Raw genomic sequence first — 56211 nt, forward strand, 5'->3', positions numbered from 1 at the left:
GCCACAATTCCCGAGTTGCGCGATCGGGCCGGTGGTCGTCAGCACACGTAAATCGGGAAACGTGACCATACGGACAACAATCCCGACTTGCGCGACGCGCCGGGCGCGCGCAAGTCGGGATTTCTGGTCGCGCCCAAGAATCCCGAGTTACGCATCAGCATCTCCCCATCTCAGACGCGGCGGCAGAAGCTGGGCGAGAAGGACCGTGCGCGCCGCGCGAATGTTAGGATCGCCCAGCACCCGCCGGGCCCGTCGCCCGAAAGCCGGCGCCTCGTAGGGCGCGATGATGGAGAGCAGCTGGGCGAGAAGTACCGTGACCGCGTCGACGTCCCCCGCGTCCCGCTTGGTGAGGGGCAGATAGTGGATGTGGCAGAGCTCGTAGTCCCGCGCCCGGCGGCTGTCCTCCTCGAGCGCCCGTTCGCTCGTGTGGTCGCCGCCCTGGTGCTCGCAGGCGGTCTCGTACTGTGGCCAGTGGAAGTCGGGACGCATGCGCCCGTGGCTGACCAGACCGGCGACCCCGTCGGGCCAGTCGAGCGGGACGTTCTGGAGGGGACGCGCCAGATGGGCGCCCCCGAGGCGGGGAGGCAGGCAGAACACGCCGTACCAGCAGGTCTCCATCGTCGAGCCCGAGCCGTCGTTGGCATACGACGCCGCCATGCGCGCGAGCTCGACGCCGTGCAGACCCGTCGGCTCGTCGAGAAACGCCCTGAGCTCCTGGACGGACGAGACCGGCTCGATGTCGTGGGCGACGTCGCCCACGAGCGGCGCGCTGGGGTCGCGCGCATAGCGGCCGCAGAGCTCCATCGCAAATCCCGTGAGACGCACGAGCGCCGCATCACGTGACAGCTGGCCCCGCCCCACCGCTCGGCCGAGCGTCACCGCCGCGCTCAGCAGGGAGAGCGGTCCCGCCTCCACCAGCACGTGCGTGACCGTGCCCCCGCAGACACAGAGCGGGTCGCCGGCGGCGGTGAGCACCTCGAGATAGGCGTCGTCCGGCAGCCGCAGCAGTCCCGGGGAGGCGTGCACGCGCGAGCATCTGCTCCGGGCGGCGTCATCGTCAAAGCGCAGGTGAACGAGGCGCTGTGGGCTGGGCGAGAAGAGCTCTCCGGGCAGCGCGGCCCCGAGCGCGGCGGGATCGACCGCCCCGTCGCAGCCTCGCAGCACCTGCGCCGACGCCGGCGCAAGCATCAGATCGTCGCGACGTCGGGCGTAGCGAAGCATCCTCAGGGAGTCGTCGTGCGCCAGGCACAGTCTCTTCTCGTCCATGGCCCCTCCTCGTGGAAGAGCATGGCCGAGACCGCGTGCACCAATCTCTCACATGCCTCTCCGTCAGCTTGCCGCCAGCGTCCATCAGGCTGACGGCACCTCGCTGACCTGCGGCGGATAGCGGCGACAGAGAAGGCCACGGCACGGGACGCCCGCAGACGGGAGGCGTCGAATCCACACGGCGTCCACAGGCGCGGCTCTCGCGGCCACAATTCCCGAGTTGCGCGATCGGGCCGGTGGTCGTCAGCACACGTAAATCGGGAAACGTGACCATACGGACAACAATCCCGACCTGCGCGACGCACCGGGCGCGCGCAAGTCGGGATTTTCCACACATATGGGGGCGAGAAGAACCTCCCCGCGCGGCCCTACGCCAGGCGGGCGATGAGGGCCTCGAGGCGGTCGCAGGCCTCGTCAACCTGCTCGCGCGTGATCACGAGCGGCGGCAGGAAGCGCAGGACGGAGTCGCCGATGTGGTTGAGGACGAGGCCCTCGGCCAGGCCCTCCTCCACGACCTGCGCCGCGATCGGCACGTCGAGCTGGGCGCCGCGCATGAGGCCGTGGCCGCGCACCTCCTCCACGTGCTCCATCGCGGTGAGGCGGTGGCGCAGGTGGCGCCCGACGGAGAGCACGTGCTCGCCCGTCTCCCCGTCGACGAGCGTCCGGACGCAGGCGAGTCCCACCGCGCAGGCGAGCGGGTTGCCGCCGAAGGTGGAGCCGTGGTCGCCGGGCTGCATGAGGTCGGCCACCTCGGCACGTGCGGCGACCGCGCCCATCGGGAAGCCGGCCGCGATGCCCTTGGCCATGGCCACCACGTCGGGCTCGATCTCGGAGCGCTGGAAGCAGAAGGGCGAGCCGCAGCGGTAGAAGCCGGTCTGGACCTCGTCGCAGATCAGCAGGAGGCCCTTCTCGTTGCAGAGCTCGCGCACGTCGCGCAGGTAGTCGTAGTTGGCGTTCCACACGCCGCCCTCGCCCTGCACGCACTCGAGCATGACGGCGCAGATCCCGCCGCGCTCCACGCGCTCGCGCAGGGTGTAGATGTCGTTCAGCGGCACCGAGACGAAGCCCTCGGGCAGCGGCCGGAAGCTGCGGTGGAACTTGTCCTGGCCGGTCGCCGCGAGCGTGGCCAGCGTGCGGCCGTGGAAGCTCTTGCGGGCGGTCACGATGGTGCTCGCGCCGTCGAGGTGCGTCTCGCCCCAGCGGCGCGCCAGCTTGATGGCGCCCTCGTTGGCCTCCGCGCCGGAGTTGGCGAAGAAGGTCTTCCAGCGCGTGCCGGTGGAGCCCATCTCGTGGCCGCCCTCGTCGGTCGTGGTGGAGAGCAGCGACGAGAGCGCCGCCGCCAGCTCGCCGCGGCTCTCGGCGTAGAAGTAGTTGCCCGTCTGCCAGACGCGGCCCGCCTGCTCGCGCAGGGCCTCGACCACGGCCGGGTGGGCGTAGCCCAGGCTCGCGCAGCCGATGCCGCCGAGCAGGTCCAGGTACTCGCGGCCCGCAGCGTCCACGAGCACGGCGCCGTGCCCGCTCACGAACTCCACGGGCAGGCGGCCGTAGGTGTGCATCACAAAGGCGTCGTCGAGGTCCCGTTCCTCGGGAGCGACGGCGGAAAGCTGGTCGTTCTTCTCGTCTGCGGACATGGGTGCGTCTCCCTTCGCCTGGCGGCGCGCCGCGCGGGCGCGCGGCGGCTAGTCTCTGGTGAACATGGTACCGCAGCCGGCGTCCGTGAAGATCTCAAGAAGCAACGAGTGCGGGAAGGTGCCGTTCAGGATGACGACCTCGGAGACGCCCCCGTCGAGGGCCTCCGCGATCGAGCGGATCTTGGGCAGCATGCCGCCGTCGAGCGTGCCGGACTCCAGCAGCTCGTGGGTCTCGGCGCGCGTGAGCGTCTGGATGAGGGAGTCCTCGTCGCTCACGTCCGCGAGCAGGCCGTCCACGTCGGTGAGGTAGATGAGCTTGTCGGCCGCGAGCGCCTCGGCGATCTTGCCGGCCGCCACGTCGGCGTTGATGTTGAAGAAGCCGTCCGGCGCACAGCCCACCGTGGCCACCACGGGGATGTAGCCGTCTTCGAGGATGGTCTCGATGAGGCTCGGGTCCACCTCGCGGATGCGGCCCACGCGCCCGAGCTCGGGGTCGATGGGCTCGGCCTTGAGGGTCTTGCCGTCCGCGCCCGAGATGCCCACCGCGTTGTGGCCGTACTCGTTGAGGGCCCAGACCAGGTCCTGGTTGACCTTGCCCACGAGCACCTCGCGCACGGCCTCCATCGTGGCGTCGTCGGTCACGCGCAGACCGCCCTTGAACTGCACGGGCAGGCCCAGCGCCTTGACGTGCGCGCTGATGGCCTTGCCGCCGCCGTGGACGAGCACGATGCGGATGCCGAGCAGCTTGAGCATCTCGATGTCGGCCACCACCTGGCGGCAGAGCGCGGGGTCCTCCATCGCCGAGCCGCCGTACTTGATGACGAAGGTCTTGCCCGCCATCCGGTGGATCCACGGCAGGGCCTCGTTCAGCACGTCGACCTTCAGGGCCGCGGCGTCGCGCTGCTGCCGGTCACGCTGCTTCATGGTTGCTCCTTTGATTTGCTGGCGAGAAGAACGTGGGGTCGCAGCCGTCGGCCCGGGACGGGGAAGTCCCGCCGCGAGTTCTTGGTCCGCTCTTGGCCAAGCTGTTCGAGCGCCGGGGCTTCCCCGCCCCGGGCCGACGGTGGACGGCTACGTCCGGTAGTCGCCGTTGATCGTGACGTAGTCGTGGGTGAGGTCGCAGGTCCACACGCGGGTGGACGCCTCCCCCATGCCCAGGTCGACGGTGATCGTGACCTCCGGCGCCTCGAAGCGGCGGAGCATGTCGTCCTCGTCCATCGGCACCGTGAGGCCGGCGCGGCAGACCGGCACGCCGAGGAAGTCGATGTCCACGTGGCTCTGGTCGAAGGCGACGCCGCACTTGCCGGCCGCCATCGCCACGCGCCCCCAGTTGGCGTCGTGGCCGAAGATGGCCGTCTTCACGAGCGGCGAGTTGGCGATCGAGCGGGCCACGGCGTCCGCGTCGGCGTCCGTGGCGGCGCCGGTGACCGTGACGGTGACGAGCTTGGAGGCGCCCTCGCCGTCGGCGGCGATCTTGCGGGCCAGGTCCACGCACGCGGCGCGCACGGCGGCCGCCACGACCGGGTAGGCGGGGTGCGCGGGGTCGATCTTCTCGCCCCCGGCGGCGCCCGTGGCGAGCAGGATGCAGGTGTCGTTGGTGGAGGTGTCCGAGTCCACGGTCACCTTGTTGAAGCTCTCCCCCACCGCAGCGGCGAGGGCCGCGCGGGCGGCCTCGGCCGTGAGCGGGGCGTCGGTGGCGAGCACGGCGAGCATCGTGGCCATGTTGGGCTGGATCATGCCCGAGCCCTTGACGAAGCCGCCCACGTGGACGGTCACGGGGCCGTCGGCGACCTGCGGGACCGCGCCCGCGAGCGCGACCTCCTTGGCGACGGTGTCCGTGGTCATGACGGCGCAGGCGGCGTCGTGCGCGCCGGCCGCCGTGGGCGCGAGCGCGGCGGCCACGGCGGGCACGCCCGTCTCGTAGGGCTCCCACGGCAGCGGCACGCCGATCACGCCCGTGGAGCACACGAGCACGTCCTCGGCGTCGCAGCCGAGCTCGGCGGCCACGCGCTCGCAGGCGCGCTCGGCGCAGGCGAGGCCGGGACCCCCGGTCGCGGCGTTGGCGTTGCCGGAGTTGAGCACGACGGCGCGGGCGCGGGCGTTGGCCGCGTGGGCGCGGCTCACGGTGACGGGCGCGGCGCAGAAGCGGTTGGTGGTGAAGGTCGCGGCGGTCACGCAGGGCTCGTCGGCCGCGACGAGCGCGAGGTCGAGCCGGTTGGGGTTTCTGCGGAAGCCGGCCGAGACGCCGGCCGCGCGCACGCCGGCGGCGGCGCAGATGCCGCCCTCGCAGGGGACGAAGCCGCAGGCCTCGGGCGTATCGGGCGCCACGGGGACGGCGAGCGGGGATATGTTGGTCATGAGGTTCTTCTCCGTTGTGACGGCGGGGTCAGATGAGGGGCGCCGGGGCGAGAAGCCCCGCAGTCTCGGGGAGGCCCAGCACGACGTTGGCGCACTGGACGGCCTGGGCGGCCGCTCCCTTCCCGAGGTTGTCGATCGCGCAGGACGCGACGATCGTACGTCGTCGTCGGGCATCGAGCGCCACGCCCACCTGGGCGCGCGCGGTGGCGACGACGGAGGCCGTCGCGGGCATCTGACCGGCGGGCAGCGTCGTGACCAGAGGCTCGTCCGCAAAGAAGCGCTCGTAGGCGGCCTGGACGTCCTCGGCGGTCACGCCCGGCGCCGCCTCGAGGTAGACCGTGGAGAGGAGTCCCCGCGTGAGCGGCGCGAGGTGCGGCGTGAAGACGACGGACATCTCGCGGCCCGCCACCTCGGAGAGCGTCTGCTCGATCTCCGGCGTGTGGCGGTGCCTGGCCACGCCGTAGGCCTCCACGGACTCGTTGACGTGGCAGAAGTGGGTGCGCGCGGTGCAGCTGCGGCCGGCGCCGGAGACGCCAGAGATGGCGTCCACGATCACGAGGTCGCCGGTCACGAGGCCCGCCGCGAGCGCGGGGGCGGCGGCGAGCGCCGTCGCCGTGGGGTAGCAGCCCGGCACGGCCACGAGCACGGGGGTGCCGGCCGCGCGCCGGGCGGCGAGCGCGGCCACGCCGTCGCGGAAGAGCTCCGGCAGGCCGTAGACGGTCTGGGAGAGCAGCTCCGGGCTCGTGTGCGGCGTGGCGTACCAGGCCTCGTAGGTGGCGGGGTCGTGCAGGCGGTAGTCCGCGGAGAGGTCGATCACGGTGACGCCGCGCCCGAGCAGCTCCGGCGTGAGCGCCAGGCTCGCGGTGTGCGGCACGGCGAGAAACGCCACGTCGGCGGCAGCCGCGATGGCGTCCGGCTCCGGCAGCGAGAGCACGAGGTCGCAGGCGCCCGCGAGCGACGGGTACACGGCGTCGAGGCGCGTCCCCGCCTCCTTGCGGTCCGTGGCCATCGTGAGCTCGAGCGCGGGGTGGCCGAGCACGAGGCGGCACACCTCGACCCCGGCGTAGCCCGTCGCCCCCACGACGCATGCCCGAACGCGCTCCATCGTGTCTACCTCCCCCGTCGTGTCTGACACGCCGACAATGGCACGCGCCGCGACGCGCGTCAAGGCGGCGTCACCTGCTTGTCACATGCGGGTCGCCGCCCGAGGTCCCTCTCGCCCCGCCGGCCCTTCTCGCCCCACAAGGCGCACGTCGGCATTGCCAGAAATCCCGACTTACGCGCGCCACCGGGAGCCTGGAGGATCACGTAACTCGGATAATCTGTCCATTTGGACAAGACTCCCGACTTACGCGGGCCCATTCACAGCGGCGACATCGCGTAACTCAGAATTCTTGGCAGTGCCAGCACACCCTGACTTACGCGCGACATGCTCATGGAGGTGCGTTCCGGTCGGGACCATTGGGCGCAGGCGAGAAGAACGCACGGCGGACGGGCCTAGCGCAGGACGACGCCGGCGGCCACGCGCTCCACGGCCTCGTCGCCGAGGAAGTAGCGCACGATCTCCAGGCCAAAGGCCATCGCCGTGCCCGCGCCCTGGCTCGTGATCAGGTTGCCGTCCACGACGACCGGCGCGTCGGCCACGAGCTCTGCCCCGTGCTCGGCCAGCACGTGCTGGAAGCCGGGGTTGGACGTGGCGCGCCGGCCCTCGAGCAGGCCGAGCTCCGCCAGGATCGACGGCGCGGCGCAAATCGCGGCCAGTGGGCGGCCGGCGGCGGCGAACTCACGCAGCGCCGCGCAGAGCGGCTCGCAGGCGCGCAGGTTGGGCGTTCCGGGGATGCCGCCCGGCAGCACGAGCAGGTCGTAGTCGTCGAACGAGAAGCCCGGCTCCTCGATCGAGCGGTCGCACACGATCGTCACCTCGTGCGAGGACGTCACCTCGCGCTCGGGCGTGATGGCCACGGTGTCGCACGGGACGCCGGCGCGGAAGAGCAGGTCCACCACCGTGAGGCCCTCGATCTCCTCCAGCCCCGGGGCCACGAAGACGGCCACGCGCGCGTCGCTGGTCTGCTTGAACATGATGCCTCCCTATGACGAGGGCCCCGCCGGCGCGCGCCGACGGGGCCCGAAGCCGCAGTTGCGAGCGGACGGTTACTCCTCCTCGATGCCGGCGTTGATGGCCTCGGCGATGGCGGCCGGGTCGTCCGTGCCGTGGACGAGGTTCTTGAACTCGTCCTTCATGAGGAGGACAGCGGTCTTGGAGAGGAGCTTGATGTGGGTGGTGCCGGCCTCGCCGCCGGGGACGAGCAGGGCGATGGCCACGTCGACGGGCTTCTCGTCAAAGCTCGGCCACTCGAGCGGGGTGGCGTTCTTGACCACGATCACCGCGGCGTCCTTGATGTCGTCGGACTTGGCGTGCGGCACGGCAAAGCCGTCGGTCATGCCGGTCTCGCCCATGGCCTCGCGGGCCATGAAGGCGTCGTAGACGGCGTCAGCATTGTCGGTGACGCCGAACTCGGCGGCCTTGTCGGAGACGAAACGGAGCAGCGCCTCGCGCGACTCCAGGTTCTGGTTGACGAAAACGCTCTTCTCGCTGACGAACTGGCTCATGGTTCTCCTTCGCATCGGAACGGCAGGCCCGGGGCCTGGCGACTTCACGCACCTTATCATATCCCAGACGCGCGGCGAGCGGGACGAGAAGGGCGCCCGAAGCGCCGGGCGCGACGCTAGGCGGCGAGCAGGCCGGCCAGGCGCCAGCCCGCCCAGACGGCGAGCAGGCAGACGCCCACGTTGAGCACGACGTTGGCCGCCGCGCCGAGGAGCTGGCCACCCTCGATCATCTGCAGGGTCTCGTTGGAGAAGGTCGAGAACGTGGAGAGGCCGCCGCAGAGCCCGACCGTGAGCAGCAGGCGCAGGGGCTCGGACAGCGGGGACAGCGCGTGCGCTCCGCTCACGAGGCCGATCACCAGCCCGGCGAGCACGTTGGCCACGAAGGTCCCCACAGGTAGGCCGGGCAGGAGCGCCGAGAGCGCGATCCCCAGGCCCCAGCGTCCCGCGCTGCCCGCCGCCCCGCCGAGCGCCACGGCGAGAAGTTCCGTCATCCCGCATCCCTTTCTCTGAAGCCCGCGCCCCCCGGCCCTCGGGCGACGCGGCACGGTCCCTGCCGGCGAGTGGGCGCCCGCCCGGCGCCCCTAGCGCGCCGGGGGCGGCTCGATCCCCAGGTGGTCGAAGGCCGCGAGCGTGGCCTGGCGGCCCTGCGGCGTGCGCACGATGAGGCCGCGCTGCAGCAGGTACGGCTCGTAGACGTCCTCCAGCGTGGAGGGGTCCTCGGAGACCGCGCTCGCCACCGTGGTGAGGCCCACCGGGCGCCCCCGGAAGGTGGAGCAGAGCGCCGTGAGGATGCGCACGTCCATGGTGTCCAGGCCCAGGGCGTCGATCTCGAAGAACTCGAGCGCCTCGGCGGCGACCTCGGCGGTGATGGTCCCCTCGCGCTTGACCTGCGCGTAGTCGCGCACGCGCTTGAGCAGGCGGTTGGCCAGGCGCGGCGTGCCGCGCGAGCGCGAGGCGATCTCGGCCGCGCCCTCCTCGTCTATGCCCACGCCGAGGATGCGTGCCGAGCGGGTCACGATGACGGCGAGCTCGGCGGGGGTGTAGTAGTCCAGACGGTACGAGATGCCAAAGCGGTCGCGCAGGGGCCCGGTGAGAAGGCCCGTGCGCGTGGTGGCGCCCACGAGCGTGAAGCGCGGCACGTCGATCCTGATGGAACGCGCGGCCGGCCCCTTGCCGATGACGATGTCCAGGAAGAAGTCCTCCATCGCCGGGTAGAGGATCTCCTCGATCTGGTGGTTGAGACGGTGGATCTCGTCCACGAAGAGCACGTCGCCCGCCTCGAGGTTGGTGAGGATGGCGGCGAGGTCCCCGGCGCGCTCGATCGCGGGGCCGGAGGTGGTGTGCATCTTGGCGCCCATCTCGTTGGCGACGATGCCCGCGAGCGTGGTCTTGCCCAGGCCCGGCGGGCCCGAGAAGATCACGTGGTCGAGCGACTCCCCGCGGTCGCGCGCGGCCTGGATGAGCACGCGCAGGTTCTCGCGGACGCGCTCCTGCCCGATGTACTCGTCGAGCGAGCGCGGGCGCAGCGTGCGGTCCTGGTCCAGGTCGTCGGCCGTGAGCTCGCCGGTGACGTCGCGCGGCCCCGCCGCGCGGGCGGCCGGGGCGGGCGTGGCGAAGAGGTCCTTCTCGCTTGCCTCCCACATCAGCGACCACTCCCCAGGCGGCGCAGCGCGTAGGCGAGCACCTGCTCGATGGTGGCGGCGCCGGCCTCGTCATGCCCCTCGAGCGCGAGCTCCGCCTCCTGCGAGGTGAAGCCCATCGAGAGCAGGGCCTCGGTGGCGTCGGCCTCCACGCCTGCGGCGGGCGCGGCGGAAAGCGGCAGCGCCGCGTCCGGCTCGCTGAGCCCCACGAGGCCCCGGAGCTCGGCGTTTCTTGAGAAGACGTCGGAGAGCTCCACGAGCAGGCGGCTCGCCTTCTTGCGGCCTACGCCCGGCACCTGCGCCATGCGCGCGGCGTCCTGCGCGATCACGACCTGCGCGAGTACCGCCGGCGAGAACGTGGAGAGCACCGACAGCGCGAGCTTGGGGCCCACGCCGGAGATGGCGCGCAGCTGGTCGAAGAGGGCGCGCTCCTCGCGCGTGGCAAAGCCGTAGAGCTCCATCGCGTCCTCGCGCACGATCATGCGCGCCAGCACGGTGACGCCCGCCTCGCCCGCGTGCGGCAGCGCGGCGGCCGTGGTGGACGAGACGCCGAGCTCGTAGCCGACGCCGCCCACGTCGAGCACGACGCGGGACGGCGTCACCTCCACGAGCGTACCGGTCAGCTGGACAATCACGTGAGGACCCTCCTTGCCTCGCCCAGGCTCTTGGTGCGGGAGACGTTGGCGTGGCAGACCGCCGCGGCGAGGGCGTCCGCCGCGTGGTCGGGGCGCGGCTCGTGGTCGAGCGCGAGGACGCTCCTCACCATGTACGCCACCTGGTGCTTGTCCGCCGCCCCGGTGCCGACGACCGCCTGCTTGATCTGCATGGGCGTGTACTCCCCCACCGTGAGGCCGGCCGCCGAGCACGCCACGATCGCCGCGCCGCGCGCCTGCGCCGTGGCGATGGCTGACTTGGTGTTCTCGCCGAAGTAGATGCTCTCTATGGCGAGCTCGGTGGGGCCGTACTTCTCGATCACCTCGGCCAGCGTGCGGCAGATCCGACCGAGCCGCAGGTCGATGGGCTCGCGCGCCGTGGTGGTCACGCAGCCGTACGCCCGCGCGCGGCACGCGGTGCCCCGCGTCTCCACGACGCCCCAGCCCGTGTGGGCCAGGCCCGGGTCTATGCCGAGAATGACCATGCTCCCCCTGCCAGAATCAGAACGTCCGTTCTATGCTAGCACAAACGCGGGCGCGCGTCAGTTCTCGGAGAAGGGCCCGTTCCAGAGGCCGGGCGCCGGCGGGGTGCCGCCCTCGTGACGGCCGCCCTCCGGGCCGCGCCCACCCTCGAAGGCCGAGAAGGGCCCGCCGGCGGAGAAGTCGCGGAGGTAGCCCATGAGGTCGCGAATCTCCCCCTCCGGCGGCTCGGTTGCGGGGGCCGCCTCGTCGTCGGGCCCCGCCTCGCGCTCCCCCGAGCCGGCGCCGGGGGCGGAGACGAGCTCCTCGATGCGCGCGCCCAGCCGCTCGCCCTCGTCGCGCGGGCGGTCGCGCCAGGCGAGCCCCGCCGGCCAGCGCGCCTCCTCGAGCGTCCGCGATGAGAGGGTGGGACCGAGCGCGCGAGCGGGGCGCAGCGCGGCGAGGTCGTGCAGGCGGCCGACGATGGCGGAGACGGTCTCGGCGTGGCCGCGCTCGGCCACGAGGTCGGAGACCGAGAGCTCCCACTCGAGGTGGCCCGACAGCACGAGGTCCACAAAGCCGAGAAGGGTCTCCGGGGAGGCGAGGTCGGCGGCGTCGGGCCCGAGCGGCCCCAGCTCCGGCGCACGCACGCGGGCGAGCGCCCCCTGCGGGACGACCGGGGAGATGGTGTTGCGCGTCCGGGCGAGCGCGAGCAGGTCGGTGCGGTAGACGTCGGCGAACGGCTCGATGCGCGCGGCGCTCGCCGAGGCGACGGGGGCCTCGAGGGCGCGGCCGGTCTTGTCGCGCGAGCCGAGCGGGACCCGGCCGGTGCGGCGCGCGAGCGCGGCGAGGGCGAGCTCGACGAGGTCGCGCGCGGAGGCCGCGTCGGGGGCGCCCGAGAGGTCGACGAGCTCCACGTCCTTCTCGGCAAGGCGCAGGGCGCGCACGAGGGCGAGCGCGTCGGAGCCCCGCCCGTCCGCCGCCACGACGGCGCTCACGTTGGTGGGCCCGAGCGCGTCCACGGCGAGCACGGCGGAAAGCATGCTCGCGAGGTCGTCGGTCACGGCGACGCAGGCGCCGATCGAGCCCGCCTCGCGCACGAGCGCCGCGAGCCCCATGCCGAGCGCGCCCCACGTCATGAGCGGCGCGTCGTAGACCTCGGGCGTCACGGGGTCGACCAGCGGGCCCTCTGCCGAGGGGTCGAGGTCGCAGACGAGCAGGTCCTCCTCGAAGGAGGGCGAGCTCGCGGCGAGCTCCCCCCAGGGCGCGAGCACGAAGCTCGACCCGCAGAAGACCTGCGTGTCGTAGCAGCCGAGCGAGCCCACGCCCACGATCCAGGCGCCGGTCGCCTCCGCGTCGGCGGGAAAGCGTCCCTCGGTGAGCGAGGAGCCGAGCGCGCTCGACGGATCGTCGACGGCGTACCCGTAGCCGGAGAGGAACACGATCACGTCGACGTCGTAGTCGTAGTCGTCGTAGACGTCGAGGTCGTCGTAGGTGAAGGCGACGCCGAGCCGCGCGCCCCGGAAGGCGACCTCCGGCAGGGCGTCGAGCGGCTCCTCGCCCTCGTCGCCGGCGGCCAGGGCGTCCATGCGCGCCGCGAGGCGCACGGGGCGGAGCTCCCCCTCGTCGATCAGCAGCGCCTCGGGCTGCGGCTCGGGGTCGGTGTCCACGAGCATGGGCACCAGGCACGGGCACGCCAGTTCGTCGACCAGGTGCAGCAAGCACTCCATGAGGTCGAGCAGGAACCCCTCGCGATCCGCGCGCTGGACGGACGTGACGCCGCAGAGCGCCGCCATCGGAAAGACCAGCAGGTCGACGCCCTCGTCCGCCGCGCGTCGCGAGCGCTCCACCATCCGGCGCGCCGTCTCGGCGAAGTCGCCCGCCCTCGTCTCCATCTGCGCGATCGCGATTCTCATGTGCTCCCCTCTCGTCCCTCTCACCCCATTGTGGCACAGCCGCGCCACACGAGAAGGGCCCCGTCGCCGGGGCCCGTCGGACCGATTGCGCGCCGCGCGCTACGCGCCGACCTCCGCCTTCCAGAGCCCGTGCAGGTTGCAGTAGGCGTAGACCGTGCCGCCCGCGGAGTCGCAGGCGCCGAACTTGACGGACGGCGCGTCGCCGGGCGCCAGGTGCTTGAGGCAGAGCTTGCCGTCCGTGGCGAGGGCGACCCACTCGATGGAGTGCTCCTCGGTCATGGGGTGGGCCACCGCGCCCACGGAGACGACGATGTGGTTGCCGTCGCGCGTGACGACGGGCACGTGCTTCTCGGCGGCGGCGTCGACGGAGCCGGCCACGAGCAGCTCCATCGGCTCGCCGCAGCAGCTGGGGGTGACGCCCCCGTCCTTCACGACGGCCACGATGTTGCCGCAGTGGGCGCAGCGGTAGAACTTGACCTCGGCCATGGCGGGTCCTCTCTCACGTGTCGGGCGCCCGATGCGCCCGCTGCCCTTCTCGTACCCGCCCGTGCGCGCCGCTAAGCCGAGAAGGACGGGCGGAGTGGCCCGCCCCCCGCTACAACGCCTTCTTTCGCACGGTCTTGAGGACGTTTCTCCTGAACGTCCCCCACGAGCCAAAGAAGCGACGGTCGGTCGCCGTCTCCTCGTGCGCCTGGTACTTGAGGGCCGTCAGCTCGACCGCGCAGGCGTAGTCGGCGGCCTGGGAGAGCCGATACTCCGACGGCGTCGCCGAGCGGAACACCACGGCCTCTCGCGCGAGCGCGTACTCCAGCGCGTCATGGAGCGCCTGGGTCACCGCGTGCTGGCCGCCGTCGTAGTAGACCTTCACCCGATCGAATCGCTGCAGGTAGTCGAGGTTGTCAAAGAGGAAGTTGACCACGTCGCGGCGCATCCGCTCCGACAGGCGCGCCGCGCTCGCGAACTCGCGCTTGCGATACGAGAAGGTCTTGTAGCGGATGGGGAGATATCGAAACAGCACGCGAAACGCAGCGAGGAGACGCGCCCGGTCGTCCACGTCCATGCGAGCATATCCGTCATGTCCGTTTATCAAAGGTGACGCGTGGAACGGCACGTCGGGAAGACCACGGGCAGAGAGGCCCCGCTCATAATGGGAGACGCTATTCGACAAGGGGGCGTCCTGCTCATGAAACACCAGCGTGAGCAGATAGTAGTCGGAGTCGAGCCCGTCGGCACCGGACTCGTCCACGAAGATGCTCACCTCGCGCATCTCTCGTCCCCTCTCCATACAAAAAATGCCGGGGGAAACGCCCCCGGCGCTTGGAAGACCCCGAGGGGCCCACTTCTCTTATACCACAGGCGGCGCGGCGCTATGCGCGCTCGCGGACTCGCCCTGCGTCACGAGGACCTTGCCCTGACGGCAATGGGTATACTTGCCCCGAGGAGGAAGCGTGCCCAACCTGGGAAACATACAGCGCGCCGTAAGAAGAATCGCGGCCGAGCATGGCCTCGACAAGGTCACGCTGTTCGGAAGCTATGCCCGAGGCAAGGCTCGGGAGGGCTCGGACGTCGACCTCGTCGTGGAGGCGTCGCGCCCGCTCGGCTTTGCGCGCGGTGCCATCTACCGGGAGCTCGAGGAGGCGCTCGGCTGTCCCGTCGACGTCATCTTTGGCGAGAGGAGCCTCTACCCGTTCGTCCGCCCCGCCGTGGCCTCCGAGGGCGTGGTGCTCTATGAGGCCTGAGCGCGAGGTGCCCGAGAACGCCAAGGCCTTCATCATCCAGGAGGTCGTCCGCACCTATCCCTGGGCTAACGTGGGCAAGTTGCGCAGCAAGGTCACCCCGGAGCGCGGCCTGTAAGAAACTGTCGACTTGGCACGAATCGGTGGGCCGGATCGCACAAAGGAGCCGACTTGGCACGCCGCATGGCGGTGCTGAGAGGCGCGACCTGCGGTTCTTCTCGCCCACCTGCAAAAAGGGCCGATTTGGCAGGCGATTTCGTACCAAGTCGGCTCCTTTATGCATGCGCGGCTCCGGCTCCGTGCCAAGTCGGGACTTTTTGACGCGCGCGGGCGGACGCCGCCGCCCTACGCCACGAGGACCTTGCCCTGACGGCCCACGAGGTCGGTCATCTCGGCGAGAAGGACCATGTTGCGCGCGTCGATTCGGCAGGGCAGCTCCATGCGCATGACGTCGCCGGAGGTCGCCTCCACGCGCAGCTCCACGTGATCGAGGCCGGGGTAGCGCCCGAGCACCTCGCCGAGGCTGTCCATATAGGGGCGCGTGAGCAGCGCCGCCGGGATGTTCACCTCGAGGACCTTGGGGCGGTTGCTCTTCTCGTCCAGCACGAGCGGCTCCACCGACATGCAGATGATCTGGTTGCCGCGGTCTGAGCGCTCGAGCTTGCCCTCCACCTTCACGAAGACGTCGCCAGCGCTCTCGCCGGTCTCCTCGTCCACCTGGCCGGCGAGCGTGGCGGCGCACTTCTTGTAGAGCTTGGGGAAGACGACGAGCGTGACCTCGCCCTCCATGTCCTCGAGCGTGACGATGGCCATGGAGTCGCCGTTCTTGGTGGTCTTCTTCTGCACGGCCGAGATCATGCCGGCGAGGCGGATGACCTTGCCCTCGGGCACCTTGAAGCGCTCGTGCACGGCGCCCGACGCGTCGGTGTGCTCCTCGGCGACCTCGATGTCGGCGATCGTGTAGTCGCGGTTCTTGGCGAGCGCGTACTCGTAGGGGCGCAGCGGGTGGTCGGAGACGTAGAGGCCGAGCACCTCGTGCTCCTTGGCGAGCTTGACCGAGCGGTCCCACTCCACGCCGTCGGGCTCGGGGACCTGTTCCTCGAAGCCGGAGCCCTCCACGTCGCCGAAGAGGTCGAAGAGCGAGATCTGCCCGCTCGCGCGGACCTTCTGGCGGCGCGTGGCCGCGTCGATGATGTTCTCGGGGTTGGTCTTGTCCACGAAGCGCATGAGCTGCATGCGGGTGTAGCCCGTGGAGTCGAACGCGCCCGAGCAGATCAGCGCCTCGACCACGCGGCGGTTGGCCTGGCTCGTGTCCATGCGGTCGACGAAGTCGTGGAGGCTCTTGAAGGGGCCGTTTTTCTCGCGCTCCTCCATGATGGCCTCGCCCACGCCCTCGCCCACGCCGCGGATGCCGGCGAAGCCGAAGCGCACGCCCTCCGGGACGGCCGTGAAGTCGCGGCCGGACTCGTTGATGTCGGGCGGCAGGATGGCTACGCCCTCGTGGCGGTAGGCCGTGACGTAGTGGACGATCTTGTCGGTCTTGCCCATGTAGGAGGTCAGGACCGAGGCCATGTACTCCTTGGGGTAGTGGGCCTTGAGCCAGGCCGTCTGCATGACCAGGATGGCGTAGCCCGCGGAGTGGGACTTGTTGAAGGCGTAGGACGCGAACTCCAGGACGTCGTCCCAGATGCGCTGGGCGATCTCCTTCTTGTAGCCGTTGGTGACGGCGCCGTTCATCCAGTGGTCGTAGGTGGTCTCGTCCTTGCCGTCGTCCCAGTGGAAGACCGTCGAGGTGAGGAGCTTGATCTTCTTCTTGGCCACCGGCTTTCTGATGCGGCTGTCCGACTCGCCGGCCGAAAATCCCGACATCTTCATCGAGATCTTCATGACCTGCTCCTGGTAGACCATCGTGCCGTAGGTCTCGCCCAGGATGTCGTCCAGGCGCGGGTCGTAGGAGACGGCCTCCTCGCGGCCGTTCATGCGGTTGATGTAGCTCGTGACCATGCCGGCGCCGAGCGGGCCCGGGCGGTAGAGGGCGATAAGGGCCACGACCTGCTTGTACTCGGTGGGCCGCATGTTCTTGATCGTGGAGGTCATGCCGGCGGACTCGATCTGGAAGACGCCCGCCGTGCGGCCCTCGCGCATGAGCTTGTAGATCTCCGGGTCGTCGAAGGGGATCTCGTCGACGTTGATGTCGATGCCGTGGTTGGCCTTGATGTTGGCGAGCGCCTTGGAGATGACCGTGAGGGTGCGCAGGCCCAGGAAGTCCATCTTGAGCAGGCCCATATCCGCGACCGAGTGGCCCTCGTACTGGGTGATCTCCACGCCGCCCTTGGTGTCAACCTTGGTGGGCACGTGGTCGTTCACCGGCGTGGGGGTGATGAGCACCGCGCAGGCGTGGACGCCCTCGCCGCGGTGCAGGCCCTCGATCGAGAGCGCGGCGTCGATGATGCGGCGCATGTCCGCGTCGTCGTTGTAGGCCGCCTCGAAGTCGGGCGAGTACTGGTCGGGGTGCTTCTCGGACTTGTGCAGGGCGTTCGCGAGCGTGAGCTTGGGGTCGTTGGTGAGCATCTTGGAGAGCTTCTGGCCCTGCCAGACGGGAAAGCCCAGCACGCGCGCGGCGTCGTTGATGGCCTGCTTGGCCTTGATCGTGGAGTAGGTGATGACGTGGCAGACGCGCTCGGGGCCGTAGAGCTGACGGACGTGCTCCACGACCTCGAGGCGACGCTCGTCGTCGAAGTCCATGTCGATATCGGGCATCTCGGAGCGCTGCGGGGAGAGGAAGCGCTCGAACATGAGGCCGTTGTCGAGCGGGTCGAAGGTCGTGATGTCCATCGCGTAGGCCACGATGGCGCCGGCGGCCGAGCCTCGGCCGGGCCCCACGCCGATGCCGTTGCGCTTGGCCCAGCGCACGTACTCCTGCACGATCAGGAAGTAGTCCGCGAAGCCCTTCTCGCAGATGACCTTGTACTCGTACTCGAAGCGCTCGCGCACGTTCTCGCCGCCCACGGTGAGCGTGCGCCAGTCGGGGCCGTAGCGGCGCGCCAGGCCTTCCTCGCACTCCTTGCGGAAGCGCTCCTCCGAGGTCTCGCCGGGCTCGAGGTCCGGGAACTTGGGCAGGTACATGTGCGACCAGTCGAGCTCGTAGGAGCACTTGGCCGCGACCTCGAGCGTGTTGTCTATGACCTCGGGCGCCCACGAGAAGAGCTCGCGCATCTCCTCCTCGCTCTTGATGTAGAACTCGGTGCCGGTCATGCGCTTGCGGTTCTCGTCGTCCAGGCGCGAGGCGGTGCCGATGCAGGAGAGGACGTCCTGGGTGGGCGCGTCCTCGCGCGTGAGGTAGTGGTTGTCGTTGGTGGCGATGACCTTGATGCCGAGCTCGGCGCCCAGGCGCACGATCTGCTCGGAGAGCGTGCGGTCGGTGAAGCCGCCCCAGTTGGGGTCCGCGAGGCCGTGGTCCTGCACCTCGAGGTAGAAGTCCTCGCCAAAGATCTCCTTATAGGTGAGGGCCCAGCGGCGCGCCTCGTCCGGGCGGCCCTCGAAGTACATGCGCGGGATGATGCCCGAGACGCACGCCGACGTGCAGATGATGCCCTCGTGGTAGCGGCGCAGCATGTCGAGCGTGGTGCGCGGGTAGTAGTAGAACATCTCGCCGGAGGCCGCCTCGCTCATCATCTTCATGAGGTTGACGTAGCCGGTCTCGTTCTTGGCGAGAAGGATCAGGTGGTAGCGGTGCTGCCGGGTGCCCTTCTCGATGCAGTCGTCCGTGATGAAGTAGGCCTCGCAGCCAAAGATCGGCTTGATGAGCAGGGAGGGGCGGTTGGCGCGCACGGCGTCCAGGTCGTGGGTGCGGTTCCAGACCTCGACGTCGGAGGCCCACTGCGCGTGGACGCGGTCGTGCGGGGCGGCGTCTGCGGCGTCGGGCGCGGGCTCCTCGAGCTCCCAGCCCTTCTGGAAGCACTCGACGTCGTGGCGCCACTGGCCCATGTCCTTCTGGGCGTCGTTGTACTTGCGGCACTCCATGTCAAAGTCCGGGATGCCGAACATGTAGCCGTGGTCGGTGAGGGCGAGCGCCGGCATGCCGAGGTCGACGGCGCGCTTGACCATGTCCGAGACGCGGGTGGCCGCGTCGAGGATCGAGAAGTCCGAGTGGTTGTGCAGATGGACGAATGCCATGGGGCGAAGCTCCCGTCAGTCTGGTGAGAGGTTCCCGTTGGTTTGCTGCGACAAGCATAGCCGACCGGCCGGACAAAGACGCGCCGCGCGACAGGCCCCCGAGCTGCGGATGATTCCGTTTGCGCAGGTGAGACGACCGGAAAATCTCCAGATTGGCCCCGGGACGGAGCCCCCTCCGGAGGTTGTGCGCGATCGCGGAGGTTGTGCACATCCGCCGAGGGTGTGCGCACGATTTCCTATTCTATATGCGCACGTAGATCCGCTGCCGAGAAGAACCTCTCGCCGCAGCCGTGCGCATAACCTCCGCGCGTGCGCACAACCTTCGATCCGGGCCGGGGCCGCGCTCACGCGCCGAAGGCGTAGCGGGCCACGAGGGGCTCGCCCGGCGCGTCCGGGTCGTCGCGCTCAACGCAGACGAAGGCGCACGTCACCCGCTCGAAGCCCTCGGCGAGAAGGACGCCCGCGTAGAACTCCGCCTGCATCGCGTGGCGCTCGCGCACCTCCTCGGGCGCGAGGCCGGCGTCCCCCGTCTTGTAGTCCACGACCAGCGTGCGGCGGCCCGCCCCGTCCGTACAGAGCAGGTCCATCGCGCCCTCGAGGTAGTCCCCGTGCGGCGAGCCCGGCTGCGGCTGGAAGAACGGGACCTCGGCGCGGACGAGCGGCCAGCCGAGCGCCTCGGCGCGCACCGACGAGCGCTCCCAGCGCGCGAGCGCGGCGCGCAGGCGCGCCTCGGCGCGCGGCGAGAGGTGCCAGCGGCGCACCTGAGCCGCCACGCGCGCCTCGTCGACCGGGCCGCCGCCCTCGACCATGGCCTGCGCGAGCTCGTGGAACGCCGAGCCGAGGTTGGTGGCGCGGTCGGCATCGGCCGCGTCGGCGGCGCCGGACGCCTCGGCGGCGCGGGCCTCGCGCGTCGGCACGGTCGCGGGCTCGAGCGCGGCGTGCACGCTCGAGTAGCTGAAGACGCCCTCGCGGGCCCGCCAGGACCCCGTCGGCACCGTCGCCGCCTCCGCCGGCCGGAAGAGGTCGAACGGGACGGGGCCGCCGTCCTTCTCGGCGCTCCCCGCATCCGGGACCCCCAGGCGCACCACGTCGGCGGCGCGCTCCGGGAGCGGCCCGTCAAAGCCGGCCAGCGAGCCGCCGGACGTCGCGGAGACGACCCTCTCGGCCCCCCGGCCCTCGGTCGTCACCTCGACGCAGCGCACGCGCGCGGGGGCGCTGCCGCCGTAGTCGACCCACGTCTCCCCCGGCATCGGGGCGCGGGCCTCGCCGAGCAGCGCCTCGAGCGTTCCCGCCGCGAGCTCCGACGACGGCGCGCCGTCCTTGTTGCCCGCCGCCGGGACCGCCAGGACCAGCGCCTCGCGGGCGCGCGTCAGCGCCACGTAGAGCAGCCGCGCGCGCTCGCGGGCGTCCGCCGTCGCGTCGCCCGCGCGCAGCGCGGCGTAGCGAGCCGCGAGCGGCGGCCGCTCCGAGCGGTCGAGCCCCACCTCGAGCTCCTCGGGATCGAGCTCGGCGAGGAGGGCAGCGAGCTTGCGGTCATCGTCGCGGGGGCGCAGCACGAACGAGCGGCCGCCGTCCCGCAGGGGCCCGAGCGCGAGCGCCGCCTCGGACTGCGGGCGCGACCAGCACTCGGCGACGGCGCAGACGCCGAACTCGAGGCCCTTGGAGGCGTGTATCGTCATCACGCGCACCGTGCCGTCCCCGGTGGCGCCGTCGTCTCCCGCGAGCGACGCCGGCGGCACCTTGGCGACCTGGAGCCACGCGTCGAACTCCGTGGCCGCGCGGGCGGCCCCGAGCCCGAGGGTCTCCGTGAGGTCGCGCACGTAGCGCACGGCCGCGAGCACGTTGGCCGCGCGGGCGCGCCCCTCGGCGCCGCCGGCCTCCAGGCGCGCCAGCCACCCCGAGTCGCGCACCGCTTCGGCGCACACGTCGGCCACGGGACGCCAGCGGACCTGGTCGAGGGCGCGCGAGAGCACCTCGTGGGCGGCCGAGAGCCGCGCGGACGGCACGTGGCCGCCGTAGAACTCCATCGTCGCCAGACCCCGGTCGATGCCGCGCTTGGCGGGCGCGTCGAGCTTCTCCTGGGCGCGCGTGCCCAGCTCGCAGAAGTCGTTGGCGTCGAGGCCGAACATCTCGCTCGCCAGCAGCGGGAAGAGCCCGGACTGGGTGTCCGACGGGTTGGCCAGCGTGTGCAGCAGGGCGCACATGACCCTGACCTCGTCCGTGGAGGTGAAGGTGGAGCCGCCCGTGACCACGCACTCCATGCCCCGCGCGCGGATCGCGTCGATGTAGAGCTCGGCGTTGGTCGTCACGCCGAGGAGCAGCGCCATGTCGCCCGCGCGCTCGCCGGCGGCGCGGTAGCGCGCCAGGGCGTCCGCCACCTGGGCCGCCGCCGTCGCCACCTGATGGCGGCTCGGCCGCCCGGCGACGCCCCGGCCCGCGCACACCTCCACGTCGACGCGCGGCAGCTCGCGCGCCCGGTAGCCGTCCGCGCGCGTGGGGCAGGCGTCGAGGTGCATGAAGCCCTCGAGCACGCCGGGCGCGCCCGAGGCGCCGCCCGTGCACACGCGCTCCACGAGGGCGAGCACGTCCGCGTGGCTGCGGTAGTTGGTGTCCAGCCGGACGGTGCCGCGTTCGGCCACCCGCTCGCCGTGCCGGCGGAACACGCCCACGTCCGCGCCGCGGAAGCGGTAGATCGACTGCTGGGCGTCGCCGACGGTGCACAGGTGCTCCCCGCCCCCGCCGGCGAGAAGCCCGATGAGCTCGAGCTGCGTCTCGTCGGTGTCCTGGAACTCGTCGACCATGACGAGGCGGAAGCGGCCCTCGTAGTCGCGGCGCACGTCGGGGTTGTCCCGCACGGCGAGAAGCGCCTCGCGCACGAGGTCGTCGTTGTCCAGGCACCGCTCGGCGTCCTTGAGCTCGCGGTAGCGGCGCTCCACGCGGCGGGCGAGCTCGCAGAGGGGGTCCGCGAGCGGCGCGACGGCGCAGAAGCGCGCCTCGGCCAGGAGGAGCGCCCGCGCCGCCTTGGCGGCCTTGACCTCCTCCTTGATCGAGCCGCGCGCGGCGGGCAGCGACAGGCCGGAGACGAGCCCGCACAGGGCCTCGGGGGTGCGCTCGCGCCGGTCGCGTCCCGCGAGGGCGCGCAGCTCCTCGAGGGCGGGGCCCACCTTCCCCGCCGCGGCGGGCGTGAGGCGGCGCGCGCCGAGCTCCTCCATGCGGGACACGAAGGCCGCGAAGGCGTCGTCCAGGGCGGACGCGCCCGCCGGCTCGCCCGAGAGCGCCGCCGTGCCGCGCGCGCACGAGGAGCCCGCCGCCACCAGCCGCTCGACGAGCCCCATGGCGCCGGTGTAGCCGCTCCTCGTCCGCGTCCCCAGGTCGTACTCGGCGAACAGCGGGGCGAAGGCCGCCTCGCCGCGCGCCGCGCGCATGACCTCGTCCATGGCGCGGTCGAAGAGCGCCGCCTGCGCGGAGTCCGCCACGACCGAAAACGCCGGGTCGAGCCCCAGGTCGAGCGCGTGGCGGTGCAGGATGCGCGAGCACATGCCGTGGATCGTGGAGATCCAGGCGTCGTCGACGGCGAGCGCCTGCTCGGCCATGCCCGCCGAGCGCAGCGTCCTTCTCGTCCGCTCCCTGATCTCGCGGGCGGCGGCCTCGGTGAAGGTGATGACGAGCACCTGGTCGAGCCCGTCGAGAAACGCCCCGCCGCCCGGGCCCGAGCCCGGGGAGAGCGCCCACGCGACGCGCTGCGTGAGCGTGAACGTCTTGCCGGAGCCGGCGCCGGCCTCCACGAAGAGGGGCGCGTCGAGCGTCGTGGCGATGCGCCGCTGACGCTCGTTCAGCCGGGAGAGGTCGACCCGTGCGCTCATTTCCGCAGCCTCCGCTCGCAGTTGAGGACCGGACAGAACTGGCACGCCTCGGCGTCGAGGGGGCTCGCCTCGATGTCGCCGGCGAGCAGGCGCGCCATCTTCCGCGCGATCGCCTCCTCGCTGGCGTCGAGCAGGGCCTCCATGCCGACGGCGCCCGTGCGGCCGAAGGTCTCCCCGCGCGGCACGGACACGGCCGGCGCCCGCCGGGAGGAGAGCCCCCGCTCGCCGAAGACGAGGTCGGCGAGGTTCTCGTCCACGGCGCCGGCGAGCGCGTGGGCGCCCTTGGTGCAGAGGTAGAGCGCGGCGCGCACGGTGAGGTCGGGGAAGGCGCGGCGGACGACCTGCGCGTAGATCAGCGACTGCACGCGCCGGGGCAGCGAGAAGGACCCCGGCTCGCGGGCCGGGTCGAGCGCGTCGTACTCGCGGGCGAAGGCGAGGTCGGACTTGTGCTTGTAGTCGATGACGGCCACCTGGCCGTGCGCGTCGACATCGATGCGGTCCACGGTGCCCGTGAGCAGCACGCCCGCGTACTCCACCTTCGGGGCGGCGCCGCGCCCGAACCCCCACTCGAAGAAGCGCGGCTCGAAGCCCGCGAGCGCGGCGGCCTCGAAGTCGAGCAGCGTGTCCAGGTCGCGCCTGAGGCCGGCGAGCTGGCCGTGCTCGCGCGCGAGGTGCGGCACGAGCGCCTGGGGCAGCGGGCGGCGCCCGCCCACGAGCTGGTACTGGTGGGAGAGGTGCGCATCGAACTCCTCCGCGAGGACGGCGCGCGCCTCGTCGAGCGGCCCCTCGCCCGGCGCCGAGCCCGGAAGCCGGAGGGCAGGCTCGGCCTGGGCGCGCGCCAGCAGGCGCTCCACCTCCTCGCGGTAGTCCTCGCGCTGCAGGGCGTCCGCGTGGGCGGCGCGCAGGTCGGAGAGGGCGTGCCCGCCCTCGTGGCGCTCCCGGGCGCGCGCCGTGAGCTCGCGGCGGCTGACCTCGAGCACACGATGCGCGAAGGTGCCCATCTCGGCGCCCGTGAAGCCGGCGTCGGCATCGCGCAGGCGCAGGCGCCTCAGGCTGAACCACTTGTACGGGCACTCGAGGTAGCTCTCGATCTGGGAGGCGGAGAGGACCGGGCGGGAATCGTCCGCCGCCATGCCCTCAGGCGGGGGCGAGACGAGCTCGCGCTCGCGCGCGTCGATCCGGCCGGCGGGGGCCGGCGTCTCGCGTCCCGTCCGCGCCGGGGCGACGCCGTCCGGCGCGGCGTTCTCTCCGAGCGCGGACTCGGGTCGCGAGCGGACGTTCCTCTCGCCCAGGGCCCGGGCGATCGCCTCCGCGTCGGCCTCCGCACCCAGGCCGTAGCAGGCCATGACCTCGGAGAGCATCACGGAGGGGTAGCACCCCTTGCCGTCGGCGCCGAAGAGCGTCCGCTCGAGGACGAGCGCGCGGCGCGGCGCGCGGACGAGCGCGGAGAAGCGAGCGCGCTCGAGCTCCATGGCGCTCGGCGGCTCCTCGACGCCCCAGGCGCGCAGGACGTGCGTGCGCGCGTCGTCCGTCTCGGAGACGGCGGCCTCGGCGGAGGTCTGGTCGAGCACGATGAGGGCGTCGACGGAGGCGGGTTCGAGGCGGCTCGCCGAGAGCTCGTCGAGGACGCGCACCGTCGCGCGGGAGGGCGTGGCGGAGCGCTCCGGGCGCAGGACGACGCGCGCGCGCCGCAGGGCCGCCTCGGCGAGCTCCACCAGCCGGGAGAGCGGGGCCGCGCCCGGCTGGGACGGGTCGGCCGTGACGCCGAGCTCCTTCAGGGTGCGGGCGACGTCGAGCACCGCCCCGAGCGCGGAGACGGCCTCGCTCGCCCCGGGGGCGCCTGCGGCGTCGCCGTCCACGTAGGGGGCGAGCAGCTTGGAGGCCGCCGACCCGAGCCGACCGCGCAGCAGCTCGCGCGTCGCGGCGGCCGCCTCGGCGCCGACCACGCGCGGCGAGGTCAGCTGCTCGAGCAGGACGCCGGGCGTGAGCAGGCGATTGGCGCGCCACTCGGCGTCGAGGCGCCGGGCGCGCTCGGCGCCCAGGTGGGAGACCTCGGAGACGAGGAAGTCGGAGAGGTCGCGCGGGGGCCACCAGGACATGTCCTCGAGGGTCACGCGCACGGTGCCGGCGCGCGGGGCGTCCGGGACCGGCGTTGCGGGGGGCCAGGTTCGGGCCAGCTCCGAGAGGCGGGCCACGCAGCGGGCGTACCCCAGGAAGGCCCGGCCGGGCTCGAGCTCACCGACGGCACGAGAGAGCTGGGCGCGCACGGAGACGCCTCGGGCGGCGAGGCGCGGGGCGAGCTCGCGCCAGGCCCGCGCCGTCTCCCGGGCCACCACGACGACGTCGGCGCACCCCTCCCCCACGAGCCCCTCCACCGCGCGGCAGACGAGCTCGGGGGCGGCGGACGGGCCGGCCGGCAGCAGCACGCGCACCGCCCCGGTGGCGCCGAGCGGCTCGGCGGCCGGGCCGAACAGCGTCCCGAGAAGCGCGACGAGCTCGTCCGCACGGCCGCCGCCGCGAGCGGGCGCGCCGACGCCGAGCAGGGCGACGTCGCCGGACTCGGCGAGCCCCTCCGCGAGGGCGCGCTCGGCCCGGCTCAGGTACGGGAAGCCCACGAGAGTGACGGGCGGGACGCGGACGCCGGAGCCCGCGAGCGCGCGCGGCAGCGCGTCCATGACCTCGCAGCCCTCGACCAGGCCGTGCGCGCGGAGCTCGGCGTCGAGCGCGGGCAGCAGCCCCACCAGGGCGCGCTCCGCCTCGGTCGCGCCCTCCGGCGCCGTCCGCTCCGCCAGGAGCCAGGGCAGCCCCACGCGGGCGAGGTCGGCGAGCAGGGCCGCCGTGCCCTCGGTGTCGGCGAGCGGGAGGCCCGGGCGCTCGCACGCGCGCCCCAGCACGCGCGCCGCGAGCAGGTCGCGCGCCGCGCCGTCCGCCACGCGCCGGCCGTCCCCCCAGACCTCCCAGCGCTCCTGGGCCCACGCCGCCGGGGTGCTCACGGTGACGCCGAGCGCGATTCCCCGCCCGGCGAGGCCGCGCTGCACGCAGAGCGCCTGGGCGAAGCTCGGGACGAGCACGACCGCGCGGCCGCACGACGCGAGCGCGTCGCGCACCCGGGCCACGAGCTCGGGCGAGACGAGGGCGTCGTCTGTTGCTGTCTGTGCGGTCAGCGGCATGGGACCTCCCGGCGCGACGTTCTTCTCGGCACATCCTACCCTACCGCGCCGACCGGACAAAAACGTCCGCGCGGCCGGGCGGGCTCAGCCGTCGAGCCGGGAGAGCACCAGGCGGTAGCCGCCCGCAGGCCCGTTCAGGCACTTGGAGACGCGGCTCACCGTGGTCGAGGAGGCGCCGGTCGCGTGGGAGACGTCCACGTAGGACGCGCCGGCGGCGAGCATCGTCGCCACCTCGAGGCGCTGGGAGAGGTCCTCGATCTCGCGCGGGGTGCAGAGGTCACAGAGCAGGGCCCGCGCCTCGTCCGGGGACGCGAGCGAGCAGAGCGCCTCCAACAGGCGCCGCGTCTGCGCCTCGCCGATGCCCCCGGGCTCTGCCATGCCGTCTCCTCCCCTCCGTGCCTCTCGGTCCTACACTTTAGCGCATTAAAGCGCCTGCGCGCCAGACGCCGCGCTAGAATTGTGCGCTGACCGACCGCATGACAGGAGGGACGATGAGAAGCTACCTCGAGGACGACCTCACGAACGTTCGCCTGGTGGCGAGCGACATGGACTTCACGCTGCTCGCCGACGACAAGTCCATGCCCGACGGCATGCCCGGGCGCATCCGCGCGCTCGAGGGGGCCGGGGCGCTCTTCGCCGTCGCGAGCGGGCGGCCGCTCTACACGCTGCAGGACCTGTTCGGCGCATCCTGTGACCACATGGCCTTCGTCTCCGACAACGGCGGGGCGGTGGTCTGCCGGGGCGAGGTGGTCTTCAAGGACCTGCTTGACGAGACCGTGCTCGCGGAGCTCGTGGCCTTCACGCTCGAGCGGGCGCCGGAGGCGGTGCCGGTGATCTGCGGGCTCGAGCGCGCCGTCGTGCCCACGTGGGGACGCGCTCACGACGACGCCCTGCGCGTCTACTACCACGAGATCCTCTACGTGGACGACGTCACGGCCGTCCGCGAGGAGGCCAACAAGTTCACGGTCTACTTCCCGGAGAACAACTCCGCGGCCGCCTACGAGGAGCGCTTCGCGCCGGCCTTTGGCGAGCGGCTGTCGGTGACGTGCGCGGGCGTGGACTGGCTCGACGTCATGAACCGGGGGGTCGACAAGGGCGTGGGCATCGCGCGGCTCTGCAGGCACCTGGGCATCTCCCGCGCCGACGTGGTCGCCTGCGGCGACACGGACAACGACGCGGAGATGCTCGAGGCCGTGGGGCACGGCTACCTCGTGGCCAACGCGGACGCGCGCATGGAGCGCTTCGCGGACTTCCGCATCCCCTCCAACAACGACCGGGGCGTGGCGCAGGTGATCGACGCCGTGCTGGCCGCGCGCGGCGCGTCCTTCTCGCCCGACGCGTTCTAAAAACTTCTGGGTTTGGCGCGGCGGCTTCTAAGAAACGCCGCCCTTGTCGCGAGGGTTTCCGGGAAACGCCGCCCTTGTCGCAGTGGCTTCCAGGAATCGCCGCCCTTGTCGCACTACGTTCTAGAAAGTCCGGCCCTTGCACACCCGGACGGCCTCCCGCTGGCCCAAACCCCCGAAATCCCGGACTCCCCCAGAACAAGAGCGCCCTTTCCTAGAATCCCCCGCACCAAGCCCGCCATTTTCGGGAAAGGAGCCCCGAGACAGCGGGGCCCGGCACCTCGCCAAGCAAACTTCCTGAGCGCAGAGCGCGAAGCAGTTTGCGCGCGAGGTGCCGGGCCCCTCCACGTTGGCGAGGACGCTACGCCATCACCTTGCGGAACAGCTCCACGACGGCGGCGTGGTCGGCCTCGCGCGGGTTGCCCGGGAAGCAGGCGTCGGCGATGGCGTCGTCGGCCAGCTGGTCGAGATCGGCCTCGACCAGGCCGTCGCAGGTCGGCTTGATGTTGACGTCGGCGGAGAGCTGGCGCACGGCGGCGATCGCGGCGTCGGCGGCCTCGTCCTCGGTCATGCCGGTGGTGTCCACGCCCATGGCCACGGCCACCTCGGCCAGGCGCTTGGTCACGACGGGCTTGTTGTACTCCATGGCGACCGGCAGCAGCATCGCGCAGGCGACGCCGTGCGGGGTGTCGTAGTGCGCGGAGAGGGTGTGGGCCATGGCGTGGTCGATGCCGAGGCCCACGTTGGAGAAGCCCATGCCGGCGATGTACTGGGCGAGCGCCATGCCCTCGCGGCCGGAGCCCGGGACGCCGCTCTTGGCCTCGGCCACGGCGTCGCGCAGGTGCTGGGAGATGAGCTGGATGGCCTTGTAGTGGAACATGTCGGAGAGCTCCCAGGCGCCCTGGGTGGTGTAGCCCTCGATCGCGTGGGTGAGCGCGTCCATGCCGGTCGCGGCGGTGAGGCCGGCGGGCATCGAGGCCATCATGTCGGGGTCGACGACGGCCACGTCGGGAATGTCGTTGACGTCGACGCAGACGAACTTGCGGACCTTCTCGGGGTCGGTGATCACGTAGTTGATCGTGACCTCGGCGGCGGTGCCGGCGGTGGTGGGCACGGCGATGGTGAAGACGGCGTGCTTCTTGGTGGGGGCCACGCCCTCCAGGGACACGACGTCGGCGAACTCGGGGTTGGCGACGATGATGCCGATGCCCTTGGCGGTGTCCATCGAGGAGCCGCCGCCGATGGTGACGATGCAGTCCGCGCCGGAGGCCTTGTACGCCTCGACGCCGTCCTGGACGTTCTTGATCGTGGGGTTGGGCTTGATCTCGGAGTAGAGCTCCCAGGCGATGCCCGCCTCGTCGAGCAGGTCGGTCACCTTGGCCACGACGCCAAACTTCACGAGGTCGGGGTCGGAGCAGACGAAGGCCTTCTTGTAGCCGCGGCGCTCGAGCTCGCCGGGGATCTCCTTGATCGCGCCGGAGCCGTGGTAGGAGATGTTGTTCAGGACGAAGCGGTTGACTGCCATGGTTCCCCCTTTTTGGTTGCGTGCCGGGCGGGCGCCCGACAATCCGGTGCGGAGTATACGCCCGCGCGGATGTTAACGTACTCACATCTCCGCGGACGGCGCAGCGCGTCGGCGACCGTGCGTCGATACGCGACTTCCGACGAACGGGGCGCAAAAAACGTCGGCAATCGCGTATCGACGGAAGCCAATACGCGATTGCCGACGGAATCGGGCGCCAAAGCGCAGGAAAGCACATATCGGCCGAGAAGAACCTCGGCCCGCCGCCCTACAGCGCGCGCAGCGCGTCAACGAGCGCGGTCTTGTCGGCGGTCTTCTCGTCCTTCATCTTGATCACGCGCGCCGGGCAGCCCGCCACGACGGCGCCGGCGGGCACGTCCTCCACGCAGACGGCCCCGGCTGCGACGACCGCGCCCGCGCCCACGCGCACGCCCTCGATGACCACGGCGTTGGCGCCGATCATGACGTCGTCCTCCACAATGACGGGCGTGGCGCTCGCCGGCTCCACGACGCCCGCGAGCACGGCTCCGGCGCCCACGTGGCAGTGCGCGCCCACGATCGCGCGGCCGCCGAGCACGGCCCCCATGTCAATCATGGTGCCCGCGCCCACGACGGCGCCGATGTTGATGACGGCGCCCATCATGACCACGGCGTTGTCGCCGATCTCCACCTGGTCGCGGATGATGGCGCCCGGCTCGATGCGGGCGTTCACGTGCGTGAGGTCCAGCAGCGGCACGGCGGAGTTGCGCGCCGCGCACTCCACGTCAACGTACTCGATGGAGTCCGCGTTGGCGAGAAGGACGGGCTCGAGCGCGGCCCACTCGCCGAGGACGATCTTGCCGTCGCGCCCGCCGTAGACGTGGGCGTCGCCCCAGTCCACGCGCATGCCGCACTTCTCGCGCACGTACACCTTGACCGGCGTCTTCTTCGGCGCCGTGGCAATGAAGTCGATAATCTCTTGCGCGTCCACGTACTATCCTTCCCGGTCGTGCGTTCTAGTCAAACATCAGGGTATCAAAGTCGTAGAAGCCGGGGGCGCGCTCGAGCAGGCGCGCGGCGGCGGCCACGGCGCCGGTGACGAAGATCTGGCGGCTCGTGGCGCGGTGCGTGAGGCAGACCTCCTCGTCGGTGCCGAAGAAGTGCACCTCGTGCGTGCCGGCCACGGTCCCGCCGCGCACGGCGTGGACGCCGATCTCCCCGGGGACGCGCGGGCCGCAGAGGCCCTCGCGCCCGCCCACGACGGGCCGCTCCCCCGTGGGGTCCACGGCCGCGACGAGCGCCTTCGCGGTGCCGGACGGCGCGTCGGCCTTCTGGTTGTGGTGGGTCTCCACGATCTCCACGTCCCAGCCGGCAAGCGTGGCCGCCACGAGCGCCGTCGCCCGGCGCAGCGCCGCCACGCCGAGGGAGTAGTTGGACGCCCAGATCACGCGGTTCTTCTCGCCCAGGGCGCGCAGCTCGTCCAGCTGCTCGGCCGAGAGGCCCGTGGTGCCGCAGACCACCGCCGCGCCGGTGCGCCGGGCGTAGGCCAGCGTGTGCGGCAGCGCGGCCGGCGCCGAGAAGTCCACGACGACGTCGGCCGCCGGGGCCGCCTCGTCCAGCTCGTCGATGTTGTCCGCGTCGTAGGAGCCGAGAAGCTCGAAGCCGCGCGCCTCAAGCTCCGCGCGCACGAGGCGGCCCATGCGCCCGGCGCCGCCGACCACGACCGCGCTAGCCAAGGAGACCGACCCCCCTCATCGCGGCGACGAGGCGCTCGCGGCCGGCGTCGGAGATCTGCCAGAGCGGCTGGCGGTAGTGCTCCTCGAGCAGGCCCATCTCGGCGAGGGCGCACTTGACCGGGATCGGGTTGACCTCGCAGAAGAGCGCGTGGATGAGCTCGAGGTTCTCCAGCTGCGTGCGGCGGGCGGCCTCGATGTCGCCGGCGAGGAAGTCCGCGCACATCTGGTGGACCGTGGCGGGGGCCACGTCCGCCCACACGGAGATGACGCCCTTGGCGCCGAGGCTCATGAGCGGCACCACGATGTCGTCGTTGCCGGAGAACATGCGGAAGTCGTCGGAGAGGTACTGCGCCGCCATCGTGGCGTAGCTGATGGAGCCCGAGGCCTCCTTGAGGCCCCAGGCGTTGGGGTGCTTGGCCAGGCGCGCGAGGTTCTTCTCGCTGATGGAGCAGCCGGTGCGGCCGGGGATGTTGTAGAGGATGCAGGGAACGTCCACCTTGTCGAGGACGGCGGTGAAGTGGCGGTAGATGCCCTCCTCGTTGGACTTGTTGTAGTAGGGCGTGATGAGCAGAAGCCCGTCCACGCCCACGTTCACGAGGCCGGCGGCCTTGCGCTCAGACTCGAAGGTGGCGTTGGAGCCGGCGCCGCCGATAACGGGGACGCGGCCGGCCACGCGCTCCACGACGCAGCGGGCCACGGCCAGGTCCTCCTCGTCGGTCATCGTGGAGGACTCGCCGGTGGTGCCGAGCACGAGGATGCCGTCCGTGCCGTTTGCCAGGTGGAAGTCCACGAGGCGCTCGAGCGCGGCAAAGTCCACGCTGCCGTCCTCGGCGAACGGCGTCACCAGTGCGACAATCGATCCGGTCAGGTTGGTCATGTCCATGGTTGCCTCTCTCCTCTCGTCGCCTAAAATGGGTCAGACCCCTTTTAGGCATCTTTTACAAATCCAGGGTCGCAAGGTAGTCGGCGGGGGTCTCGGCGCGGCGGATGAGCTCCACCGAGCCGTCCTCGCGCAGCAGCAGCTCGGCGGAGCGCAGCGCGCCGTTGTAGTTGTAGCCCATCGAGTGGCCATGGGCGCCCGCGTCATGAATGAACAGCAGGTCGCCGACGTGGCACTCCGGCATGAGGCGGTCGCGGGCGAACTGGTCGTTGTTCTCGCAGAGCCGGCCGACCACGTTGTAGCGGCGCGTGGCCGGCGCGTCCTCGGCGCCCATCACGGTTATGTGGTGGTAGGCGTCGTAGATCGCCGGGCGCATGAGGTTGGCCGCGCAGGCGTCCACGCCCAGGTAGTCGCGGTAGGTGACCTTCTCGTGGATGACGCGGGTCACGAGCGCCCCGGCCGGCGCGAGCATCCAGCGGCCGAGCTCGGAGAACACGGCCACGTCGCCCATGCCGGCGGGCACGAGCACGTCCTCGTACGCCTGGCGCACGCCCTCGCCAATGACGGACAGGTCGCAGGGGGTATCGTCTGGGTGGTAGGCCACGCCGATCCCGCCGGAGAGGTCAACGAAGCCCACGTGGACGCCCAGGCGCGCGGAGAGGTCCGCAGCCATCTCAAAGAGCTGGCGCGCGAGGCGCGGGTAGTAGTCGTTTACCTGCGTGTTGCTGGCGAGAAACGCGTGGATGCCAAACTCCTCCACGCCGAGGGCGGCAAGCTCGGCAAAGGCCTCCTCGAGCTGCGCCGGCGTCATGCCGAACTTGGAGTCCTCGGGCGAGCCGATGATGCCGTTCTCGCTCTCGAAGGTGCCGCCCGGGTTCACGCGGCAGCATACCGTGCGCGGCACACGGCCGCCGAGGGCGCGCGCGAGGCACGCCACCATGTCCAGCCCGTCCAGGTTGATGATCGCGCCGCGCGCGTCGGCCGCGCGGAAGTCCTCGTCGGGCGTGTCGTTGGAGGAGAGCATGATGTCGCGGCCGGTGACGCCCGCGCGGTCCGCGAGCAGGAGCTCCACGCCCGTGGCGCAGTCGCAGCCGCAGCCGCACTCCGCGAGGATCTTGAGGATCGCCGGATTGGGCGTGGCCTTGACGGCGAAGTACTCCTTGAAGCCGGGGTTCCAGGCGAAGGCGGCGTTGAGCTCGGCGGCGCGGCGGCGAATCTCGGCCTCGTCATAGAGGTAGAACGGCGTCGGGAACTCCGCCGCGATGGCCTCGAGCTTCTCGCGCGTGACAAACGGACGCTTCTGCATGGCACCCCTCGCTCGCCGTGCAGGTGCGCGGCCCCGGGGCGGACGTGCGTCCGGACAAGGATAGCGCCCCTGCAAGTTCTTCTCGCAGACAGTCCCGAGGGTCTTTCCCGCGGGCCCACCGCCGCGCCGCGCCCGACGTGGCAGTTCGGCGGACCTCGCCTCCCCCGGGATCAGCGCCTGCCGACTCCCCACGGGCTCTTCGTGTCCGCTCCTCTATCGATGTGGCAAGCCTAGCACCGGCCCGCGCGCGCCACAAGGCGCATAACGAACCGGAAACATCACGGCCGCGCGTCCTTCTCGCCCGCGCGCGGCACCGCCCCAAATAACGCGCTCAATCGTACAAGCGCGTTATTCTTACCTGCGGATATAGATAGTTGTGCTTAATCGAGCGCATTGTCCGCTGGGACAACACGCCCGGCTGCCTAAAACCCGGCCGTCACGCCCCGCACCCTGCGCTACCCTAGGGGCGAGGAAGGGAGGCACGGTGGACGAGAAAATCAGGCGCGTCGCGCGGGCCTACGCCGACGAGTGCTACGAGGAGGAGCTCGAGCTCCTGCGCACGCTCGCGCAGATCCCGGCGCCGTCCGGCCATGAGGAGCGACGCGCGGAGTTTATCCGCGACTGGCTGCTCGCCCAGGGCGCGCCCGTCTCCGCCGTGCGCATCGACGACGCCAAGAACGTCATCCTCAGCCTGCCCGGCCCCGCGGACGGCGACGACGGCATCGCGGTCTTTGCCGCCCACACCGACGTGGTCTTCCCGGACACCGAGCCGCTCCCGCTCGCCGAGAGCGCCGAGCGCCTGCTGGCCCCGGGCGTCGGCGACGACACGGCCAACCTCGTGGGGCTGCTCCTCGCGGCCCGCTACCTGCTGCGCCACCACGTGCCGCTCGACCGGCGGGTGCTCGTGGTGGCCAACTCGTGCGAGGAGGGCCTCGGCAACCTCGCCGGCACGCGCGAGCTCTTCCGCCACTACGACGGCAAGGTTCGCGAGTTCACGAGCTTCGACCTCTACCTGGGCATGCACGTGGTCTCGGCCGTGGGCAGCCACCGCTGGCGCGTGAGGTGCCACACCGAGGGCGGCCACTCCTGGGAGAACTTCGGGCGCGACAACGCGATCGAGGCGCTCTGCAGCTTCATCGAGGACCTCTACGCGCTCGAGCTGCCCACGCGCGCCAAGACCACGATCAACGTGGGGCGCTTCGTGGGCGGCACCACGGTGAACTCCATCGCGGAGGAGGCGAGCGTGCTCGTGGAGTACCGCTCGGCCTCCGAGGAGTGCCTCGAGGAGATGTACGGCAAGTTCGTGGTGCTCGTGGAGGAGCACCTCAAGGAGAACACCCGCATCGACGTGCAGCTCATTGGCCGCCGCCCCGCCTCCGGCGAGCACGTGCCCGAGGGCCAGGCGGCGCTCATCGCCCGCACCGACGAGGTCCTGCGCGAGCTCGGCGGCGTGCGCCAGATCAACCACCAGGAGTCCTCGACCGACGCCAACATCCCGCTCTCGCTGGGCATCCCCGCCCACACCGTGGGCACCGTCGAGGGCGACCTGCTCCACACGCGCGAGGAGTGGGTCGAGAAGGCCAGCCTGCGCCAGGGCCTGGCGGTCATCCTGGCCCTCATGCTGGACCACGCGACGAGGCTCTGACGATCGCAGGGCCAGCGGCGGCCTTGTCCCGGGCGCGCCGCGCCAAAAAAAATAGGAGCCCGCAGGCTCCCGCACGAACGCTCTGTCACGCGCCTTACGCGGCGCGGACGCACTTGACGAGCAGGTGCGAGTCTGCGTGGTTCTGCTCGTGAGCGGAGAACCACTGGTCAACGTCGTTGAACAGGATACTCGGGCTGTCGGCCCAGAAGCGACGCTCGTGGCCGTCGAAGAGCGCGCGGTACTCACCGCTCATGAACCAGCCGTTACGGCAGGCGTCGTGAACCTTGCGCTGGCGACGACCCATGTTCTTGACCTTGGTCATAGGTACTTCCCTCCTTCCAAAACCGTCTGACGCGTTCGTTATACCCATTCAAACCGTTCGTGGAAAGACGCTTGACAAAATACTGATTTCTCCTACGCAAACGCTCCACAACTGTCGCGGGCGCCTTAACCAAACGTTAGGAACCGGTTCAGGACGCGTTATGGGCACGTCTCCGACCATGGGACGCGTCACCGAGCGAGGGAGGAACCATGACCCGTATGCGCATCGCACCGAGCCGCTACGTCAAAATCCGCCGGGCGAGAAGAACGCCCCTGCTGGCGCTGCTCGCGGTGGCTGCTGTGGGGCTGATCGCGCTCGCCGCGTCCGCCCTCTTCGCGGCGTCATCACCCGCCGCAGCCGCCGAGCCCGCGACCTCGACGCCGCGCTCCGAATGGCACGCCGGCGAGGTCCCCTACCTCTACCAGACCGACCCCGCCTGGTCGCAGGAGCCCTACGCCGGCGGGACCGTCGAGAAGAACGGCTGCGGCCCCACCTGCCTCTCGATGGCCTACGTCGCGCTCACCGGGAGGACCGACCTCGATCCCGCACAGATGGCGGCCTTCGCCGAGCGCGGCGGCTACGTGCAGGACGGCATGAGCACCTGGACGCTCATGAGCGAGGGGGCCGAGCAGCTGGGCCTCTCCTCCGAGGAGCTGCCGGCGGACGCCGACGTCGTGCGCGCGGCGCTTTCGGCCGGCAAGGTGGTCATCTGCAGCGTGCGACCCGGGGACTTCACCTCCGCCGGCCACTTCATCGTGCTCGCCGGGCTCACCGAGGACGGCGAGGTCGAGGTACGCGACCCCAACAGCGCCGCGCGCAGCCACGCCTGGGACCCGGACCGCGTGCTCGGCCAGTGCGCCAACCTCTGGGCGCTCTCGGCGTGAGGCCGCTCGCCGCCTCTGCGGCGCCGCCTTCGGGACGGGCCGCGTGATCGGCAACTACACCTATCAGGACACCTTCAAGGGCCAGGAGATCGAGTCCCTGCTCACCGTCTCCGTGGCCGCAAATCCCGAGTCGCTCCCCGACCCCGACATGCCGCTGGCCGTCACCTACGGGCCCTACCTCTCTGAGATGGCCTAGGCAGAGCGCGGCAGCTCCACGGTGAAGGTGGTCACGCCGCCCTCGCTCGCGGCGGCGATGGTGCCGCCGTGGAGCTCCACGATCTCGCGCGCGATGGCGAGCCCCAGTCCCGCGCCGCCCGTGGCGGAGGCGCGGGACTCGTCGAGCCGGTAGAACTTGTCGAAAATCGTCCGCAGCTTGTGGCTCGGGATCGTGGCACCGGTGTCAGTGACCTCGATGCGCACGAGGTCCTTCTCGCCCGTCGCACGCAGCGTGATCGGCGTGCCCTCGTCGCTGTAGGCGATCGCGTTCTTGAGGAGGTTCCCCAGCACGCGCGCGAGCCGCGCGGCGTCGGCCGTGACCACGAGCGGCGCGCCCGGCTCGTCGGTCGTGCGCTCCGTCCCGTCCACCTCAACGCGCGCCGTGTTGCCGTGCGCCCCGAGCGCCGGGTAGAACTCGTCGGCGAGCTGGACGAGCAGCGCCGCCAGGTCCACCGGCGCGCACTCGAGCTCGACGTGCGTGAGGTTGTAGCGCGTGATGTCAAAGAACTCGTTCACGAGGCGCTCGAGCCGGCACGCCTTGTCGAGCGCGACGCCGGTGTAGCGGACGCGCTGCGCCTCGGGCATGTCCGGCACCTCGTCGAGCAGCGACAGGTAGCCGATGACCGAGGTGAGCGGCGTCTTGAGGTCGTGCGCGAGGTAGGTCACGAGGTCGCCGCGCCGGGCCGCCTCGTCCTCCAGCCGCCGGGCCTGGTCGGCCGAAGCGCGCTTGGCGTCCGCCGCCACGAGGGCGAGCTCCTCCCAGCCCGCCGGGAAGGCCTCGCGGGCGTCCAGGTCATGGGCGAGAAACGCGCGCAGCAGCTCGGCCGCGCGGGCCCGCTCCTCGCGGCGGGCGCGGCGGGCGGCGAGCACGGCAGCCACGGCGCATCCCACGGCGAGAAGAACGATGCCGCAGATGCCCAGCTGCATGAAGAAGTACTTGGTGCCGGAGACGTCCAGCACCATCTCTGGCCAGACGCCGAACTCGTTCAGGTTGTTGAGGTCCAGGATCTGCGTGGCCAGCCAGTCCATGAACGAGCCGTTCCAGGCCGTGTCCACGAAGCCGAAGACCGTGTTGAACGCGACGGTCGCCACCAGGATCGCGCCCGCCACCGCCGCGACGGTCAGAAGGGCCGCGCGGACCCCGCCGTTCTTCTCGTCCGCGAGGGCCCCTGCCGCCCCGCGGCTCTTCTCGCTAGCGCTCAATCTTGTATCCGCACCCCCAGACGGTCCTGATGTAGGCGGGGTCCTCGAAGGAGTCCCCCAGCTTCTCGCGCAGGTGACGCACGTGGACGGTGATGGAGCCCGAGCCGTTCTCATAGTAGGCGTCACCAAAGATGCGCTGGTAGAGCTCGCGCGCGGAGACCACGGCGCCGTTTGCCTCCAGGAGGATCCGCAAAAGCGAGAACTCCGTGGGCGTGAGCTGGAGCGGGCGCTCGTTCAGGGTGGCCTCGTGGGCGCGCGCGTCCAGCACGAGGCCGCGACACACGAGCACCCCGTCCCGCTCGCCACGCGCCTCGGCCGCGTTGTAGGTGGTATAGCGCCTCAGCTGCGCCTTCACGCGCGCGACCAGCTCGAGCGGCAGGAAGGGCTTGGTCACGTAGTCGTCCGCGCCGAGCGTGAGGCCGGAGATCTTGTCCGCCGCCTCGCCACGCGCCGTGAGCATGATGATGGGATAGCTGTGGCGCGCGCGGATGGCGCGACAGACCTCGAGGCCGCTCGCACCGGGCAGCATGACGTCCAGGATCGCGAGGTCGATCGCCGGGGCGGCCGCATCCGCCACGCGCGCGAGCGCCGCCGCGCCGTCGTGCAGGCGCTCCACGTCGAAGCCCTCCGCCTCTAGGTAGACGGCCACGAGCTCGCAGATCTCCGGCTCGTCGTCCACCACCAGTATCCGTGCCCCCATGCGCCTCCCTTCGACCCCCCTGAGGATACGCGAGGGACCGGACGGAAATCCTAACGATCGGTTAAGAGGCGCCGCGACGGGGGTCTCTCGCTCGGACGGGGGCTTGTCCCGCCACAACGGGACGCTATCATACATTGGCTAGCTGAAAATGGCCTTCCGATCAACATAATCCCAGTTCGCAAAATTCTTTCAGGTAGCCAATGTATGTTATTGGAGCAACGGCCGACTGACTCCGCAGTGCAACGGCCGCAAATGCCCCCCAGCGATACAATTTCCGTATGTCGAGGCCATCCGAGGAGGCGTCCCGTGAATCTCAAGCAGCTCGAGTACTTCGTCGCGATCGCCGAGGAGGGGCAGATCACCGCCGCCGCCCGGCGTCTGCACATCTCGCAGCCGCCGCTCTCCTACGAGCTCGCCCAGCTCGAGCGCGAGCTGGACGCCCAGCTCGTGCGACGCGGGCCGCGTGGCGTCACGCTCACCGAGGCGGGCCGGCTCCTCTACGAGCGCGCGGGGCGCATCCTCGCCATGGCCACCGCCACGGCGCGCGAGGTCTCCAGCGTGGGCAAGGGGCTCACGGGGACGCTCTGCCTGGCCATCTGCGACTCGGCCGCCGGGCTCGCGCCGGGCGGGCGGCTCGGCCCGCTCGCCGACCTCGCGCCGGACGTCTCCCTCGAGGTGCGCGAGGGCGGCGTGCCGGAGGTGCTCGAGCTCGTGGCGAGCGGCATCGCGGAGGTCGGCGTCGTGCGCACGCCGTTCGCGACCCAGGGGCTGCGCACCCGCTACGCCCCGGCGGAGCCGCTCGTGGCCGTGATGCCGCCCGCGCTGGAGCGCGGCAACGAGCTCACGGTCCTTCTCGCCCAGCTCGACGACGTGCCGATCGTCTGCGACTCCCGGACGGCGGCGTCCCTGGGCCGCGCGCCCTTCTGCGTCACCGAGGACGCCCGCACCACCTGCTCGTGCGCGGCGGCCGGCCTGGGCGTGGGCCTCGTGCCGCGCTCGCTGCTCACCATCTGCGACACCGGCCCCTGCTACATAAAGACGCTCGCCGAGAAGGACCTCGAGTCGCGCGCCGCCGTCATCTGGAAGGCCGAGCGCGCCCTCTCCCCGCTCGCCGAGCGCGCCGTCGCCCTTCTCGGAGAACTTGCCTAAAAGGGGTCTGACCCCTTTTAGGCAACAGGACGCCCCCGGAGGGAAAGGGTCCGGGGGCGCAGGAGGAAGGACGTCTTTGCGCTAGCGCTGGTCCTGGTCAGCTTGGTCGGCCTCGTCGGCGGGAGGCTCGTCGTCGGAGGGGGCGTCCTCCGCCATGCCCTCGCGGACGTTCTTGACCGTCTTTCCGATGGCCGTGCCCATCTTGGGGAGGTTCTTCGGCCCAAAGATCACCAGGACCACGAGCAGGATGACCGCCAGCTCAGGAACGCCGAGACCAAGAATCATAAGAGGTGCCTCCCCAGACGCAGGTTCTTCTCGACCCATGATAGGACGGACGGGACCTGCGGAAAAATACATATGAGAGGGGGTTGCCATACAACAGCTGTATGACAACCCCCTCGGCCGAGAAGAGCGTCGGGACGCGCCCTACTCCACCTCGTCCTGGTCGAAGACGTGGAAGCCGGCCTTCTCGATGGCCCAGCTCGCCTCGGCGGCGCTCGCCGGGTCGGCGATCTTGAGCGCGAGCACCGCCATGTCGTCGGTCGTGGAGAAGCAGTAGAAGTACTCGATGTCCACGTCGAGGTCGTCGAGCTTCTCGAGCAGGTCCGCCGCGCCGCCCGGGTGGTGCGGGACGGCGATGGCCATCACCTTGGTCTTGATGGCGCGGTAGCCGCCGGCGTCGAGCGCCGCGAGCGCGGCCGCCGTGTCGCTGCAGATGATGCGCACGATGCCGTACTCGGTGGTGTCGGCCACGGAGAGCGCGGCCATGTTGATGTTGGCGTCGCCGAGCGTGCGGCACAGCGACGCAATCCGGCCGCGCTTGTTCTCGAGGAAGACGGTGATCTGGTCAATCATTACTTGATCCCCTTTCGCAGGTCGACGATGCGCTTGGCCTTGCCCTCGCTGCGCGCGATGGTCTTGGGCTCCACGAGCTTGACGCGCACGCCCACGGAGAGCGCGGTCTTGAGGCGCGCGGACATCTCCTTCTGCAGGCGCTCGACGGCGGCCACGGAGTCGAAGGCGAAGTCGGGGTTGACCTCGGCCTTGAGCGTGACGAGGTCGAGCGAGCGCTGGTCGGTGTCGATCTCGATCTGGTACCAGGAGCTGACCTGCGGGAACGTCTTCATGACGTCCTCGATCTGGCTCGGGAAGACATTGACGCCGCGGATGATGAGCATGTCGTCGGTGCGGCCGTGGATGCGGTCGATGCGCCGGTGCGTGCGGCCGCAGGCGCACTCGCCGGGGAGGATCCGCGTGATGTCGCGCGTGCGGTAGCGCACGACGGGCGTGGCCTCGCGGTCGGTGGTGGTGAGCACGAGCTCGCCCCACTCGCCGTCGGGCAAGACCTCGCCGGTGTTGGGGTCGATGATCTCCGCGTAGAAGTGGTCCTCGGCCAGGTGCAGGCCGTCCTGCTCCCAGCACTCGATGGCCACGCCCGGGCCCATGGTCTCGGTCAGGCCGTAGACGTCGAGCACGTGGTAGTTGAGCTTGCGCTCCAGGTCGCGGCGGAAGTTGTCGGAGAAGGGCTCGGCGCCGTGGATGCCCGCGCGCAGGTGGAAGTCGCGCGCGGGGTCGATGCCCATCTCGAGGGCGGTGTCGGCGATGTGCATGGCGTAGCTCGGCGTGCAGCAGATGATCGTGGAGCCCATCTCCTTGAGCACGCGGATCTGGCGCTCGGTGTTGCCGGCGCTCATGGGAATGACCGTGGCGCCGGACCAGAGGCCGCCGTAGTGGGCGCCCAGGCCGCCGGTGAAGAGGCCGTAGCCGTAGCAGACGTGGCAGATGTCGTCCTCGCCGCCGTTTGCGTACTCGATGCCGCGCGCGAAGCACTCGCCCCAGATCTCCAGGTCGTGCTGGGTGTAGCCGCCCACCGTGGCCACGCCCGTGGTGCCGGAGGACATGTGGATCTCACGGCAGTTCTTGAGCGGCTCGGCGAACATCTGGTAGGGGTAGTTGTCGCGCATGTCCTGCTTGGTGGTGAACGGCGCCTTCTCAAGGTCGGCGAGGCTCGCGACGGAGTACGGGTCAAAACCCGCCTCGTCGAACTTCTCGTGGTAGAACGGCACGTTCTCGTAGCACTTAATCACGGTCTTCTTGATGCCCTCGAGCTGGATCTCCTCGATCTGCTCGTGGGGCATGTGAAGGATGTCCTCTTGCTTGCCCATGCGCTGCCTTTCGTCCGCGGGTACACACATCTTGAAATTGTATGTCGCCGCGGCGGCGGGCGGCCCCACCCGTCGGGGAACGGCGGGTCGGACGCGAGACGGCGGGACGGGGCGGGCGAGGCTAGCGCATCGCCTCCAGGCGCGCGAGCACGGTGCGCGTGGCCGCGATCGCGGCCTGGACGCTCTCGTCGGCGTCCTGGATCTTCTTCTGCACGTAGAGGTCGACGAACGGGTTGTCGAGAAGGACGTCGAGCGCGGAGGCGAGGCCGCCCACGTTCACGCGCAGCTCGTCGATCGCGCTCACGTCGGAGAGCTCGCGCGTGAAGACGCGCAGGTCCGCACGGGCGCGCTCGAGCGCCTCGCGGGCGTCGTTGATGCGCCAGTGCTTGAAGACGCTCGTCATGAGGCCGCCCGCCACAAGATCGAAGAGCCCCCAGTTGGTCGCGCTGTCCAGTGCGTCGGCGGCCTCCTCCAGGCTCTCGAGCGCCCTGCGACCGGCCGCCACGGCCTCGGCCACCTTGCGCCTCTCGTCCGCCGTCATGCGCGCCTCCGATCCCCGCGTTCTTCTCGCCCATGGTAGCAGGCGCGCCCGGCCCCGGAAGGTGGAAAAGGGACAGTCCCTTTTCCACGTGCACGTCGCAGAGCGCGCGGCAGGCCCTGAGAACGATACCGCTCGCGGATAAGGGCGCCTGCCCGGCAAAATGAGGCGCATACTTTGCCTATCTGTGGTCCTGAGGCACGTTACGAGGGAAGGAAAGCCCATGCTTCGAGTCGGTCTTCTCACGAGCGGCGGCGACTGCCAGGCGCTCAACGCAACCATGCGCGGCATCGTCAAGACGCTCTACCGCCAGTCCAGCGAGCCCGTGGAGGTCTACGGCTTCGAGGACGGCTACCAGGGCCTCATCTACGAGCACTACCGCATGATGGACAACCGCGACTTCTCCGGCCTGCTCACGCGCGGCGGCACCGTCCTCGGCACGAGCCGCACCCCGTTCAAGCTGCTCGACACCCCCGAGGCCGACGGCATCAACAAGGTCGAGGCGATGAAGCACACCTACCGCAAACTCAAGCTCGACTGCCTGTTCATGCTCGGCGGCAACGGCTCCACCAAGACCGCCAACCGCCTCTCCGAGGAGGGCCTGAACGTCATCGCCCTGCCCAAGACGATCGACAACGACACCTGGGGCACGGACATGACCTTCGGCTTCACCAGCTCCGTCGAGGTGGCCACCCGCTGCATCGACGAGATCCACACCACCGCGAGCTCCCACGGCCGCGTCTTCGTGATCGAGATCATGGGCCACAAGGTCGGCTGGATCCCGCTGTACGCGGGCGTGGCCGGCGGCGCCGACGTCATCCTCATCCCCGAGATCCCCTACGACATGGACAACGTGGTCCGTGTGATCGAGGACCGCGACAAGGCCGGCTCGCGCTTCACGATCGTCGTGGTGGCCGAGGGCGCCATCTCCAAGGAGGAGGCGGCGCTCTCCAAGAAGGAGTACAAGAAGCTCGTGGCCGCGCGCACCACGCCGTCGATCGCCTACGACATCGCCGCGGAGATCGACAAGCGCACCGGCCGCGAGATTCGCATCGCCGTGCCCGGCCACACCCAGCGCGGCGGCCAGCCGGACGCCCAGGACCGCATCTTCGCCACGCAGTGCGGCGTCGAGGCCGCGCTCGGCTGCCTCGAGGGCGAGTTCGGCTTCATGGTGGCCCAGAAGAAGGGCAAGATGACCCGCGTGCCGCTCAAGGACGTGGCCGGCAAGCTCAAGTACGTCGACCCCAAGGGCGACCTCGTCCGCGAGGCCAAGGCCATGGGCATCAGCTTCGGCGACGAGTAGCGGTTCTTCTCGACAGCCGGACGGAACGGGCGGGGTCCTGCGGGGCCCCGCCCGTTTGCGTGGATGCGCCAGGCGAGAAGGACGGGCGAGAAGGACGGCGCCCCCGGCGCCCGCTACAGCATGTTGCGGGCCGCGAACTCAGCCTGCACCGTGGCGAGCATGAGCTCCACGTCGTCGAGGCCGAGGTGGCGCTCGGACTCCCCCGCCTTGAGCGTGCCGCGGCGGCGCGCCCAGCTCTCGAGCGAGGCGGGACGCTGCTCGTGCGGCAAGATCTTGGTCTCGGGGTCCACACGACGGCAGATGTCGCGCGTGTCGATGGGCACCACGCGACCCGCCTTGCGCGCCTCGGCGTAGCCGTCGATGTGCAGCATGAACCAGGAGTCCTCGAAGGCGGCGTTGTGCGCCATGAACGGGTAGGCCGTGAGGGCGGCGAGAAGCGCGGCCTGGACCTGCCTGTCCTCGCGGAACGGGCGACGCCCCTCGAGGTCGGACCACTCGATCTTGTGGATGTCCGCCAGCGGCACGCCCTTCTCGGCGTACATCTCGGGCAGGCCGAAGTAGCCGGCGAAGGGGTCGTGCGGCTTGGCCTTGGGGCCCACGGTCATGAACTCCAGGCCCACGTTGATGATGTAGCCGCGCGAGGGGTCGCGGTCGGTGGTCTCGATGTCGATGCCCACGACCATGCCCGAGACCGGCGCGTCCACCCACGCCACGTTGAGGTCGCGCGCGTCCGGGCCGGCGAGGGCGCTCACCTGGGCGTCCGTCCGGTGCTGGAGCACGGCGACGGCGTGGACGAGCTCGGAGTTGGAGAGGGAGCGCGAGAGGCACGTGGGGTTCACGTCGCGCAGGCGCTCGATGCCGTAGCGGTCGCAGACGTCGCGGTTGCGGTCGGCGAGCTCGCGGATGAGGCCAAAGTCGCAGGGCTCCCTGCCGGCGTCGGCGTCACGCCAGGCGGCCATCAGCGTGACGAGCGCGTCCTCGTTGCGCGTGCGCTCGGCCGCGAGCGAGGCGTCGTCCACGAGGAACCCGGGGAACGTCAGGGCGCTCGCGCACTCTATGGCCTGGCTCAGATCCACGTTGCTCACTCCCGTCAACGGAAAAAGGCGCCGAGAAGAACCCGGCGCCTTCCTAGGCTAGCAGAACGCCCGACCGTCCCGCGCCTACTCCGCGTAAAACACGCGACCGTCGTTTCTCGGCTTGGCCTCGGGGGTCTCCGCGGGGTAGCCCAGGATGCAGTGGCCGATGCCCTCGTAGTCGCCCTCGACGCCCAGCTCGGCGAGGATGGCCTTGCCCTCGGGCGTGTCAAACTCCTCGCGGGCGCGGTGGATCCAGCAGCTGCCCAGGCCGAGCGAATGAGCGGCGAGCATGAGGTTGCCCATCACGAGGCTGCCGTCGTAGACGCGGTTGGGCTGGTCGCGCGGGGCGAGCACGACCAGGACGACCGGGGCGCCGTAGAACGGGTCGGTGCCGGGGCGGCCCATGATGTCCGCGTTCATGGCCGAGAGCCGGTCGCGCAGCTCGCTGTTCGTGACCGCCACGACGATGGGGCCCTGGCGGTTCATGCCGCTCGCGGCCCAGAGGCCGGCCTCGATCACCGCCTCGATCTTCTCGCGCTCCGGCATCTCGTCGGTGTAGGCGCGCACGCTGCGGCGCTCCTCCATGGCCCTGATGACCTCGTTCATGGCGCTCTCCTCTCGGGCTGGTCCGTCACGTTCGTTATACCCGAGAGGGCGCGGGTGCTATTCCTTGACCTCGCGCAGAAGGTCGGCGGGGTCCACGCCGTAGAGGCGCGCCAGCTTCACGAGGTTCGTCGTCGAGGGCTCCGTCTTGCCCTGCTCCCACTTGGACACGGCCTGCCTGCTCACGCCGAGCTTCTCGGCCACGAGCTCCTGCGTCATCTTGCAGCCCTCGCGGCGCTCGCGCAGCACCTCACCGAGCGAGCGGCGGGCGGCCACGGTCTCGGGGCTCTTGTCGGCCTTCTCCTGGCGCAGGAACCAGCGGATGGCGAGGACCACCAGCACGATGAAGAGGACCCACGGCACCACCCTGCCAAGGAGGATCGGGAACAAGATCATCACGAGCTCCATCGGCCCCATTCCATAGATCATGACGCCCTCCTTTCGCCGACTTTGCCCCACTGTAGCCGAGCTGCGCGGTTGCGCCCACCACCTATCGCGCAACGTGCGGTTGCGTTTGGGTTGCGGCAGCCGAGAAGGGCACGGCGCCGCTACGCCAGCGCGAGCATCCGGGAGAGCGCCCGCCGGAAGACGACGAAGTCCACGCTGCCGGACCCGCGCAGGGTGGAGAGGAAGATCGGCACCGGCACCATCTCCGGCGCCGCGACCGGCCGGCTCACGCAGCCCTCGACCGTGCCGGTGATGTCGGCCGCGACCTGGAACGCGTAGCCGCAGAACCCCTCGGGCACCCCGCCCCGCTCGCCGGCCTCCCCGTCGACCTCGACCTCCACGACCGGCGAGGCCAGCCCCCGCTCGAGGTAGGGCCGCACGACGGAGAACACGAAGTGGTCGTAGTCCACGGGGCAGAGCAGCGGGTAGGCGCCCAGCTCCCCGATCGTGAGCTCCTCGCGCGCGGCGAGCGGGTGGTCGGCGGCGAGAAGGACGCTCGAGGCGAGCGTCCCGAGCGAGCCGCACGTCACGTCGCCGGCCTCGAGCGGCGCGAGGGTGACGAGCGCGTCCACCCGCCCGGACCGCAGCTCCTCGAGCGCGTCGGCGCAGCTCGTGAGGGACGTCCGCACCTCCCTGCCGACGGCGCGGGCGGAGACGGCGGAGACGAGCGCGACCAGGCGCTCGACCCCCGGGTAGCGCGGGCAGCAGAGGCCCATGCGGAAGGGCGTCTCCGCGACCGTCGCACCCGGGCCCTCCGCGAAGCGCTCGAGCGCCTCCCACTCGTCCAGCACGCGCCGGGCCCGCGCCGCGAAGGCGCGCCCGAGCGGCGTGGGCGTGACGCCGACGCTGCGGCGCTCGAAGAGGGGCCCGTCGAGCGCGGACTCGAGCTCGGCCATGGCCTTGGAGACGGCCTGGACGGAGACGCCCTCGCGCGCGGCGGCAGCTGAGAAGCTCCCGAGCTCCACGATGGCGCACACGTACCTGACCTGCTTGATGTTCACGGCTCCTCCTCGACCGCCCGTCCCTTGTGCAGCCTTTCTATATTGGCACGCACACCCCCTCCCCCGGGCGTGACCGCCCTGCGCTAAACGGCCGGTTGAGCGCACCCCGTCGCGCTCGGCGGATTCTCGGCTCGCTCACGGGATTGAGCCGCGCGGCGGGCGGTTTCGGCCCTACAATGCGAGAAATGTGAGAACGTTTTCAGTATACCCGGCAGTGCGCCCGACGCGAGAGGCGGTCACCCATGGCAAAGAAGCAGGAGAAGCAGGCAGACGAGAAGAACACCGCGCAGGCCGCCCCCACGGCAAGGCAGCCGCTCGCGCGCTCCGCGGCGAAGGCCCGCGCCGACGCGGCGTTCCTGCGCCGCCTGCGCCGCCACCACGACGAGCTGCGCTGGCTCTACATGGAGCTCTACGACAACGGCGCAATGTTCGCCGAGCTCTGCGACCAGATGAAGGCCTTCTACGACGCGCGCCCTGAGGCGCTGCGCGCGCTCGACGAGCGCCGCGAGGGCCGCGCGTGGTATCGCGACCGCGACCTTCTCGGCATGCAGATGTACATCGACAACTTTGCCGGCAACATCAGGGGCGTCGAGGACCGCCTGGACTACCTCGAGCGCACCGGCGTCACCTACCTGCACCTCATGCCCTTCCTGGACACGCCTGCGGACAAGAGCCGCTCCGACGGCGGCTACGCGGTCTCCGACTTCCGCCGCGTCAAGCCCGAGCTGGGCACGATGGCCGACCTCGCGCACCTGGCCGAGAAGTGCCACGAGAAGGGCATCAGCCTCTGCATGGACTTCGTCATGAACCACACCTCGGAGGACCACGAGTGGGCGCGGCGCGCCCGGGCCGGCGAGGGCGAGTACATGAGCCGCTACTTCTTCACGAACGACCAGGCCGTGATCGACCAGTACACCCGCGACGTCCCCCAGGTCTTCCCCACCACCGCGCCCGGCCACTTCACCTACCTGCCGGAGCTCGGCCAGTCCGTGATGACGCAGTTCTACCCCTACCAGTGGGACCTCAACTACAAGAACCCGCGCGTCTTCAACGAGATGATGTACGACTTCCTCTACCTGGCCAACCAGGGCATGGACGTCATCCGCATCGACGCCGTCCCCTACATCTGGAAGCAGCTCGGCACCAACTGCCGCAATCTCCCGCAGGTCCACACCATCGTGCGCATGATGCGCATGATCGGCGAGATCGTCTGTCCCGGCATCGTGCTTCTCGGCGAGGTCGTGATGGCACCGGTGGAGGTCGTGCCGTACTTCGGCACCGTGGAGAAGCCCGAGTGCCACATGCTCTACAACGTCACGACGATGGCCACCACCTGGAACACCGTGGCCTGCCGCGACACGCGCCTCCTGCGCCGTCAGCTCGACGCCGTCTGCGGCCTGCCGCGCGAGTACACCTTCCTCAACTACCTGCGCTGCCACGACGACATCGGCTGGGGCCTTGACTACGCCACGCTCTCCGACTGGGGCATGGAGGAGGTGCCGCACAAGCGCTACCTCAACGACTACTTCTGCGGCCACACCGAGGGCAGCGTCTCGCGCGGCGAGCTCTACAACGCCGACCCCGTGACCGGCGACGCGCGCTTCTGCGCCACGACGGCCTCCATGTGCGGCATCGAGGCGGCGGGCTTCGAGGGCGACGCGGCCGCGATGGATACGGCCATCCGCAAGGACGTCATGCTCCACGCCTACCTGCTCAGCCAGTCCGGCCTGCCGATCATCTACAGCGGTGACGAGGTCGGCCAGGTGAACGACTACACCTACCACGACGACCCCGAGCGCGCGGACGACTCCCGCTACATCCACCGAGGCCGCTTCGACTGGGTGCTCGTGGACAAGGTGGACGAGAAGGGCACCGTCCAGCAGCGCCTCTACGACGCCCTGCAGACGCTCGAGGGCATCCGGCGCGACGAGCCGGTCTTTGGCGCGGACGCCGAGATGCGCGTCGTGGGCTACGGCGACCCGGCGATCCTGTGGATCGAGCGGCGCCTGGGCGACGAGACCCTGCACGCGGTCTTCAACTTCAGCGACGAGGACCGCACGGTCTGGATGCCGGAGCGTGCCGCCTACACCGACCTCGTGACCGGCGAGAAGGACGACGGCCTGGAGAGCTTCGAGCTCGCCGCCTGGGACTTCAGGTGGCTGCTGCGCTAGGGCGCCGGGGTCGCTAGGCCTGAGCGAGGCCGCGCAGGAAGCGGGCCGCGGAAAGGGCGGCGACGCTCGCCGAGCCGTCGGATGCGCGCTCGGCGGCGTCGGCGGCGTCGTCGAAGACCTCCGGCTCGTCCTCGCTCATGTCCGCCGCAGAGCACGCCGCGGCGACGACGTCGAGCGCGGCGGCGTCGCCGAGCCCCGTCCCGAGCGACCGGGAGACCTCGTCGCGCCCGAGGGCGAGCATCGCCCTGAACTGGTCCAGGTCCATCTCGTCATCGCCCGGCGCCCCCTCGGCCAGGCCCTCCAGCCAGGCGTCCCAGAACTCGACGGTGCCACCCGAGACGTCGAGCCTCGAGACGGCGCGCGCCGCGTCGTCGAAGAGGTCCAGGATGTCGCCTGTTGACGCGGCGATCGAGCTGCTGATGGCAGAGGCGACCTCCACCATGATGTGCCCGGCCGCGACATCGATCTGCGCCAGCTCGTCCTCCGAGGTGATGACCTCCATGCAGGCGTGCAGCAACCGCACGGCAAGCCCGTCGCGCTCGATCATGGCTCTCCCCTCAGCTCGGCGTTCCCCCTGATATTCTACGGAGGGGGGCGTTCGGGGAACTCGCTGCTCAGGCTGTGTGGGACCTACGCCTCGGCCAGCGGCGCGCGCTCGGTGCCCGGACGGCGTCCCGGGGGCATGAGCGCGAGCAGGGCGGCCATCGCAGGTGACACCGCCTTGCGCCGATGCCTGATGACGAGCAGGTCGCGCGCGAGCTCGAGTCCGTCCACCTCGATGCGCGCGAGGCGCCCCTCGGCGACGTCACGCGCGACGAGGTCCGCCGGCAGCACGGAGAGCCCGAGGCCCGCCTCCACGGCAGAGCGTATCGCCTCCGTGCTGACGCTCTCCCAGACGGGGTCGACGGCGAGGCCGTGCGCGGTAAGCGCCGCCTCGAGGAGCTCGCGCACGCCGCTGCCCCGCTCGCGCAGGACCAGCGGCTCGCGGACGAGGTCCCTCACGCCCAGTCGCCCGCCCGTGCGCCCGGGAGGGCCCACGACGACGAGCTCGTCTCGGGCAAAGGGCACGGCGACGATCTCGTCGCTGTGCACGAGTCCCTCCACCAGCCCGAGGTCGACGTCGTTGGCGAGGACGTCGCGCTCCACGCTCCCCGAGTCCTCCACCCGGACGCGCACCTTGACGCCGCCCTCGCGCTCACGGAGCGCCGAGAGGAGCCGGGGCAGGTGGCACGTGCCGCAGGTGATGCTGGAGGCCAGACGCAGCACCGAGACACCGCCCTCCCCCATCGCACGCTCGAGCTCCTCCAGGTCGTCGAGCACCTCACGGGCGTGGTCGAGCAGGCGCCTCCCCGCCTCGGTCACGTCCATGCGCCGGGAGACGCGGTCAAAGAGCGTCGTCCCAAACCGCTCCTCGAGGTCGCGCACCGCCTGGCTCACCGAGGGCTGCGAGACGCCCAGCTCCCGTGCTGCCGCGCTCACGCCGCCGCAGGCGCAGACCGCCGAGAAGAGCTCGAGATGCCTCACCGTGAGCCGACCCGCCATGTCCGCTTCCAATCAATCGGGTTTTTTGATCAAAAGTATACGAATAATAGTATTTTACATATATCTTTCGGCGGGCTACCCTCTCACGAGAAGAACCGCGGCAAGAGGGGGCGACATGGCGGACCCAGGCGAGAGGGACGACGAGCGGGGGCTCACGGGCGCCGAGGCGGCGCGTCTGCTCGAGGAGGTGGGCCCCAACGAGATCCCGGAGCGGAGGCGCAACCCCGTGCTCGCGTTTCTCGCCCGCTACTGGGGGCCCATGCCCTGGCTGCTCGAGCTCGCCGCCGCGCTCGCGCTCCTCGCGGGGCACGTCACGGAGACGGCGGTCATCCTGGTGCTGCTCACGATCAACGCCGTGGTCGGCCAGGCCCAGTCCCGGAGCGCGCAGCGCGCCGTCGCCGCGCTGGGGCGCGAGCTCGAGGCGCGCGTCCCCGTCCTGCGCGACGGTGCGTGGGCGGACATCGCGGCGCGCGAGCTCGTCCCCGGAGACGTGGTCTCGCTCGCGCTCGGGGCCATCGCCCCAGCCGACGTGCGCGTCACCTCCGGAGACGCCGACGTCGACCTCTCGGCGCTCACCGGCGAGTCGCTGCCGCGCCCCGTGGCCGCGGGCGACGGGCTCCCCGCGGGTGCCGTCATGTGCTGCGGCGCCGTGCGGGCGCGCGTCACCGCCACCGGGGAGCGCTCCGAGCTCGGCCGCACCGCCGCGCTCGTCCGCGACGCGCGCCCGCGCTCCCGTCAGCAGGGGCTGCTCTTCCAGATCGTGCGCTCTATGATGTACGTGGGCGTCGCGGCCTCGGTGGTCGTGGGCGTCCGCGCGCTGGTGGCTGGGAGCGGCCTCGTCGACGTCGCCTCGCTCGTCGTGACCTTCCTCATGGGGGCCGTCCCCGTGGCCCTGCCGGCCGTCCTCGCCATAGTGCAGGCGGCAAGCGCCCGGGCCCTGTCGCGCGAGGGGGTGCTCGTCACCCGGCTCGACGCCGTGGAGGACGCGGCGGGCATCGACGTCTTCTGCCTCGACAAGACCGGCACCATCACGGCCAACCGCCTCGAGGTCACCGAGGTCGTGCCCCTCTGCGACCGCAGCGAGGGGGACGTGCTCGCGCTCGCCGTGCTTTCCTGCGAGACCACGGGCGCCGAGGCGATCGACGCCGCGATCCTACGCGCCGCCGGGGCGCGCGGCCAGGCAGGGCGCCAGCTCGCCTACACGCCCTTCGACCCCGCCCTCAGGCGCACCGAGGCAACGGCGTGCCTCGCCGACGGCACGACCGTCCTTCTCGCCAAGGGGGCGCCGCGCACGCTCGCTCCCGAAGACGCGAACGTGCGACGTCACGTGGAGGAGCTCTCCGTGCGGGGCCTGCGCTGCGTCGCCGTCACGCTCGACGGCGCGCCCCTGGGGCTGCTCGGGCTCTCGGACCCGCCGCGCGAGGACGCCGCGGAGCTCGTCGCCCGCGTTCGCGCCCACGGCGTCCGCCCGCTCATGCTCACCGGGGACGACGTCGCCGTCGCGCGCGAGGTGGCACGGTCCGTGGGGATCGGAGACCGCCTCCTGCGCGCCGCCGACCTGAGGGGACTCGCCGAGGCCGACCAGATCGCGCTCGTGGAGGCGTCCGACGGCTTTGCCGAGGTGCTGCCGTCGGACAAGCACCTCATCGTGCACCTCCTCCAGGAGGCGGGCCACTCCGTGGGCATGACCGGGGACGGCGTCAACGACGCTCCCGCCCTCGCCCAGGCGGAGCTCGGCTGCGCCGTGGACGGCGCAACCGACGTGGCCCGGTCCGCGGCGTCCGCCGTGCTCACGCGAGAGGGGCTCGGTGGCATCGTGGACGCGCTCGACGAGAGCCGCCGCAGCTACCAGCGCATGCTTACGTGGGTCGTCAACAAGGTGACCAAGGTCGTCGAGGTCGTCGCGCTCCTCTCCGCGGGATATCTCCTCACCGGGGACATGCTCGTGTCGCTCATGGGCATGAGCCTGCTCGTCCTCGCCAACGACTTCGCGACGATGTCGATAGCCACGGACAACGTGCGGGCCTCGAGCTCCCCTGACGCCTGGGACCTGCGCTCCGTCACGACGGCGGCCGGCGCGCTCGGGGCGCTCTTCGCCCTCGAGGACCTGCTCGTCGCGTCGCTCGGCGCATTCGTACTGCACCTCGACGCCGCGCAGCTCCAGACACTCGTGATGTATGCGCTCGTGGTGAACTCGCAGGTGCGCATCCTCACGGTCCGCGAGCGGGGACACCTCTGGGCGAGCAGGCCGTCGGCGGGGATGCTGGCGGTCGCCGCCCTGGTCACGACGCTCTTCACCGCGCTCGTCCTTCTCGGCTGGCCCGTGCCCGCGCTGGCCCCGGCCGCCGTGGCCGCCACGCTGGCGGCCTGCGGCGTCGGCGGGCTCGCGCTCGACGCCGCCAAGGTCGCACTCTTCCGGCGCTTCGGCGTCGGCTGAGCGTGGCCCCGGGACGTCGAGGGGCCCGAGCGCGTCCTCTAGTCCACGCTCTTGAGGGCCTCGAGCATGTCGACATGGCGCAGCCTGTGGAGCACCACGAAGTACAGGACCAGCGTGATCGCGCAGATCACGGCAGTGGGCACGATGAACTCGATCGCCGAGAGACCGGGGTTGAACATCACGTTGTCCGGCGGCACTACCCACAGGATGTACTCGTGGAGCCCCACGCCCAGGCAGAAGCCCGCCAGCAGGCCCAGCGCCGTGAGGATGACGGTTTCGCGATAGATGTACATCGTGGTCTCGTTGGTGTGGAAGCCCAGGACCTTGATGGTGGAGAGCTCGCGCATGCGCTCCGACACGTTGAGGTTGGTGAGGTTGTACATGATGACCAGCGCCAGCATCGACGACACCAGGATGAGCACCTCCATGATCATGTCGAGCGAGTCCACGATGGTGTTGACCTGGTCCTCGAGCGCCGTGTTCTGTACCACGCCCGCCACCCCGGGAAGCTCCATAAAGCGCGTCGCCGCGCGCTCCACTCCCTCCGTGGAGCCGTCGTCCAGGATGACCAGGCTCGCGTTGGGCGAGAAGGACTTCCCGAACGCGTCCTCGTAGGCGTCCGCCGAGAGGAACACGAAGTGTCCCATGTACATCTCCGTGACGCCGGTCACGGTGACGCTCCGCTCGACGCCCTCGGCGTCCTCGAAGGTCAGCTCGTCGCCGACGCCCGCGCCGGTCAGGCTCGACAGCCGCTCTGAGATCACGGCCCCCGACTCGCCCAGCTCGATTCTCTCGCCGCTCGCGCGCTCGGCGAGCCCCACGTAGCGGTCGAGCCCCTCCGCGTCCTCGCAGGCGATGAGCGTGATGTCCTGACGGTCCCCTGCCTCCCCGGCGACCTTGGACGCGCTCTCGTAGTGCACCGGCAGGCTGCTCTCCACCACCGCCTCGTCGGCGAGAAGCGCCTCGACCTCGTCGACCTCGGCGTCCGTGGCGGAGCTCGCGTCCGCGACGATCATGTCGTAGCGGATGATCTCTCCGAACTGGCGCCCGCCCATCTCCTGGATCGAGGCGCGCACGCCGAAGCCCGTGACGAGCATGCAGACGGCTCCCGCCACGCCCACCACGGTCATGAGCATGCGCTGCTTGTAGCGGAAGAGGTTGCGCGCCGTGACCTTGTGCGTGAAGGAGAGCCGGTTCCACAGCGGCCGCACGCGCTCGAGGAAGATCTTGGAGCCGGAGCGCGGCGGCTTGGGCAGCAGCAGCTGGGCCGGTCGCTCGGAGAGCTCGCGCTTGACCGCCAGCCACGCGGGAAGCACCGAGCAGAGCCCGGCCAGAACGAGCGCCACCACGGTGATGCCCGGGTAGAAGGAGAGCTGGATCGGCGGGAGCGTGAAGGACCCGCCGTATGCGAGGTAGACGATCCACGGCAGCAGCGTGTGGCCGAGCGCGATGCCGACGAGCGCGCCGGCGCCGCCCGAGATGGCGCCGTATGCCACGAACTTGCGCGCGATGGCGGCGTCGGAGTAGCCGAGCGCCTTGAGCGTGCCGGAGTTGACGCGCTCCTCGTCCACCATGCGCGTCATGGTGGTGAGCGTCACGAGGGCGGCCACGAGGTAGAGGAAGACCGGGAACACCAGGGCGAGCGAGTCCACGATCTCCGAGATGGTGTCGTAGGTCACGTAGGCGTCCGAGCCGGGGGTCTCGCGCCGGGAGTCCACGTCATAGGAGGGCGTGGCAAGGCCCTCCATGCGCTCGCGCGCCTCGGCAAGCTCCGTCTCGGCGTCGGCGATCTCCTCCTCGGCGTCCGGGAGGGCGGACTCGTACTCGTCGAGGGCGTCGAGGTACTCTCCGCGCCTCTCGGCGAGCTCGTCCTCGGCGTCCGCTATCTGGGCCTCGCCGTCGGCACGGGAGCTCTCCAGCTCGGCCGCGCCCGCCCAGTAGGCGTCGAGACCTTCGTTGTAGGCGTCGACCCCCTCGTTGTACGATTCCCGTCCCGCGTCGTAGCTCGCCCGCGCAGAGTCGAGCTGCGCGGACCTCTCGCTGAGGGCCGCGCCGGAGGCCTCGAGCACATCGCCCTTCTCGGCGAGCTCGCCCATGCCGGCGTCGTACTCCGCCCAGCCCGCGTCGAGCTGCGCCCGGGACGCGTCGAGCTGCGCCTGGAGCTCGTCTCGGCCCTCAGCGAAGGACGCGAGCTGATCGTAGCCCGCCTTGAGCTCGTCGAGCTGGGCGAGGCTCTGCGAGAGGCCCTGGTAGTGGGCGAGCATCGCAGCTGCGTCCTCGTCGGTTGGGTCGGCGTCGACCATTGCCTGATAGGTCTCGATGGCCTGGGCGATGGCGTCTCGCTGGGCGTCGAGCTCGGCCCAGGTCGCCGAGGACGCCTCCCACTGGGCGCTCACGGCGGGCCACTGCTGCTCGTAGGCCGCCTCCGCGGAGGCGAACTCCGCCGCCGCGTCGTCGTATTCCGTCTGCATCCGATCGAGGGTCGCGCGCGCCTCGGCGAGCTGAGCCTCCGCGGCGTCAAACTCCGCCTGCCCTGACGCGAGCTGCTCGCGCGCGGCGGCAAGCTGCGCCTCCCCGTCCGCGATCTGCGCCGCAGCCGCCTCCAGCCGCGCGCGGGCGTCAGTGAGCTGGGAGGCCGAGACCTCGAGCAGCGCCCAGCTGGCGTCGAGCTCCGCCTGCCCGTCGGCCACGCCGCTGTCGAGCGCGGACCGGGCGTCGGCAATCTGTCTCTCGGCGTCGGCGATCTGCGCCGCCGCGTCGTCGAGCTGGGCGGCCGCGTCGTCGAGCGCGGAGCGCGCGTCGTCGACCTCGGCCTGGCCGGAGTCTATCTGCTCCTGGTACTGCGAGCGCACCGTGGCGAGCCGTGCGGCGGGCCTATCGGCGAGAAGCTCCTCGAGCTCGTCCTTGTGCGCCTGGACGGCGTCGCGATAGGCGTCCGAGTACGGGTCCATGCCCTCGGTGTCGTCGAAGGCCAGGCGGGCGAGCATGTAGACGTCCGAGTCGAAGGCACTCTGCGTGACCACGGCATAGCCGGCGAGCGAGCCCGTGCCCGCCGTCGACTGCCCCATGTTGACGGTCGAGACGATCTCGCTCGAGTTGACGTGGCCCACGACGGTGAACTCAGCCTCGGAGAGCACGGTGGAGCCGGAGACGGAGTCCGCCTTCTCGTCCACGCGAATCGTCTCGCCGAGCGGGTAGTCCTCGGCGAGGTCGGAGTCCAGGGCTATCTCCCCTGCGGCCTCGGGCATGCGCCCGTCCACGAGCTCGAACTGCGACAGCTCGTCCGTGGCCGACATCACGCGCACGCCCGTGGTGGTCCCGTCGATGGTCACGTCCTTGAAGTAGCCGTACTCGACCTCGCGCACCCCGCTCGCCTGCCCGATGGCCGTCACGTCGTCGGCATCGAGGCCAAAGTCGGAGATCACGGTCACGTCCGCGAGGTCGTGCCCGTCAAAGTAGGCCCGGGCAGTCGACCGCATGTCGGGACCGGCCACGAACAGGCCCACGAGCGCAAACGAACCGAGCGCCATGAGCAGCACGATCGAGACGAAGCGCCCCTTCGAGCGTCCCACGGAGCGCAGGAAGTCCCTGCGGAGCGCAGATCCGCCGGCCCTTCTCGCCGAGCCGCGCGTCGCCTGTGTCGTCACATCAGCCTCCCTACCACTCGATGTCGGAGATGGGCGTGGGCGCCGCGTTGGTCTCGACCGAGGCGACGCGGGCGTCGTGCATGCGTATCACGCGGTCGGCGATGGGCGCGATGGCCGCGTTGTGCGTCACGATGACGACCGTGGCCCCGCGCTCGCGGCTCATGGACTCGAGAATCCCGAGCACCTGCTTGCCCGTGCGATAGTCCAGCGCTCCGGTGGGCTCGTCGCACAGCAGCAGCTTGGGGTTCTTCGCCACGGCGCGCGCTATGGCCACCCGCTGCTGCTCGCCGCCGGAGAGCTGCGCGGGGAAGTTGTTCTCGCGGTGGGCCAGGCCGACGTCGGAGAGCGCCCGCGAGGGGTCCTCGGCATGCTCCACGATCTGCGAGGCGAGCTCCACGTTCTCCCGTGCCGTGAGGTTGGGCACGAGGTTGTAGAACTGGAAGACGAAGCCCACGTCGGTGCGCCGGTAGTTGGTGAGCTGGTGGGAGGTGTAGGTGGCGATGTCGCTGCCGTCCACGAGCACCTGCCCCTCGCTCGGCGAGTCCATGCCGCCCAGGATGTTGAGCAGCGTGGACTTGCCCGCTCCCGAGGCACCGAGGATCACGGCGAGCTCGCCGCGCTCGACGGAGAAGCTCACGTCGTTGTTTGCAACCACCGGCGTGGCACCGCCCTCGTAGCGCTTGGTCTCGTGCCGGACGTCTATGTAGGGCATCGGTTCTCTCCTTAAATGAACAACGTGTTGATTGGATGCGGAATGGACTATACCCATTGCTCCATACTTATTCATGAACAATAATCAACGTGTTGTTCATTTAAGGAGAACGGACAGAGGATGCACATGCGCAGGGGCAACACGACAAGGAGCACGGGGACACGGGCGCGCATCAAGGCCGCCCTTGCCGGGCTCATCGGCGATAA

Annotated in this window: 49 protein-coding genes and 1 riboswitch (1 of these 50 only partly in view); of the genes, 11 read left to right on the plus strand and 38 right to left on the minus strand. The window is 70.8% G+C overall.

Going from position 1 to position 56211, the window contains the following annotated elements; all coding sequences use genetic code 11:
• Window positions 1–147 precede the first annotated feature (147 nt).
• The 14 genes from H6A07_RS05470 to H6A07_RS05535 form a co-directional block, all read right to left on the minus strand.
• Entirely contained in the window at window positions 148–1266 is a 1119-nt protein-coding gene (locus tag H6A07_RS05470) for a hypothetical protein (protein WP_204813930.1), read from the minus strand.
• A 368-nt stretch (window positions 1267–1634) separates the two neighbouring features.
• Window positions 1635–2897, minus strand: a complete 1263-nt coding sequence (locus H6A07_RS05475; RefSeq protein ID WP_239471099.1) for an acetylornithine/succinylornithine family transaminase — start codon at window positions 2895–2897, stop codon at window positions 1635–1637.
• Between the two features lie 48 nt (window positions 2898–2945).
• On the minus strand, window positions 2946–3821 hold the full coding sequence (gene argB / locus H6A07_RS05480; RefSeq protein WP_204813931.1) for an acetylglutamate kinase: 876 nt from the start codon (window positions 3819–3821) through the stop codon (window positions 2946–2948).
• Window positions 3822–3968: 147 nt separating this feature from the next.
• The gene (argJ, locus tag H6A07_RS05485) at window positions 3969–5255 is read right to left on the minus strand and encodes a bifunctional glutamate N-acetyltransferase/amino-acid acetyltransferase ArgJ (RefSeq protein WP_204813932.1); all 1287 of its coding nucleotides are present in this window, start codon (window positions 5253–5255) and stop codon (window positions 3969–3971) included.
• Between the two features lie 28 nt (window positions 5256–5283).
• Window positions 5284–6360 (minus strand): N-acetyl-gamma-glutamyl-phosphate reductase, encoded by a 1077-nt coding sequence (argC, locus tag H6A07_RS05490; RefSeq protein ID WP_204813933.1) that lies wholly within the window; start codon window positions 6358–6360, stop codon window positions 5284–5286.
• Window positions 6361–6752: 392 nt separating this feature from the next.
• Window positions 6753–7334 (minus strand): DJ-1 family glyoxalase III, encoded by a 582-nt coding sequence (locus tag H6A07_RS05495; RefSeq protein WP_204813934.1) that lies wholly within the window; start codon window positions 7332–7334, stop codon window positions 6753–6755.
• A 72-nt stretch (window positions 7335–7406) separates the two neighbouring features.
• Window positions 7407–7865, minus strand: a complete 459-nt coding sequence (locus tag H6A07_RS05500) for a PTS sugar transporter subunit IIA (RefSeq protein WP_204813935.1) — start codon at window positions 7863–7865, stop codon at window positions 7407–7409.
• A 116-nt stretch (window positions 7866–7981) separates the two neighbouring features.
• Window positions 7982–8356 carry a fluoride efflux transporter CrcB gene (gene crcB / locus H6A07_RS05505; RefSeq protein WP_204813936.1) on the minus strand — a complete coding sequence of 125 codons (375 nt, stop codon included), beginning with the start codon at window positions 8354–8356 and terminating at the stop codon, window positions 7982–7984.
• A gap of 90 nt (window positions 8357–8446) precedes the next feature.
• The gene (ruvB, locus tag H6A07_RS05510) at window positions 8447–9508 is read right to left on the minus strand and encodes a Holliday junction branch migration DNA helicase RuvB (RefSeq protein WP_204813937.1); all 1062 of its coding nucleotides are present in this window, start codon (window positions 9506–9508) and stop codon (window positions 8447–8449) included.
• The gene (gene ruvA / locus H6A07_RS05515) at window positions 9508–10140 is read right to left on the minus strand and encodes a Holliday junction branch migration protein RuvA (protein ID WP_204813938.1); all 633 of its coding nucleotides are present in this window, start codon (window positions 10138–10140) and stop codon (window positions 9508–9510) included. The genes ruvB and ruvA overlap by 1 nt, the downstream gene beginning before the upstream one ends.
• Complete coding sequence (gene ruvC, locus H6A07_RS05520; protein WP_204813939.1) at window positions 10137–10643, minus strand: crossover junction endodeoxyribonuclease RuvC; 507 nt, start codon at window positions 10641–10643, stop codon at window positions 10137–10139. The genes ruvA and ruvC overlap by 4 nt, the downstream gene beginning before the upstream one ends.
• Before the next feature lie 57 nt (window positions 10644–10700).
• Entirely contained in the window at window positions 10701–12533 is a 1833-nt protein-coding gene (locus H6A07_RS05525; protein ID WP_204813940.1) for a nitrilase-related carbon-nitrogen hydrolase, read from the minus strand.
• 99 nt (window positions 12534–12632) lie between these two features.
• On the minus strand, window positions 12633–13019 hold the full coding sequence (locus H6A07_RS05530; protein WP_204813941.1) for a desulfoferrodoxin family protein: 387 nt from the start codon (window positions 13017–13019) through the stop codon (window positions 12633–12635).
• Between the two features lie 109 nt (window positions 13020–13128).
• Window positions 13129–13800 (minus strand): DUF3800 domain-containing protein, encoded by a 672-nt coding sequence (locus H6A07_RS05535; protein WP_204813942.1) that lies wholly within the window; start codon window positions 13798–13800, stop codon window positions 13129–13131.
• 181 nt (window positions 13801–13981) lie between these two features.
• Here H6A07_RS05535 and H6A07_RS05540 point away from each other — a divergent pair, with 181 nt between their 5' ends.
• Complete coding sequence (locus H6A07_RS05540) at window positions 13982–14272, plus strand: nucleotidyltransferase domain-containing protein (RefSeq protein WP_204813943.1); 291 nt, start codon at window positions 13982–13984, stop codon at window positions 14270–14272.
• A complete protein-coding gene (locus H6A07_RS10320; protein WP_275100610.1) occupies window positions 14262–14387 on the plus strand; it encodes a hypothetical protein in 126 nt (41 codons plus the stop codon). The genes H6A07_RS05540 and H6A07_RS10320 overlap by 11 nt, the downstream gene beginning before the upstream one ends.
• Window positions 14388–14614: 227 nt before the next feature.
• Here H6A07_RS10320 and dnaE read toward each other — a convergent pair whose 3' ends face one another.
• The 4 genes from dnaE to H6A07_RS05560 form a co-directional block, all read right to left on the minus strand.
• On the minus strand, window positions 14615–18445 hold the full coding sequence (dnaE, locus tag H6A07_RS05545) for a DNA polymerase III subunit alpha (protein ID WP_204813944.1): 3831 nt from the start codon (window positions 18443–18445) through the stop codon (window positions 14615–14617).
• Between the two features lie 344 nt (window positions 18446–18789).
• The gene (locus H6A07_RS05550) at window positions 18790–22308 is read right to left on the minus strand and encodes a UvrD-helicase domain-containing protein (protein WP_204813945.1); all 3519 of its coding nucleotides are present in this window, start codon (window positions 22306–22308) and stop codon (window positions 18790–18792) included.
• Window positions 22305–25478, minus strand: coding sequence for a PD-(D/E)XK nuclease family protein (locus H6A07_RS05555; protein ID WP_204813946.1), 3174 nt, complete (start codon window positions 25476–25478; stop codon window positions 22305–22307). The genes H6A07_RS05550 and H6A07_RS05555 overlap by 4 nt, the downstream gene beginning before the upstream one ends.
• An 84-nt stretch (window positions 25479–25562) precedes the next feature.
• Window positions 25563–25856, minus strand: coding sequence for a YerC/YecD family TrpR-related protein (locus H6A07_RS05560; RefSeq protein WP_204813947.1), 294 nt, complete (start codon window positions 25854–25856; stop codon window positions 25563–25565).
• Window positions 25857–25969: 113 nt separating this feature from the next.
• Here H6A07_RS05560 and H6A07_RS05565 point away from each other — a divergent pair, with 113 nt between their 5' ends.
• The gene (locus H6A07_RS05565; RefSeq protein ID WP_204813948.1) at window positions 25970–26824 is read left to right on the plus strand and encodes an HAD-IIB family hydrolase; all 855 of its coding nucleotides are present in this window, start codon (window positions 25970–25972) and stop codon (window positions 26822–26824) included.
• 358 nt (window positions 26825–27182) lie between these two features.
• Here the strand turns inward: H6A07_RS05565 and fucO are convergent, their stop codons facing one another.
• The 5 genes from fucO to H6A07_RS05590 all read right to left on the minus strand — a co-directional run bounded on the left by fucO (window position 27183) and on the right by H6A07_RS05590 (window position 32244).
• A complete protein-coding gene (gene fucO / locus H6A07_RS05570) occupies window positions 27183–28346 on the minus strand; it encodes a lactaldehyde reductase (RefSeq protein ID WP_204813949.1) in 1164 nt (387 codons plus the stop codon).
• 265 nt (window positions 28347–28611) lie between these two features.
• The gene (dapD, locus tag H6A07_RS05575; protein ID WP_204813950.1) at window positions 28612–29313 is read right to left on the minus strand and encodes a 2,3,4,5-tetrahydropyridine-2,6-dicarboxylate N-acetyltransferase; all 702 of its coding nucleotides are present in this window, start codon (window positions 29311–29313) and stop codon (window positions 28612–28614) included.
• A gap of 25 nt (window positions 29314–29338) precedes the next feature.
• Complete coding sequence (gene dapB / locus H6A07_RS05580) at window positions 29339–30058, minus strand: 4-hydroxy-tetrahydrodipicolinate reductase (protein ID WP_204813951.1); 720 nt, start codon at window positions 30056–30058, stop codon at window positions 29339–29341.
• Entirely contained in the window at window positions 30051–30941 is an 891-nt protein-coding gene (gene dapA, locus H6A07_RS05585; RefSeq protein ID WP_204813952.1) for a 4-hydroxy-tetrahydrodipicolinate synthase, read from the minus strand. The genes dapB and dapA overlap by 8 nt, the downstream gene beginning before the upstream one ends.
• A 55-nt stretch (window positions 30942–30996) precedes the next feature.
• Entirely contained in the window at window positions 30997–32244 is a 1248-nt protein-coding gene (locus tag H6A07_RS05590; protein WP_204813953.1) for a diaminopimelate decarboxylase family protein, read from the minus strand.
• Between the two features lie 53 nt (window positions 32245–32297).
• Window positions 32298–32468, minus strand: a riboswitch (Lysine riboswitch).
• A 260-nt stretch (window positions 32469–32728) separates the two neighbouring features.
• Between H6A07_RS05590 and H6A07_RS05595 the strand changes: the two genes are divergently transcribed.
• Window positions 32729–33889, plus strand: coding sequence for a M20/M25/M40 family metallo-hydrolase (locus H6A07_RS05595; protein WP_204813954.1), 1161 nt, complete (start codon window positions 32729–32731; stop codon window positions 33887–33889).
• A 94-nt stretch (window positions 33890–33983) separates the two neighbouring features.
• Here the strand turns inward: H6A07_RS05595 and H6A07_RS05600 are convergent, their stop codons facing one another.
• Window positions 33984–34211, minus strand: a complete 228-nt coding sequence (locus H6A07_RS05600; protein ID WP_204813955.1) for a hypothetical protein — start codon at window positions 34209–34211, stop codon at window positions 33984–33986.
• A 209-nt stretch (window positions 34212–34420) separates the two neighbouring features.
• On the opposite strand from H6A07_RS05600, the gene H6A07_RS05605 reads away from it, so the two are divergent.
• Window positions 34421–35095 carry a C39 family peptidase gene (locus tag H6A07_RS05605; protein WP_239471100.1) on the plus strand — a complete coding sequence of 225 codons (675 nt, stop codon included), beginning with the start codon at window positions 34421–34423 and terminating at the stop codon, window positions 35093–35095.
• 43 nt (window positions 35096–35138) lie between these two features.
• The gene (locus H6A07_RS05610) at window positions 35139–35291 is read left to right on the plus strand and encodes a hypothetical protein (RefSeq protein ID WP_204813956.1); all 153 of its coding nucleotides are present in this window, start codon (window positions 35139–35141) and stop codon (window positions 35289–35291) included.
• Here H6A07_RS05610 and H6A07_RS05615 read toward each other — a convergent pair.
• Both H6A07_RS05615 and H6A07_RS05620 read right to left on the minus strand, forming a co-directional pair.
• The gene (locus tag H6A07_RS05615) at window positions 35288–36514 is read right to left on the minus strand and encodes a sensor histidine kinase (protein WP_204813957.1); all 1227 of its coding nucleotides are present in this window, start codon (window positions 36512–36514) and stop codon (window positions 35288–35290) included. The two genes, H6A07_RS05610 and H6A07_RS05615, sit on opposite strands and share 4 nt — an antisense overlap.
• Window positions 36504–37214 carry a response regulator transcription factor gene (locus H6A07_RS05620; RefSeq protein WP_204813958.1) on the minus strand — a complete coding sequence of 237 codons (711 nt, stop codon included), beginning with the start codon at window positions 37212–37214 and terminating at the stop codon, window positions 36504–36506. Before H6A07_RS05620 ends, H6A07_RS05615 begins: the two co-directional genes overlap by 11 nt.
• A gap of 306 nt (window positions 37215–37520) precedes the next feature.
• Between H6A07_RS05620 and H6A07_RS05625 the strand changes: the two genes are divergently transcribed.
• Window positions 37521–38363, plus strand: a complete 843-nt coding sequence (locus tag H6A07_RS05625; protein ID WP_204813959.1) for a LysR substrate-binding domain-containing protein — start codon at window positions 37521–37523, stop codon at window positions 38361–38363.
• Between the two features lie 81 nt (window positions 38364–38444).
• On the opposite strand, the gene H6A07_RS05630 is transcribed toward H6A07_RS05625, so the two are convergent.
• The 4 genes from H6A07_RS05630 to H6A07_RS05645 all read right to left on the minus strand — a co-directional run bounded on the left by H6A07_RS05630 (window position 38445) and on the right by H6A07_RS05645 (window position 41069).
• Entirely contained in the window at window positions 38445–38648 is a 204-nt protein-coding gene (locus tag H6A07_RS05630) for a Sec-independent protein translocase subunit TatA/TatB (protein ID WP_204813960.1), read from the minus strand.
• Between the two features lie 141 nt (window positions 38649–38789).
• Window positions 38790–39218, minus strand: coding sequence for a hypothetical protein (locus H6A07_RS05635; RefSeq protein ID WP_204813961.1), 429 nt, complete (start codon window positions 39216–39218; stop codon window positions 38790–38792).
• Window positions 39218–40528, minus strand: a complete 1311-nt coding sequence (locus H6A07_RS05640; protein WP_204813962.1) for a phenylacetate--CoA ligase family protein — start codon at window positions 40526–40528, stop codon at window positions 39218–39220. The genes H6A07_RS05635 and H6A07_RS05640 overlap by 1 nt, the downstream gene beginning before the upstream one ends.
• Window positions 40529–40649: 121 nt before the next feature.
• On the minus strand, window positions 40650–41069 hold the full coding sequence (locus H6A07_RS05645; protein WP_204813963.1) for a hypothetical protein: 420 nt from the start codon (window positions 41067–41069) through the stop codon (window positions 40650–40652).
• Window positions 41070–41289: 220 nt separating this feature from the next.
• Here H6A07_RS05645 and H6A07_RS05650 point away from each other — a divergent pair, with 220 nt between their 5' ends.
• A complete protein-coding gene (locus H6A07_RS05650; RefSeq protein ID WP_204813964.1) occupies window positions 41290–42369 on the plus strand; it encodes a 6-phosphofructokinase in 1080 nt (359 codons plus the stop codon).
• A 113-nt stretch (window positions 42370–42482) separates the two neighbouring features.
• On the opposite strand, the gene H6A07_RS05655 is transcribed toward H6A07_RS05650, so the two are convergent.
• The 4 genes from H6A07_RS05655 to H6A07_RS05670 all read right to left on the minus strand — a co-directional run bounded on the left by H6A07_RS05655 (window position 42483) and on the right by H6A07_RS05670 (window position 45496).
• Window positions 42483–43445, minus strand: coding sequence for a DNA polymerase III subunit epsilon (locus tag H6A07_RS05655; protein ID WP_087226826.1), 963 nt, complete (start codon window positions 43443–43445; stop codon window positions 42483–42485).
• Window positions 43446–43529: 84 nt separating this feature from the next.
• Window positions 43530–44051, minus strand: coding sequence for a nitroreductase (locus H6A07_RS05660; protein WP_204813965.1), 522 nt, complete (start codon window positions 44049–44051; stop codon window positions 43530–43532).
• Between the two features lie 57 nt (window positions 44052–44108).
• Complete coding sequence (locus tag H6A07_RS05665) at window positions 44109–44477, minus strand: helix-turn-helix domain-containing protein (protein WP_239471102.1); 369 nt, start codon at window positions 44475–44477, stop codon at window positions 44109–44111.
• A 119-nt stretch (window positions 44478–44596) separates the two neighbouring features.
• Window positions 44597–45496 (minus strand): LysR family transcriptional regulator, encoded by a 900-nt coding sequence (locus H6A07_RS05670; protein ID WP_204813966.1) that lies wholly within the window; start codon window positions 45494–45496, stop codon window positions 44597–44599.
• A 242-nt stretch (window positions 45497–45738) separates the two neighbouring features.
• On the opposite strand from H6A07_RS05670, the gene H6A07_RS05675 reads away from it, so the two are divergent.
• Window positions 45739–47667, plus strand: a complete 1929-nt coding sequence (locus H6A07_RS05675) for an amylosucrase (protein WP_204813967.1) — start codon at window positions 45739–45741, stop codon at window positions 47665–47667.
• Window positions 47668–47680: 13 nt separating this feature from the next.
• Here H6A07_RS05675 and H6A07_RS05680 read toward each other — a convergent pair whose 3' ends face one another.
• Window positions 47681–48214, minus strand: coding sequence for a DAK2 domain-containing protein (locus H6A07_RS05680; RefSeq protein ID WP_204813968.1), 534 nt, complete (start codon window positions 48212–48214; stop codon window positions 47681–47683).
• A gap of 83 nt (window positions 48215–48297) precedes the next feature.
• Window positions 48298–49209: a LysR family transcriptional regulator gene (locus tag H6A07_RS05685; protein WP_204813969.1), complete on the minus strand. Its 912-nt coding sequence runs from the start codon at window positions 49207–49209 to the stop codon at window positions 48298–48300.
• A 115-nt stretch (window positions 49210–49324) separates the two neighbouring features.
• Here H6A07_RS05685 and H6A07_RS05690 point away from each other — a divergent pair, with 115 nt between their 5' ends.
• Entirely contained in the window at window positions 49325–51646 is a 2322-nt protein-coding gene (locus tag H6A07_RS05690; RefSeq protein ID WP_204813970.1) for an HAD-IC family P-type ATPase, read from the plus strand.
• A gap of 38 nt (window positions 51647–51684) precedes the next feature.
• Here the strand turns inward: H6A07_RS05690 and H6A07_RS05695 are convergent, their stop codons facing one another.
• Together H6A07_RS05695 and H6A07_RS05700 are read right to left on the minus strand one after the other, a co-directional pair.
• The gene (locus H6A07_RS05695; RefSeq protein ID WP_342636566.1) at window positions 51685–55293 is read right to left on the minus strand and encodes an FtsX-like permease family protein; all 3609 of its coding nucleotides are present in this window, start codon (window positions 55291–55293) and stop codon (window positions 51685–51687) included.
• A gap of 10 nt (window positions 55294–55303) precedes the next feature.
• Window positions 55304–56005: an ABC transporter ATP-binding protein gene (locus tag H6A07_RS05700; RefSeq protein ID WP_204813971.1), complete on the minus strand. Its 702-nt coding sequence runs from the start codon at window positions 56003–56005 to the stop codon at window positions 55304–55306.
• A gap of 120 nt (window positions 56006–56125) precedes the next feature.
• Here H6A07_RS05700 and H6A07_RS05705 point away from each other — a divergent pair, with 120 nt between their 5' ends.
• On the plus strand, window positions 56126–56211 hold the 5' portion of the coding sequence (locus H6A07_RS05705; protein ID WP_204813972.1) for a TetR/AcrR family transcriptional regulator. 514 nt of this gene lie beyond the right edge of the window; only the first 86 of its 600 coding nucleotides appear in the window; the start codon lies at window positions 56126–56128; the stop codon falls past the right edge of the window.

Source organism: Olsenella uli (genome assembly GCF_016899935.1).
Taxonomy (GTDB): Bacteria; Actinomycetota; Coriobacteriia; order Coriobacteriales; family Atopobiaceae; genus Thermophilibacter; species Thermophilibacter uli_B.

Excerpts from the sequence above, each read along its gene's own strand:
- H6A07_RS05470 (WP_204813930.1), bottom strand. The coding sequence starts at position 1,266 with ATGGACGAGAAGAGACTGTGCCTGGCGCACGACGACTCCCTGAGGATG.
- H6A07_RS05475 (WP_239471099.1), bottom strand. The coding sequence starts at position 2,897 with ATGTCCGCAGACGAGAAGAACGACCAGCTTTCCGCCGTCGCTCCCGAG.
- argB (WP_204813931.1), bottom strand. The coding sequence starts at position 3,821 with ATGAAGCAGCGTGACCGGCAGCAGCGCGACGCCGCGGCCCTGAAGGTC.
- argJ (WP_204813932.1), bottom strand. The coding sequence starts at position 5,255 with ATGACCAACATATCCCCGCTCGCCGTCCCCGTGGCGCCCGATACGCCC.
- argC (WP_204813933.1), bottom strand. The coding sequence starts at position 6,360 with ATGGAGCGCGTTCGGGCATGCGTCGTGGGGGCGACGGGCTACGCCGGG.
- H6A07_RS05495 (WP_204813934.1), bottom strand. The coding sequence starts at position 7,334 with ATGTTCAAGCAGACCAGCGACGCGCGCGTGGCCGTCTTCGTGGCCCCG.
- H6A07_RS05500 (WP_204813935.1), bottom strand. The coding sequence starts at position 7,865 with ATGAGCCAGTTCGTCAGCGAGAAGAGCGTTTTCGTCAACCAGAACCTG.
- crcB (WP_204813936.1), bottom strand. The coding sequence starts at position 8,356 with ATGACGGAACTTCTCGCCGTGGCGCTCGGCGGGGCGGCGGGCAGCGCG.
- ruvB (WP_204813937.1), bottom strand. The coding sequence starts at position 9,508 with ATGTGGGAGGCAAGCGAGAAGGACCTCTTCGCCACGCCCGCCCCGGCC.
- ruvC (WP_204813939.1), bottom strand. The coding sequence starts at position 10,643 with ATGGTCATTCTCGGCATAGACCCGGGCCTGGCCCACACGGGCTGGGGC.
- H6A07_RS05525 (WP_204813940.1), bottom strand. The coding sequence starts at position 12,533 with ATGAGAATCGCGATCGCGCAGATGGAGACGAGGGCGGGCGACTTCGCC.
- H6A07_RS05530 (WP_204813941.1), bottom strand. The coding sequence starts at position 13,019 with ATGGCCGAGGTCAAGTTCTACCGCTGCGCCCACTGCGGCAACATCGTG.
- H6A07_RS05535 (WP_204813942.1), bottom strand. The coding sequence starts at position 13,800 with ATGCGCGAGGTGAGCATCTTCGTGGACGAGTCCGGTGCCGACGGGCTC.
- H6A07_RS10320 (WP_275100610.1), top strand. The coding sequence starts at position 14,262 with ATGAGGCCTGAGCGCGAGGTGCCCGAGAACGCCAAGGCCTTCATCATC.
- dnaE (WP_204813944.1), bottom strand. The coding sequence starts at position 18,445 with ATGGCATTCGTCCATCTGCACAACCACTCGGACTTCTCGATCCTCGAC.
- H6A07_RS05550 (WP_204813945.1), bottom strand. The coding sequence starts at position 22,308 with ATGAGCGCACGGGTCGACCTCTCCCGGCTGAACGAGCGTCAGCGGCGC.
- H6A07_RS05555 (WP_204813946.1), bottom strand. The coding sequence starts at position 25,478 with ATGCCGCTGACCGCACAGACAGCAACAGACGACGCCCTCGTCTCGCCC.
- H6A07_RS05560 (WP_204813947.1), bottom strand. The coding sequence starts at position 25,856 with ATGGCAGAGCCCGGGGGCATCGGCGAGGCGCAGACGCGGCGCCTGTTG.
- H6A07_RS05565 (WP_204813948.1), top strand. The coding sequence starts at position 25,970 with ATGAGAAGCTACCTCGAGGACGACCTCACGAACGTTCGCCTGGTGGCG.
- fucO (WP_204813949.1), bottom strand. The coding sequence starts at position 28,346 with ATGGCAGTCAACCGCTTCGTCCTGAACAACATCTCCTACCACGGCTCC.
- dapA (WP_204813952.1), bottom strand. The coding sequence starts at position 30,941 with ATGGACATGACCAACCTGACCGGATCGATTGTCGCACTGGTGACGCCG.
- H6A07_RS05590 (WP_204813953.1), bottom strand. The coding sequence starts at position 32,244 with ATGCAGAAGCGTCCGTTTGTCACGCGCGAGAAGCTCGAGGCCATCGCG.
- H6A07_RS05600 (WP_204813955.1), bottom strand. The coding sequence starts at position 34,211 with ATGACCAAGGTCAAGAACATGGGTCGTCGCCAGCGCAAGGTTCACGAC.
- H6A07_RS05605 (WP_239471100.1), top strand. The coding sequence starts at position 34,421 with ATGACCCGTATGCGCATCGCACCGAGCCGCTACGTCAAAATCCGCCGG.
- H6A07_RS05620 (WP_204813958.1), bottom strand. The coding sequence starts at position 37,214 with ATGGGGGCACGGATACTGGTGGTGGACGACGAGCCGGAGATCTGCGAG.
- H6A07_RS05630 (WP_204813960.1), bottom strand. The coding sequence starts at position 38,648 with ATGATTCTTGGTCTCGGCGTTCCTGAGCTGGCGGTCATCCTGCTCGTG.
- H6A07_RS05635 (WP_204813961.1), bottom strand. The coding sequence starts at position 39,218 with ATGATTGACCAGATCACCGTCTTCCTCGAGAACAAGCGCGGCCGGATT.
- H6A07_RS05640 (WP_204813962.1), bottom strand. The coding sequence starts at position 40,528 with ATGGGCAAGCAAGAGGACATCCTTCACATGCCCCACGAGCAGATCGAG.
- H6A07_RS05645 (WP_204813963.1), bottom strand. The coding sequence starts at position 41,069 with ATGACGGCGGACGAGAGGCGCAAGGTGGCCGAGGCCGTGGCGGCCGGT.
- H6A07_RS05650 (WP_204813964.1), top strand. The coding sequence starts at position 41,290 with ATGCTTCGAGTCGGTCTTCTCACGAGCGGCGGCGACTGCCAGGCGCTC.
- H6A07_RS05660 (WP_204813965.1), bottom strand. The coding sequence starts at position 44,051 with ATGAACGAGGTCATCAGGGCCATGGAGGAGCGCCGCAGCGTGCGCGCC.
- H6A07_RS05665 (WP_239471102.1), bottom strand. The coding sequence starts at position 44,477 with ATGATCTATGGAATGGGGCCGATGGAGCTCGTGATGATCTTGTTCCCG.
- H6A07_RS05675 (WP_204813967.1), top strand. The coding sequence starts at position 45,739 with ATGGCAAAGAAGCAGGAGAAGCAGGCAGACGAGAAGAACACCGCGCAG.
- H6A07_RS05680 (WP_204813968.1), bottom strand. The coding sequence starts at position 48,214 with ATGATCGAGCGCGACGGGCTTGCCGTGCGGTTGCTGCACGCCTGCATG.
- H6A07_RS05685 (WP_204813969.1), bottom strand. The coding sequence starts at position 49,209 with ATGGCGGGTCGGCTCACGGTGAGGCATCTCGAGCTCTTCTCGGCGGTC.
- H6A07_RS05690 (WP_204813970.1), top strand. The coding sequence starts at position 49,325 with ATGGCGGACCCAGGCGAGAGGGACGACGAGCGGGGGCTCACGGGCGCC.
- H6A07_RS05700 (WP_204813971.1), bottom strand. The coding sequence starts at position 56,005 with ATGCCCTACATAGACGTCCGGCACGAGACCAAGCGCTACGAGGGCGGT.